This is a genomic window from Paracoccus limosus (assembly GCF_009711185.1).
Taxonomy (GTDB): Bacteria; Pseudomonadota; Alphaproteobacteria; order Rhodobacterales; family Rhodobacteraceae; genus Paracoccus; species Paracoccus limosus.
In genome coordinates this window covers 1-47,586 of record NZ_WMIF01000027.1, presented here as the reverse complement: position 1 = coordinate 47,586, position 47,586 = coordinate 1, and the positions used below count along the sequence as shown (strand labels likewise).

The window sequence follows — 47,586 nt, the reverse complement described above, 5'->3', positions numbered from 1 at the left end:
TCAGCATCCCGTGCTCGGCCTCCGATAATCATCGAAGGCACAATGGACCCAACCCCCGGTCGGTGGGGTCCCTTTTGGACGCCGATCACCCCAGAAGCGGGGTCCTTATTGCAAGCCGTTCAACAGACCGTGCCGCACATCACGCTGAAAAGCATCGCCAACAACCCCGACATCGACACGATCCACAACGAGGACCACCCGAAGGTCGCGGCGGCGCTGGCCGACCTGAACGCCGCGCTGGCAGCCGCCCCGCCGAAGCCGCTCAAGCCCGCGCAGGGCGTGCGCAAGGGCAAGCCGGTGGACTTCGCCAAGGGCGACAGATTGCACGAATGGGAGGTACCCTTCGACTGGCCGGCCGATTGGCCCACGGCCGCCGGCGCCGCTTTTGAGGTCTTCCACGCCGCCCGGCAGGCGATGCAGCGCCGCATGGATCAGTCCATCGCCGATCATGCCGAGCAGGAAACGCTCTACGACAAGCCGCGCAAGGACCCGAACAAGCTGCGCATCTGCGGGCCATTTTCAGTGGAAGCCGTACCGGCGCCGACTGTCCTGTCGCTGGACGAGAGCGTGCCGCCCTCGGCCGCCGACGAGACTGTCGCCCGCTCCGGCGAGACCTCCCGCCAGGCGCTGTGGCGCGACGAACTGCTCAAGACCGGCGTCCGCGGCAAGGGCGGCGCGATGCTCCGCTTCGCCGAGTTCGAGACCTTGCCGGGACTCAAATACATTCATGCCAGCGGATCGCTGGCCGAGACGGGCGAGCGCGTCGTCGTCAGCTTCGGCCCCGAGCACGCGGCGCTGGAGCAGCGGCAGGTGGAGTTGGCGCTGACCGAGACCGAGACGCTGCGCCCGTCGCCCAAATTCATCCTGTTCTGCGCCTTCACCTTCGACCCCGAGGCCGCGAAGGACATCGACGAGGTGAACTGGCCGGGCGTGACGCTGCTGAAGGCGCAGATGAACACCGACCTTCTGACCGAGGATTTGAAGAAGGGCCGCAGTTCCAACCAGTCCTTCTGGCTGATGGGCCAGCCCGATGTGGACCTGCGCAAGCGCAAGGACGGGCTGTGGGAAGTTCAGGTCAACGGCTTCGACTATTTCGATCCGCGCAAGGGCGATCTGGTCTCGGGCGGCACCAAGCAGATCGCCATGTGGTCGCTGGATGTGGATTACGACAACCGCTCGCTGATGCCGCATCAGGTGTTCTTCCCGATGGCGGATGCCAAGGGCGGCTGGAACCGCCTGCGCAAGACCGTGCGGGCAGAGCTGGACGAGGACCTGCTGGAGCAGTTCCACGGCACCGTCTCGCTGCCCTTCGAGGCGGGCGAGAACCGGCGCATCGCGGTCAAGATCGTGGACGACCGCGGAATCGAGTCGCTCAAGATCATGTCGCTGGAGGGATAAGCCCATGTCCCTCATCATCAATTCGCCCTTCGTCTGCCCGGCGCAGCATTGGGTCGAGGCCAAGAGCGGCAAGCTGGAGATCAAGTCTGAGCGGCGGCCGGCAAGCTACGAGGTCTTCGACGCGCGCAACAACACCAAGCGCACCGAGGTGCTGGATCTGGTGAACACGATCCGCACCCGCGTGGATCAGTGGCGCGACGACGGTTGGCCCGGCGTGACCATCGTCACCCGCAAGCTCTTGGAGCACTGGCACGACCGCGAGGCGCGGCAGCATCCGTTCTACTTCTGTCAGCTCGAGGCGATCGAGACGCTGATTTGGTGGGTCGAAGGCGCCGAGGCCTACAAGCAGGGCATCGCGATCCCCGGCGATGGCGGAGTGTGGGAGCGTCTTTGCAACAAGATGGCGACGGGCGCGGGCAAGACCACGGTGATGGCGATGATCATCACCTGGCAGGTGCTGAACGCGCTGACCTATCCGAAGCGGAACAAGGACTTCAGCCGCGCGGTTTTCATCGTGGCGCCCGGCCTGACCGTGAAGGAACGGCTGCAGGTGCTGTTGCCCAGCGAGGGCAGCTACTACGACGAGTTCAACCTTTGCCCGTCCGAGGCCCTGCGCCAGAAGCTGAACCAGGCGGAGGTGCTGATCGAGAACTGGCACACGCTGATGCCGCTGAAGGAAGCGGACCGCTCGGTGGTGAAGAAAGGGCGCGAGTCCGACGAGGCCTTCACGCGGCGCGTGCTGGGCAAGCTGGCGGCGCACAAGGATATCATCGTCATCAACGACGAGGCGCACCACGCCTATCGCAAACCGCCCGAGGTGAAGATCAGCAAGAAGCATGCCGAGGAGCATGGCATCGACCTCGACGAGGCGACGCGCTGGATCGAAGGCCTCGACCGCATCCACAAAACCCGGCGCATCCAGCGCTGCTTCGACCTGTCGGCCACGCCTTTCGCGCCGACTGGCAAGAAGAGCACCGATACGGCGCTGTTCGACTGGATCATCTCGGATTTTGGCCTGAACGACGCGATCGAGGCCGGGCTGGTCAAGACACCGCGCGTCGTTGTCCGCGACGATGCGGTTCCGGATGCCAAGACGTTGCGTTCAAAGCTCTACCACATCTACCGCGACCCGACCGTTTCCGAAGACCTGAACCGCAAGGCCGAAGCGCATGAGGCGCTGCCGAAGCTGGTCCAGGACGCCTATACGCTGCTCGGCGCCGACTGGCGGGAAACCCGGGCGCAATGGCGGGAGGCCGGGCATCATTCCCCGCCGGTCATGCTGACGGTCTGCAACCGCACCGAAACCGCAGCCCGCATCGAGACCTATTTCAACAAGGGCGATGCGCATTGGCCCGAACTGCACGCACTGACACGAACGCTCCGGGTCGATTCCAAGGTGCTGGAGAAGGCTGAGATCGGCGAGACCGCGACATCCGACAAGGATTACGAGGCGCGACTGAAGGCGATCATCGACGCCGCGACCATCCCCGAGACCCGCCGCCAGCAGTTCCGCGCCCTGAAGAAGGAAGAACTGCTGCGCGAGATCGTGGACAATGTCGGGAAGCGGGGAGCGGCCGGACAAGACCTGCAGAACGTCATATCGGTCGCGATGCTGTCTGAGGGATGGGACGCCAAGAACGTCACGCACATCATGGGTCTCCGCGCCTTCACATCCCAGCTGCTCTGCGAACAGGTCGTCGGGCGAGGATTGCGTCGGGTGTCCTACGACACGGACGAGAATGGCCTGTTCCTGCCCGAATACGTCAACGTCTTCGGTGTGCCGCTTTCCATTTCGGAAACAGGCGAAGGCGGGGAAGCTCCGCCGCCTCCGAAGCCGACCACCCAGATCGAAGTCGTGCCCGAGCGGGCCAACCTAGAGCTTCGCTGGCCGAACGTGCTGCGGGTTGAAACGGTCGTGAGACCGCAACTTGCCATGGACTGGGGTAAGGTGACACCGCTCGTGCTCGACCCTGCCAGCACGCCGATCAGCGCGGAACTGGCTCCGGCGCTCGGCGGCGCGACCGACATGGGCAAGGTGACAGCGATTGACCTCGAGAAGCTGCCAGACGGCTTCCGTCTGCAACGTCTTGTTTTTCAGGCAGCACGGAAGGCCTTCGCCGAACTCAGCCACGGTTTTTCGGGTAGCCACGAGTATCTGGCGGCGCAGCTGGTCAGGAGCGTCGAGGCGTTCCTCAACTCCGACCGCCTCGACATCCCGTCGCTGTTCCACTCCGACCCGCTTCGGCGGCGGATTCTGATCGCACTCAACATCGACCTTGTCGTTCAGCATGTGCTGAGCAACGTGACCGAGCAGAACACGGAGCGCCTGACGCCGGTGTTCGACGAGGAAAACCCGATCGGCGCCACCGGCCAGATGCGGACCTGGTACACCACCAAGCCGTGCTTTCCGACCACCAAGTCGCATATCAGCCACCTGGTCGGGGATTCGTCCTGGGAGGGACATGCCGCGAACATCTTCGAGATGCGCGAAGACGTCATCGCCTACGCCAAAAACGATCATCTCGGCTTCCAGATCTACTACATGTGGGCCGGTTCACGGCGCCGGTATGTTCCGGATTTCCTCGTGCGCCTTGCCAGCGGCACCATTCTGGCGCTTGAGATCAAGGGCACCGACAGCCCCCAGAACAAGGCCAAGCGGGACGCGTTGCACGAGTGGGTGAAGGCGGTCAACGCGGCGGGCGGGTTCGGCCATTGGGCATGGGATGTCGCGTTCAAACCCGCGGAAATTCAGGACATTGTCACGAAGCACTCAGCCGTTGTGGAACCCGTTTCATAGTGGGATCCGGCGACCATCCGTCGAAGCCCGACCTGACCGCGAATGGCTATCTCGGCAGTTTGGCTTCCCCGCCGGTGTTGGTCGCAAGGAAGGCCTCATCCAGCTTCGGTTCGTCCCATCGTTCGGCGACGGTCAGCCAACGGTCAAGATGACCGCGAAACTCCTGATCGTCAGCCTTGAGGTGAAAGGTGTAGAGTCGGTCGACGATCTGTCGCATCAGGCTTCGCATCTGGTCGTCGTCGAGATGTGAAGCATCAGGCCATGGAATCTGGCGGCCGTCGGCATCGGTGATGAACACGTCCGAATAGTCACCCGTGTGGCTGACCGGGACGGTCCCGGCGTGCAGTTTCTCGATCCCCGTGTTGCGCACACAGATCATCGCCATCAGTTTCGCCAGCCGGGCGGCGATGCGCTCCTCGTCGACCGGTTTCATCATTCCGACCTCTTTGGATCGTCCGACCGCTCCACGAACAACTCGGCGAGAGCCGACTCCGCTCGGGCCAGTCCGGCTTCGGTCAGGGCCAGCGATTTCGCCTTGCCGATGGGATCGTGGATCAGTCCTTTGGCATGCAGCCGATCGGTGATCGACCAGTCGATCCCTTTCCAGACCCGATTGCCGTCATGCAGCGTCAGGCTGAGGATCGCCAGCGCCGCATCGTCGAGCTTATCGGTGTCGAGCTTCGGTTCCGCCATGTATGGACTCCTTCACCGAAAGGATGCCGTCGTTCCCGAAAATTCTCAATGGCGGTATGGATTTGCGTGGCTGGAGGGGGAAGGAACGGGTTGGACGTCTGTTCCTTTCCCCAAGTGCCACTGACATCGAAGTGTTTAGGTGGAGCAGGAAACTGTCCCTATACTTTCAACTGGTTAGGGGCTCTACACTGAATGGGCGCAGTCGAGAGGTCCGGAGAATATGGGCCCTTAGAGAACGTGTCCGGCTGCTGTGGCGAGGACGCCAGTGCAAAGCCCTTCCGACATAACCCTCGAAAACAACGGAAAAATCCGGCCGCGGCCGGACCGGGAGAACGCTTTCGCGGGGGCGAGTGGCGGAGACGAAGGGATTCGAACCCTCGAGACGGTTCCCCGTCTGCACCCTTAGCAGGGGTGTGCCTTCGACCACTCGGCCACGTCTCCGCCGCCCCGTATATGGGGCAAGCGCAACGGAAACAAGGGGGTGTTTTGCGGCAATTGCGAGCGGTTGCCGGCCGCACGCCAAGGCCATGCCGGAACGGGTGAAAGTGCCGCATGGCCTGCATGCGGCACTTTCGGGCATGGGCTCCGCCACCGGGCGGGCGCCCCGCTCAGGCGTTGCCGTCACCGGCGCGCTTGCGTCCGGTGATCATCGCCCAGGTCAGGTTCTCGCGGTGGCGCAGGCTTTCGACGATCACGCCGCAGACATGGAACCCGACCAGCACCAAGATCAGCGTGGCCAGCGTTTCGTGCAGTTCCTCCATCGCATCCGAGCCGAACCAGGCGTCGGTGGTCTGCAGCCAGCCGGTGATCGTGGTGCCGGCGATCACCAGCAACAGCGCGACGATCATCGCGCCGCCCGCCGGGTTGTGGCCCAGATAGCGCCGCTCCTTGCCGCGCAGCAGCGCGCCCAGATAGGCCAGCACGGCGCGCGGCCCGCGGACGAAATCGCCGAACCGGGCATGGCGCGGGCCGACAAAGCCCCACAGGACGCGCAGCCCGACCAGAACCATGACCGCATAGCCAAGGCGCATATGCAGCCATTTCACCTCATCCGCCGTGATCCAGGCTGCGGCGATCAGCGCAGCCTGAGACCAGTGATACAGGCGGACGAACGGATCCCAGACCTTGACCGGACCCGCCTCCGCCGACGCGTCAGTCATCCGAACCGACCGCCGCGAAGGTCACCGGGTCAAAAAAGATCTCGACCCGCTGGCCCTTGTCGTCCTTGCCATAGACCTCGTAGCAGCCATCCTCGATCTTGACCTTCTTGATCGACCAATTCTTGGCGGAAAGCTCGGCCTTGAGCTCATCGACGGGGCGCCACTTGTCCTTGGGGGCGGTGCAACGCTCGGCGGCGAAGACCGGCAGGGTGGTGGTGGCGATCAGGGCGGCCATCAGTATCGTGCGCAAGGAAACCTCCATTATCTGCAACGCGATGGCTCCCGTGTGGCGCGTGATTCTTACGACCGCCTTACCACTTTACGGCAGATGCAGCGCCGCCTCGAACCCGTCGGCCCGGCCCGGCGCGGGCGAGGTCAGCTCCAGCCGGCCGCCGGCCTGCTGGGTGATCTGCTGGGCGATGTGCAGGCCCAGCCCAAAGCCGCCGCGCCGCCGGCTGGCAAAACGGTCGGCCAGCCGCGCCAGTTCGGCGGGCGGCACCGCAGGCCCGGCATTGCGCACCAGAACGACGCCGGCGGGCGACAGGCTGACATCGACCGGCGTGCCCTCGGGGGCGTGTTGCAGCGCATTGTCCAGAAGATTGCCCAGCACGATGGCCAGCGCATCGGCGTCGATGCGCGAGCTGACCGGGTCTCGCGGCAGGTCCAGCCGCACGCCCGCGCCACCGCCCCGGCTGTCGCGCAGGATATGCGGCAAAAGCGCGCCGACCTCGATCGGGGCCGCGCCCGGACCCAGCCCGGATTGCGCCCGCGCCAGCTGCAACAGCCGCGCCACCAGTCGCGACATCCGTTTCAGCGCCTGTTCGATGGCGGCCAGACGCGCGCCCTGCGCCATCTCGGCCTCGCCCTGCGCGGAGTAGGCGACCTCGCGCTGCATCCGCTGCACCTGCGCCAGCGCCACCGCGACCGGGGTGCGCAGCTCATGCGCGGCATTCGAGGCAAAGGCGCGCTCGCCCTCAAGCGCCTGCGACAGCCGTGCCATGAAACCGTTCAGCGTGGCGATGATCGCCGACAGCTCCGCCGGCCGCGCCGAGGCATCCATCGGCGATAGCGACTGGCTGTCGCGCTGCGCCAGTTCGGCGCGGACCTCGTCCAGCGGCTGCAGGCCCTTGGCGGTGATCCAGCGCACCAGCATATAGCCCAGCGGCAGGATCGCCAGCATCGGGAACAGGAAGGCCATGAAGGTCTCGCGCCATGCCTCGCGCCGCTCGGCCAGCGGATCGGCGAATTGCACGGCAAGGCCCGCGTCGTTGTAATCCGTCATGTAGACCACATGCGTCGCGGTGCGGCCGTAATCCAAGGGCCGGGCGCGGGGCGGAAAGACCTCGGCGGTGGCAAAGGGCGCCATGGCCAGCGCCCCGCCATCGCGATCGACCAGCCGCCAAAGCAGCGTCTCGCCGGGGTCGAATTCTTCGGCCGAATCGGCGACGGCGCCCGGCACCAGCAGACCCGCCCGCCAACCATGGCTGAGGATCGGCAGCAGCGTCTCGGCAGAGACCTTCAGCTGCTGGTCGTAAAGTTCGTCCTGTTCCTGACGCAGCACCATGGCCATGGTCAGCACCGCGACCAGCCACAGCACCCCCAGCCCCAGACTGACCAGCAGCGCAAGGCGCCGGACCAGCGTCGGACGGCCGCCCGCCATCAGGCCGTGCCCATGCGATAGCCGAATCCGCGCACGGTCTCGACCACGCCGCGCCCCAGCTTGGTGCGCAGCCGGCTGACATGGGCCTCGATCGCATTGCTTTCGACCTCGGCATCAAAGGCATAAAGCGCCTCTTCCAGCTGATCGCGGCTGACGGTGACGCCGGGGCGGCGGCTGATGCGTTCGATCACCGCCCATTCCTTGGGGGTCAGATGCACGGGCGCCTGATCCAGCAGCGCCGCCTGCCGCTCGGGCAGCAGCAGCAGCCGGCCAAAGCGGCGCTCGGCCTCGACCCGGCCATCGGCGCGCCGGCGGATCGCGGCGATCCGGGCCAGCATCTCGTCCAGATCATAGGGCTTGACCAGATAATCGTCGGCGCCGGCATCCAGCCCGGCGATCCGCTCAGTGATGCGGTCGCGCGCGGTGCCGATCAGCACCGGCACCCGCACCGCCCGGCGGCGCAGCCCGCGCAGGAATTCGATGCCGTCGCCATCGGGCAGATGCAGGTCCAGCAACATCAGATCGTATTCGACCCCGGCCAGCGCATCCGCCGCCGTCGCCAGATCGCCCGCGACATCGACGGCATGGCCCTGCGCGCGCAGATGCTCGGCCACGGCCGAGGCCAGATCCCGCTCATCCTCGACGATCAGCAACCGCATTCTGGTTCCCCTTCCGCTTCGTCAGCCATCCGTAAGGTCCGCGCGACATACGGCAGAGGTGAGGCTAGCGGAACGGAAGATGCGCGAACAGATCTGGATCATCATCGGCTTTATCGGGCAGTTTTTCTTTACATCGCGCTTTCTGGTGCAATGGATCGCCAGCGAGCGGCAAAAGCGCAGCGTTGTGCCCAATGCGTTCTGGTTTCTCAGCATCGCCGGTGGCGCGACGCTGCTGGCCTATGCGATCTGGCGGCGTGATCCGGTGTTCATCGCCGGACAGGCGCTGGGGCTGGTCGTCTATCTGCGCAACCTGATGCTGATTCGCCAGCGCCCCGAGGTGGCATGATGGCCGGGCTGCAAGGCGCCCTGCCCCGGCAGTCGGCCACACCCGGCAGCAAAAGCTATGGCACCGCGCTGGCGATCCTGTCCTTTCTGGCGGTGGCGCTGATCGGCGTGCTGCTGCGCCCGGCGCTGCCGGTGGACGAGACGCGCTATCTGGCCGTGGCATGGGAGATGCACCAGTCGGGCGACTGGCTGGTGCCGACCAAGAACTTTGCCGCCTATTCCGACAAGCCGCCGCTGCTGTTCTGGACCATCAATCTGGTCTGGAGCCTGACCGGCGTCAGCGGCATCGCCGCACGCATGGTCGGGCCGGGTTTTGCCGCGCTGATGCTGTGGCAGACCGGCCGGCTGGCCCGCGCGCTCTGGCCCGATCAGCCGGGGATCGACACCCGCGCGACGCTGGCGCTGCTGGGGCTGCCGGTCTTTGCGGCCTTGGGCGGGCTGACCATGTTCGACGCCGCGCTCAGCGTGGCGGTGCTGGCGGGGTTGCTGGCGCTGTTGCGCGCCGGCGCGGGTGCGCGGCTGGGGTGGCTCTGCCTTGGGGCGGCCATCGCGCTGGGGGTGCTGGCCAAGGGCCCGGTGGTGCTGCTGCATCTGTTGCCGGCGGCGCTGACGCTGCCGCTGTGGCACCCGTCCCGGCCGAGCTGGCGCCAAGGGTTGCGCATCACCGGGCTGGGCCTGCTGGCCGGGGCGCTGATCCTGATGCTGTGGCTGGTGCCGGCGGCGATCCATGGCGGCGCCGAATACCGCCGCGCCATCCTGTGGACGCAAAGCGCCGGCCGCGTCGCCGAAAGCTTTGCCCATGCCCGACCGTTCTGGTTCTATCTGGCGCTCATGCCGCTGCTGGCCTTTCCCTGGGCCTGGGTGCTGCGGCTGTGGCCGGCGGCCTGGCAGGCCGACTGGCATCAGGGCGGGCTGCGGCTGTGCCTGATCTGGAGCCTTGCGGCGCTGACCGCCTTCAGCCTGATCAGCGGCAAGCAATTGCATTACCTGTTCCCCGAACTGCCGGCGCTGGCGCTGATCGCGGCGCGGCTGGCCGGGCCGGCGCCGGTGTCGCTGCGGCTGGCGGTGTTGCCCTTTGGTCTGGCGGCGCTGGCGATCCTGCTCTTGGGTGCTGGCCTGCTGCCGGCGGGGCCGGCGCTGGCCGACCTGCATCCCAGCTCGACGCTGACGGCGGTGGCGCTGATCCTGCTGGCCGTGATCTGGGCCGCACTGACCGCGCCGGGGCTCGTCGGCGGCGCCATCCTGTCGCTGGGTCTGGTGCTCAGCGCCAATCTGGTCGTCGGCCTGACCGATCTGGGCCGGCGCTATGACACCGCCGCCATCGCCGCCGTGATCGCCCCGCGTCAGGATCGCGGCATCGCCTGGATCGACGGGCGCTATAGTGCCGAGTTCAACTTTGCCGGCCGGCTGACCCGGCCGGTGGACCTGCCTGATCCCGCAGAACTGCCCGCATGGATCGCCGCGCATCCCGGCGGCGTCATCCTGGGGACCAGCACCTCGCCCGGTCCGGGCTGGCGTCCCGCGCTGCACCTGCCCTTCCGCAACAAGATCCACGCGATCTGGCTGGTGCCGGATCACCCCATGCCCGAGGTCAAGCCATGACATCTGACATCTGCGTCATCATTCCCGCCCGCGACGAAGTCGCCGCCCTGCCCGCGCTGGTGGCCGAGATCGGTGCGGCCCTGCATGACCGCCGCTTCGACATTCTGGTGGTGGACGACGGCTCGACCGACGGCACCGCCGAGGTGCTGGCCGCCCTTGCCGCCCGCGATCCGCATCTGGGCTGGCTGCGCAACGATCAGGCACTGGGGCAATCCGCCGCCATCCGTGCCGGCGTCCGCGCCACCCGCGCCCCGATCATCGTCACGCTGGACGGCGACGGCCAGAACCCGCCCGACCAGATCCCCGCCCTGCTGGCCCGGCTTGAGGCCGCCGACGGCGCCCGCGTCGGGCTGGTGCAGGGCCAGCGCTCGCGCCGGCAGGATACCCTGTCGCGCCGGCTCGGCTCGGGCATCGCCAACCGCATCCGCGACGCGCTGCTGCATGACGGCATCCGCGATTCGGGCTGCGGGCTCAAGGCGTTCCGGCGCGAGGCCTATCTGGACCTGCCCTATTTCGACCATATCCACCGCTTCATGCCGGCGATGATGCTGCGCGAGGGCTGGCAGGTGGTGCCGGTCGCCGTCAGCCATCGCGAACGCAAGACCGGGCGTTCGAAATACTCCAACCTTGGCCGGGCGCTGGTCGGCGTGGTCGATCTGCTGGGCGCGGCATGGCTGATCCGGCGCTCGCCGCAGGGGCAGGCGCAGAGCCGCACCGCCCAGACGCTGGCCCCCGAAACCGCCGAGGCCAGCACGCAGGTGGCAAATTGAGCGCGCTGTCGTCTGTGGCCGCACGCCCGGCCAACCAGAAGCGGCGGATCGGCACGCTGCGGCTGTTCTTTGCGCTGGCGCTGGTGCCGGTGATCTTTGGCGTGCCGGCGCTGCAAAACAGCCCCGCCGCCTCGGCGCTGATGCGCAGTCTGGGCAGCCTGTGCATCACCACCGCCGTGCTGGGCCGGTTCTGGGCGATCCTTTACATCGGCGGGCGCAAGAACGCGCAGATCATGCAAGAGGGGCCCTATTCCATCTGCCGCCACCCGCTTTACCTGTTCTCGACCATCGGGGCTGCGGGCTTTGGGCTGCTTCTGGACAGCCTGACGCTGACAGTGGTTTTTGGGCTCGGGGCCTTTGCGATCCTGTCGCTGACCGCCCGCCGCGAAGAGGCCTATCTGCGCGCGACCTTCGGTGCCGCCTATGACGATTATGCCGCACGGGTGCCACGCATCCTGCCCTGGCCGTGGCTGTTTCACGCCGGGCCGGGGGTCGAGCTGAACCTTTACGCGCTGCGCCGCAACCTCGCCGATGCGCTGGTGTTCATCGCGGCCTTTCCCGTCGCCGAAACCATCCGCCTGATGCATCAGGCCGGGCTGGCCACCGGCTTCGGCATCTTCTGAACGCCCCCGATTCTGCCCCCCAACAACGCAACCGGATGGCCGCCTCGCAAGATGCGGCCATCGCGCATTTCGGGCCCGGCTGATGCGCCCCCAAGGTCGCGCGAATGTGAGCCCGCCGCCCCGGTTTCGTAAGCTTGCCGCAAGCTTGGCGCCGTCTTTGGCGGCATAGACAGACAGGCAGGCCATCCATGACAGCGACCCAAGATCCTCTCCGGCCCGCAGGCGGGCGCCATGCGGGGTGAGTTTCTGGACTGGCGCGACGCCGGATGGCAGGGCGCCGCCGCCATGATCGAAGCGCATTTCCGCACCAGCCATGGCGCCGAGATCACCGTCCCCGCCCTGCGGCTGGCGGTGGTGCGCGGTGCCAACGGGCGCATCCTTGGCGCGGCCGGGTTGCGCGATGCCGCGCGCGGCTTTTTCTCGCAGGTCTATCTCGACCGCCCGGTCGAAGAGATGCTGACCCAGCTTTCGGGCAACCCGGTCACAGCGCATGAGGTAATCGAGGTCGTCTCGATGGCCTGCCCCAACCCCGCCGCGACCCTGCGCCTGATCGAGGCGATCACCGCCGAAGGCCGCCGTCAGGGCGCGGGCTGGGGCCTGTTCACCGCGACCGGCCCGCTGATGCGGCTGTTGCGCCGCACCGGCGTGCCGCTGCTGCCGCTGGCGCCGGCCCGGCCCGAGCGGCTGGCCGATGCCGATCGCTGGGGCCGCTATTACCAGACCTCGCCCTGGGTTTGCGCGCTGCAGGACGGCATCGCGCCGCTGCGCTTCCTGCCCCGGCGCCCTGCTCTTCAGACCGGAGTCCATCCCGAATGATCCCCATTTTCGACGCACTCGCCCGCCACGCGCAACAGCGCCCGCAGGCCACCGCCTTTCGCGACGGCACGCGCAGCCTCAGTTGGGCCGAACTGGCCGAAACCGTCGCCCGGACCGCAGGCGGCTTTGCCGCCGGACCGCGCAGCGTCGGCCTGCGCCTTGCCGGGCTGGATTACGTCATCGGCGATTTGGCCGCGACACTGGCCGGTTGCCGGGTCGTGCCGGTGCCGGGCTTTTTCTCGGCCGGGCAGGTCACACATCTGTTGCAGGACGCCGGGGCGGTGACGGTCGACCGGCTGCCCGAGGCCGGCGCGCCGCTGCCTTTGGCCTATGCCGGCGGGGCCGAACGGGTGATCTATACCTCGGGCACCACCGGCCGGCCCAAGGGGGTGGTGCTGGGCGATCGGCAATTGACCGCCTCCAGTCTGGGGCTGGCGCAGGCCATCGGCGCCAATACCGGCGACCGCTACCTGTCGGCGCTGCCGCAGGCGCAACTGCTGGAGCAGATCTGCGGCATCTTCCTGCCCATTCTGGCCGGGGCGGAAACCGTGCTTTGCCCCGAAGGCGTCGAATGCCTGTTCACCGGCGACGGGCGCGGGCTGGCGCGCGCGGCGGCCGAAGCCCGGCCCACCGTCACCGTGCTGGCGCCGCGCCAGCTGACGCTGTGGGTGCAGGCGCTGCGTCAGGGCATCCCCGCGCCCGAAGGGCTGCGCTATGTCGCCGTCGGCGGCGCGCCGGCCGCGCCCGCGCTGATCGCCGAGGCCCGTGCTCTGGGCCTGCCGGTGGCCGAGGGCTACGGCCTGTCCGAGGCCTGCTCGGTCGTCGCCATGACCCCGGCCGATGCCGCCGCAGGTTCGGCCATGATCCCGGTGCCGGGAGTCGAATTGCGCATCGACGCAGGCGAGATCGTCGTCGACGGCCCCACCGTCATGTCGGGCTATCTGCATGGCGCGCGCCAGCAGGGCGGCTGGCGCACCGGCGATCTGGGCCGGATCGAGGACGGCCGGCTGGTCGTCCTTGGCCGGCGCGATGCGATGATCCTGCGCGCCTCGGGCCGCAACATCGCCCCGGAATGGGTCGAGGCGGCGGCGCTGGCCGATCCGGCCATTCCCGCCGCCGCGCTGGTCCTGCTGCCCGGCGACCGGCTGGTGCTGGTGCTGGCCGCGATGGCTGCGCCCGACATGGCCGCGCTGGCCACCCGGCTGGCCGCCCTGCCCGCCTATGCCCGCCCCGAGGCGCTGGTCATCGCCGACCCGCGCCATGCCGGGCTGATCCGTCCCTCGGGGACGGCCGATCGCAACATCGCGCGGGACCTGGCCATGGTGCCGGGCGCGCAAATGCCGCTGCCCGCGGCGGAGGAGGCCGCATGAGCCCGAAAACCGTTCTGATCACCGGCGCCGGTTCCGGCATCGGTCGCGCCCTGGCCATCGAGGCCAACCGGCGCGGCCATCGCCTGATCCTGGTCGGTCGCCGCCCGGCACCACTGGAGGACACCGCCGCCGCCCTGCGCGATGCCCAGATCCTGCCTGCCGATGTCACCACCCCCGCAGGCCGGGCCGCCATCGCCGAAAAAGTAGCCGAAACCGGGCTCGATATCCTGATCAACAATGCCGGCATCGTGCCCTCGGGCGCGCTTGGCACGCTGCAGGACGATCAGATCGCGGCGACGCTGGCGGTGAACGTGGCCGCGCCGCTGGCGCTGACGCGCGACCTTTTGCCGGCGCTGACCGCAAGCCGGGGGCAGGTGGTCAATATGGGGTCGGTATTCGGCGATATCGGCTTTCCCTATTTCGCCGCCTATTCGGCCTCGAAATTCGCGCTGCGCGGGCTTTCGGACGCGCTGCGCCGCGAACTGGCGCCGCGCGGCATCGCGGTGACCTATCTGGCGCCGCGCGGCACCCGCACCGATGCCGCGCATGGCTTCGACAGTCTGGTCGGGCCGATGGCGATGACGCTGGATCATCCCGATGCCGTCGCCGCCCATGCCTGGCGCGCCATCGCCGCGCGCCGGCGCGAACAGCTGCCCGCCACGCGCGAGCGGTTCTTTGTCACCCTGCAACGCCTTCGGCCCGCGATCATCGACCGCGCGCTGATCCGGCTGGCGCGCGATCCGGCGGTCAGTTCCGCCGCCCGCGACAGCCTTTCCTGACGACGAGGACCCCCATGGACTACAATATCCTGCGCCACCGCGACCATCCCGGCGGCCTGCAAGATCCCGCGCTGCGCGACCGCATCCGCGCGGATCTGGACCGCGACGGCTGGACCCTGCTGCGCGGCTTTCAGCCCGAGATGGCGGATTTCGCGGCGCTGGTGCGCAGCCTGTGCCGCCGCGTGACCTTTGACCCGGCGCGCAGCCACACCACCGACACCACGCAGATGGTCGATGCCGGGCTGGGCCCGATCGGCCTGCATATCGAGAACGGCAATACCCCGCGCTGCCCCGATATCGTGACCTTCTTTGCCCAGACGGCGGCCTTCGAGGGCTCGCAGACCACGATCTGCGACGGCCGCGCCGTCTGGGACCGCTTCGACCCCGCCCGCAAGGCACGCTGGTCGCAACCGATGACGGTCGAACGCCTGCTGCCGGAACTGCTATGGAAGCGCTATCTGGCCAATGAACACCCCGCCATCTCGGATCCGGACGAGGTGCGGATGGAACATGTGCTGCAATTCAAGGCCGCCGTGCCGGGGCAGGATTTCCAGCTGCACGAGGATGGCTCGCTGACCTACCGGCTGACGGTCGATCCGGTGCGGGCCTCGGTGCTGGGTGGCGCGGGGCGCGGCTTTGCCAATGCCGTGCTGGGCCCGTCGCACAATTACCAGCCGCCGCGCTATGCGCTGGCCGATGGCTCGGCCGTGACCGCAGACGAGATCGAAGAGATCCGCGCCATCGCCGAAGAGGTCACGCATGAGATCAACTGGCAGGATGGCGACATCGCCGTTCTGGACAACACCCGCGTCATGCATGGCCGCCGCGCCATCGCGGATGCCAACCGCAACCTGTTCATCGGCATGGGCATGATCTGAGATGGAGACCTCAATGACCCGTAAATTCCCGCTTTTCGCAACCGCGGCCGCGCTGGCGCTGGCGGCTGTCGCCCCGGCCATGGCCTCGCCTTCGGCCAGCGTGCCGGCCGGCGGCAAGCTGGCCTTCGACGTGATCCGCAAGGGCAAGGACATCGGCGATTACACCGTCAGCTTCAGCGGCTCGGGCAATGACGTGACCGCCACCATCGCCACCAATATCTCGGTCAAGGTGCCGGTGATCGGCGTCAGCGCCTATCGCTTCAAGCAGGCCAGCACCGAGACATGGCGCGGCGGCAAGCTGGCCGGGCTGACCTCGAAGACCGACGACAACGGCACCGCGCATGACATCACGCTGGGCGCGAGCCCGCTGGTTCCGGCCAGCCTGTGGAATGCCGATATCGTCCATGCCTCGAAGGTGCTCAACACCATCGACGGCAGCACCGATGCGATCAAGGTCAGCAACATGGGTCCGGAAAGCATCGCCACCGGCGCGGGCACGGTCAAGGCCACGCATTACGCGCTGCGCGGCGGGCTGAACCGCGACCTGTGGTATGATGGCGCCAAGCTGGTGCATGTCCGCCTGACTGCCGACGACGGCTCGCAGGTCGATTACGTCCTGAAATGATGTCGGCGGCCCCCGCCGCGCCCCGGATCGGGCGGCGGGGGCGCTATTTCAGCACCTGCGCCGGGACGCCCCCCACCACCGCGCCGGGTGGCACGTCGCGCAGCACCACGGCATTGGCGCCGACCACGGCGCCATCGCCAACCAGCACACCGCCCAGAATGACTGCCCCGGCGCCGATATCGACGCCATTGCCGATCACCGGACGGTCATGCAGTTCATTCATGCGGGCGATGCCCAGCGTGGTGTTCTGCCGGATGATCACATCGTCGCCGATCTGCTGCGCGACAAGGATCATGCCGCCGAAATGCTCCAGCCGCAGGCGGCGGCCGACGCGGACGGTATAGGGCAGATAGATCCTCGTCGTGCGCGAGGCCCAGCGGAACATGATGCGATAGATCAGCGACATCGGCATTCGCAGCGGCTTGGGCAGGCCCATGCGCCAATTGCCGAACCGGTGCCAGAACAGCACCCAGAACCCCTCCGAGAACCAGTCGCCGCCATGCGTGCGGTAATCCTCGGCGATCAGCACGCGCAGGCGGATGCCGCGCGGATTGCCGTTGCTGTCGCCGATGGAGGGGGCAAAGCGCGGACGCGCCTTGGCCTTGGCCGGGTAGCCGGCGCGGCTCATCGCGATGCCCTCAGGGGCAGGCGCGGGCCAAGGGCACGGGCGGGGACCATAGGTCGAAGGCAAGAAGGCGACATGGCAGATCACACTTTGCTGCATCGGCGGCATCGGGACCGGTTTCCCGACCGACCTGCCCGTCGAAGCCCCTGCCCTGCAAGGTCGCTCTGCCGGGCCGACCCGCCCGCGCATGGCGCGCCGGTCGATACCGTGGTTTTTTCTGACCCGCGGCGGCCGCGGGATCCGCCAAGCCCGGCCCGTGACGGCTGCGACCGGCAGATGGCCTGCCCATACAGACAAAACCGGCATGAAACAACAACGGCCGGGCGCGGACCGGCGCGACCTTGCGTCATTGCCCCCGCCCTGCCCAGATGCAAGGCAGGGTAAACGGGCAAAAAGCCGGCAGGTGCATCACAGCACCGCGCGGGCGGGGCTCAGCCCTTGGCCGGCGGCGTCTCGCCGGGCGCGGGCGTCTCGGGTCGATATCACCACCCCTGCCCGCATCGCCCCGGCCGGCAATCGCCGCCTAGCGGAACAGGATGTGCCGCCGCCCCTCGTCGTCGCGATGGAAATGGCAATCGACCTTGAACACGTCCCGCAGCAGATCGGGGGTCAGCACCTCGTCCGGGGTGCCATGGCTGATGATGCGGCCCTGGTCCAGAACCACCAGCCGGTCGCAGAACATCGCCGCGTGGTTGAGATCGTGCAGCGCCACGATGCTGGTCAGCCGCAGGCGCGAGATCAGGCGCAACAGCTCCAGCTGGTGCTGGATGTCCAGATGGTTGGTCGGCTCGTCCAGAAACAGCTCGCGCGGCTCTTGCGCAAGGGCGCGGGCGATCTGCACGCGCTGACGCTCGCCCCCCGACAGGCTTTGCCAGCCCTGCCGGCGGAAACCGGACATGCCGACCTGCGCCAGTGCGGTCTCGACGGCGGCGGCATCGGCGGCGGTCCAGCCGGCCAGCGGCGCGCGATGCGGGGTGCGGCCCAGCGTCACCACCTCTTCGACGGTCACGTTCAGTTCGGTCGCGGCATGCTGATGCACCAGCGCCACCCGCCGCGCCAGATCGCGCCGCCGGATGCGGGCGATGTCGGTGCCGTCCAGTGTGACCCGCCCGGCATGGGGCCGGCGCAGCCCGGCCAAAAGCCGCAACAGCGACGACTTGCCCGAACCGTTCGGCCCCAAAAGCCCCAGCACGCTGCCCGGCTCGACGGCCAGCGACACGTCGTCAAGGATGGTCTTGCGCCCCACGCGCCAGATCAGGTTCTCGGCGCGGATGCTCATTCCGGCCTCCGCGCGCGATAGAGGATCAACGAAAAACAGGGCACGCCCACCAGCGCGGTGACGATGCCGATGGGCAGGGTCTGCTGGGCGATCAGGCTGCGCGACACGATATCGGCCAGCACCATGAAGATGGCGCCGATGACCGCGCAGGCCGGCAACAGCCGCAGATGCCCCGGCCCGATCAGGAAACGCACGGCATGCGGCACCACCAGCCCGACGAAGCCGATCGAGCCGACCATGCTGACGATCGTCGCCGTGACCAGCGCCGTGGTGGCGAAAAGCACGATCCGCACCCGCCCGACCGCAATGCCCATCGAGGCCGCCGCGTCATCGCCAAAGGTAAAGGCGTCCAGCGCCCGTGCGTGCCAGATGCAGACGGCCAGACCGACCACCATCACTCCGGCGAGCAACTGGAACTCGGGCCAGCGCACGCCGCCGAAACTGCCCAGCAGCCAGAACATCACATCGCGCGCCTGCTGGGCATTGCCGGCGGTGGTGACGATATAGGCGGTCAGCGCGTTGAACAGCTGCGCCGCCGCCACCCCGGCCAGAATGGTGCGATCCGCCCCGCCGCGCCCGCCGTTCGATAGCAGCGCCACAAAGCCAAAGGCGGCCAGCGCCCCCAGAAAGGCCCCGGCCGACAGCGACACCGCCCCTGCCCCGATCCCAAGGATGATCACCGACACCGCCCCGGTCGAGGCCCCGGCCGAGACGCCCAGCACATAGGGCTCGGCCAGCGTGTTGCGCAGCAGCGATTGCAGGATGGCGCCGCAGATGGCCAGCCCCGCCCCGCACATAGCCGCCACCAGCGCCCGGCTCAGCCGCAGATCCCAGACCACGCTGTCCTGAATGCGGCTGATCTGGGCCGAACTCAGGCCCAGATGGTTGCCCACCGACAGCGCCACGGTGCCCAGCGGCACGCGCAGCTCGCCCAGACTGACGGCCAGTGCCACGACCAGCACCAGCCCGGCCAGCCCCGCCACCAGCAGGGCCACGAAGCCCCCCGAGCCGCGCAATTGCGCGGTGCTCATTGCGCGGGCCGCTGCGCGTCCAGCTGGTCCGCCAGCTCTTCGGCACCATAGATCGTGCGGATGGTCGGGTTCATGGCGGCGCCGTTCATGGTCAGGATATGGCCCTCGCGCACGGCTTTCATCTGGCTGACCGAAGGATCGGACTTGAGGAATTCGATCTTGGTTTCGGCGCGGTCCAGATCCCAGCGGTTACGGTCCAGCGCGGCGGCGACGATATAGGTCGGATCGGCGGCGATGATGCCCTCCCAGCCGACGGTGGGCCATTCCGCCTCGGTGGTGATGGCGTTGTGGCCGCCCAGCAGGTTGGCGATAAAGCCCGAGGCGCCGTTCTTGCCGCCCAGATAGGCGTCATCGGCCGTCGAGGGGCTGGAGAACCAGAACAGGAAGGTGCGCTCCGGGTCGGGCTGGAAGCGCGCGCGCAGCGCCGCCTCGCGCTGGCGGAAACGCTCGATCAGCGCCTGCCCGCGGTCAGCCACGTCGAAGATGCGCGAAAGCTCGTCGATTTCCTGATACAGCAGGTCCATGTTCCACAGCTCGGCGCGGCTGCCATAGATGTCGCCGGAATCCTTGCGCGTGTTGCAGACGCCGGGCGACAGATAGCTGGGGATGCCCAGATCGGCAAAATCCTGACGCTTGGCGACCTTGCTGTCATCGCCCAGAAGCAGCGGCAGCTGGGCCGCGACGAAATCGGGCTCCTTGGCCAGAATGCCTTCCAGCGTGGGCTGTTCGACGGTCAGCACCTCGACCTTGGCATTGGCCTGCTCCAGTTCCGGCAGCACCTTGGTCGGCCAGAAGGCGGTCGCCGCCAGCCGGTCCTGCAGACCCAGCATCAGCAGGATCTCGGCGCTGTTCTGGCCCAGCGCGACGGCATGCTGCGGCGCCTTCTCGATGGTGATCTCGGTGCCGCAATTCATCAGCTTCAGCGGGTATTGCGTCGGCGCGGCATGCAGCGGTGCGGCGACGGACAGCACCGCCATCGCGGTGAGAATGGCTTGAGAAACGCGAAACATCGGATGCGGCCCGGTCCTTGTGCAAGATTTGGGCGCGCTCTAGCACCGGCGCGGTTTATTGGCAATAAATTTGGTCAAGTATTGCGGCGCGGCGCCCTGTCGCGGCGGGGCGGCCCCCGTCCCGCCCCTGCCGGGGCACGATCCGGTCCTGGCGGCGAACGCCATCCCTTGCCCGCCGGCCCGGCCCGAGTCACATTCTTTGGCGATCGCGGGTTGACCGCCTGTCCGGTGGACTGGTTTGCTGCTACCGACCCGCTGCAAAGCTGAAGAAAGACCACGAGCATGAGCACCGCACCATTGACCTTTGCCGTCCACCGCAATGCCAATCCCATGCCCGAGGCCGAGCGGGTCGAGGCCTTCCGCAATCTGGGCTTCGGCACGCTGTTCTCGGACCACATGGCGATCATCGACTGGCATGCGGATCGCGGCTGGCATTCGCCGCGCATCACGGCGCGCGCGCCCTTCCAGATCGACCCCGCCGGCAGCGTGCTGCATTACGCGCAGGAAATCTTTGAGGGCATGAAGGCCTATCGCGACGTCAACGGCCGCATCGTGCTGTTCCGCCCCGACGAGAACGCCAAGCGCTTCAACGCCTCGGCCCGGCGCATGGCGATGCCGGAACTGCCCGAAGCCGATTTCCTTGCCGCGATCGAACAGCTTCTGGCCGTCGATGCGGCATGGATCCCCGAGGCCGAGGGCGCGAGCCTGTATCTGCGCCCCTTCATGTTCGCCTCCGAGGCATTTCTGGGCGTGCGCCCGTCGCGGGAATACATCTTTTCGGTCATCGCCTCGCCGGTCGGACCCTATTTCAAGGGCGGCGCCAAGCCGATCTCGATCTGGGTGTCGCAGAACTACACCCGCGCCGCGCAGGGCGGCACGGGGGCGGCGAAATGCGGCGGCAACTATGCCGGCAGCCTTGCCGCGCAGGCCGAGGCCAGCGCCAATGGCTGTGATCAGGTGGTGTTTCTGGACGCGGCCGAGCGGAACTGGGTCGAAGAGCTGGGCGGCATGAACATCTTCTTCGTCATGGCGGATGGCAGCATCGTCACCCCACCCCTCGGCACGATCCTGCCCGGCATCACCCGCAAATCGGTGATCACGCTGGCGCAGGACGCCGGCATCGCCATCGAGGAGCGGCCCTATTCCTTTGCCGAATGGCAGGCCGACGCCCAGTCGGGCCGGCTGACCGAGGTGTTCGTCTGCGGCACCGCCGCCGTCATGGCCTCGGTCGGCACGGTCAAATCGGCCGAGGGCAGCTTCCAGATCGGCAACGGCACCGGCGGTCCGGTCACCGACCGGCTGCGCAACACGCTGATCGGCATCCAGCGCGGCGCGATCCCCGATCCGCATGGCTGGGTGCGCGTGATCGGCTGAACGCCGGTCCCGGACATGTCCCTGTCGCATCTGCGGCAGGGATCAGGCACCGCCGGAAAGGGGGAGGTTCCGGCGGCAGATCGCAACCCAGCGCAGGCCCCGGCCATGGGGCAGAAGGGTGTCCATGCGCCTTCCCCGTCTCGGCCAATCCCGGATTCTGGACGATATTCAGGGTATCTTCATCGGCCTGACCAGTGCGGCGCTGTCGCTGGTCATTCTCAACAGCGCCGGGCTGATCACCGGTCAGGCCGCCGGCATCGCCCGCATCATCGCGCATTTCAGCGGGCTGTCCTTTGGCAGCGCGTTCTTTCTGGCCAACCTGCCCTTCTATGCCTTTGGCGCCCGCGCGCTTGGCCCCGGCTTTGCGCTGCGCAGCTTTGCCTGCGTTACCGCCCTGTCGCTGCTGGTCTCCTATCTGCCGGGGCTGATGCATTTCGACCGCCTGCAACCGGGCATCGCCGCCGTCGCCTTTGGTGTGCTTTGCGGGCTGGGCCTTCTGGCAGTGGTGCGCCACGGCGCCTCGCTGGGCGGCATCAGCATGATGGCGGTCGCGATCCAGTCACGCTGGCCGCATCTGCGCGCGGGTTATGTGCAGCTGGCCTGCGATCTGGTGATCTTTGCCTGCGCCAGCCTGATCATGGAGCGGCGGGCGTGGCTGTGGTCGTTGCTGGGGGCGGTGATCCTGAATCTGGTGCTGGCATGGAACCATGTGCCGGGGCGCTACAACGGCTTTGTCGGCAAGGCCCGGCCCCTTGGCAGGCCCGCCGCGGGCGGCGACAATCGCGCCAACGCGCAGGGCACCGATGCCGGCCCGCGCCACGGACCAAAGGATACAACACCATGACCACGCTTTACATCGACGCCGACGCCTGCCCGGTCAAATCCGAGGCCGAGCGCGTCGCCACCCGTCTGCGCCTGCCGATGGTTCTGGTCTGCAATGGCGGGCTGCGGCCCTCACCCAACCCCTTCGTCAGCCTGCAGATCGTGCCCGACGGCCCGGACGAGGCCGACAAATGGATCGCCGCCGCCTGCGGGCCGGGCGATGTGGTAGTGACCTCCGACATTCCGCTGGCGGACCGCTGCCTGAAGGCCGGGGCGCAGGTGATCCAGCCCGATGGCGAGGTGCTGACCCCGGCCAATATCGGCGGCCGGCTGGCCACGCGCGACCTGATGCAAGACCTGCGCGCGGCCGATCCGTTCCTGCAGGGCAAGGGCGGCGGTTTCGGCAAGGCCGAACGCACGCGTTTTCTGCAGGCGCTGGACCGGGCGATGACCGCCGCCCTGCGGATCGGCGGGACGGGGCGGGTCTGAGGGGCGGTCGCAAGGGCGCGACGGGCGACAGGTCCTCGCTCTGCTTCAGGCTGCGAAACAGGTGGCCGATGCGGGAATTCACGATGCGCCACAGCACCAGATAGACCAGCACCATCAGCACCATCGCGACGAAGTAGAACGCCTGACGCGGATTTTGCAGGCGGGCGAAATCGGGGACAGGGTCAGGCCAAACAGCGACACCCCGCCCGGCATCGGGACCGAGGTGATGCCCTTGGCGCCGCCGGTGATCGGCATTGGCGGCTAGCGCGCCGTGGAATGGATCATGGATCGACTCCAGCCGGTCGACTGGAAAAATCGGCATGGGCGCAAAGCTGATCCGCGATCTCCAGATCGGCACAGGCTTAGAAAGAACGCTTTGCAAGTCCAAGCTGATCTCATAGGATCAAGCCATGTGATACGTTTCAGGTGTTAATTCTTGGCGGCAGTCCCCGCGTGGACCATGCTGCCTGATCTGGATGAAGCATATCATATGATGATCAGATCCCAATCATCCGACCCGATCGCCATCGGCACACTTTTCTCGGAGACCGGCGGCACGGCGCGTGTCGAAAGCAGTCTGAAGCGAGCGGCAATCCTTGCGGTCGAGCAGATCAATGCAGAGGGCGGCCTGCTGGGGCGCGACCTCCAGATCCTCGGCTGCGATCCGCAATCGGTGCCGCGGCTTTACAAGCTGGGCGCGGCAGAAATGCTCGCAGAACAGGGCGTTCGCTATATCTTTGGCTGCTATACCTCGGCCTGCCGCAAGGCTGTGCTGCCCGAGGTCGAGCGTCATGGCGGCCTGCTGTTCTTTCCGACCTTTTACGAAGGCTTCGAGTTCTCGCAGAACTGCATCTATTCCGGTTGCGCGCCCAATCAGAACATCACGCTGATGCTGCAACACATGCTGAAAAGCCATGGCCGGCGCTTCTATCTGGTGGGCTCGAACTATGTCTTTCCCTATGAAACCAACCGCATCGTGCGCGACTATGTCTCGATGAACGGTGGCGCGGTGGTCGAGGAACGCTACGTGCCAATGGCCCCGGCCAACGAGCAGATCGAGCGGATCCTGGACGAAATCGCCGCCCATCCCGATGTGCTGGTGATCTCGACATTGGTGGGTGACAACATCCTGCCCTTTTATCGCGGTTACCGTCGGCGCGGCATTGATCCCTGGCAGCGCCCCATCGCCAGCCCCGTCACCAGCGAGGCCGAGATTGCGGGCATGGACCTGCTGGACGCCGCCGGACATATTTCATCCGCGCCTTATTTCCAAAGCATCGCCAGCCCCCAGAACCGCGCCTTTCTGGCGGCCTATGCGCAGCGGTTCGGATCGTCGCTTGACGTCTGTTCGACGACCGAGGCCGTCTATCTGCAGATGCATCTGTTCGCGGCGGCGGTCAGGCGCTGCGGCTCGCTGGAACCAGAGGCTGTGCGGCGCGCCTTGCCCGATCAGCCCTTTCTTGCGCCGCAGGGGCTGGTCGGGATTGACCGCGCGACGCAGCATACACGGCTTTGGCCCCGGATCGGTCGCGTCACCCCAGAGGGGCAATTCCGCATTCTGGCGGCAGCCCCCGCCGCAGTGGCGCCTGATCCCTATATGATCACACCCGAGGACGAGATGCGCAGCCTTTCGGTCGCTCAGGGCGGGATTGCGATGCCATGACGGCGCCCGCGTTGCGCAATCTTAGCCGCATGAACGTGCTTGTGCTGCATGCACCGGATGCCGATGGCGAACTGCTGGTGCAGCATCTTAGCCGCATGGGTTGCAGGGTGCAGACCATATGGCCAGCGTCCGAGGCTTTGCTGGCGCCCTGCGATGTCGCCATCGTTGCCGTCGACCGCGACCATCACCGGACCATCTTGCCGGTGGTAAAGGGGTTGCAGTCCGACGGCACCGCCGTCATCGCCGTCGTAGACTACGAAAACCCGGCCACGCTGCAACTGGTCCTGGAGCTTGGCGCATCGGCGGTAATCGCCAAACCGATCCGCCTGTTCGGAATGCTGACGACGCTGCTGCTCAGCAGCGCGGTCCGTGACCGGGACATGGCGCTGCGCAAACGCATTGCGAAACTGGAAAACCGAATCGCCACGAAGCGGAAAGTGGCGTCGGCCATCAATATCCTGATCGAACTGCGCCAAGTAACTGAGCATGAAGCATATCATCTGCTGAGAGAGCAGGCAATGTCCCAGCGGATTTCGATGGATCAGGTGGCCGCTTCAATCCTGCAGGCCCATCAGGTCTTGAAGACGAAATCTTCGCATATGTAGGGTCATAGTCAGACCGCATCAATGACGCTGCAGTCTGAGGGACGGGCCGGAACAATGTTTCTGCCCCTCGATCCGCCGAACCGAGGTCGTTTCGGCAATCAACCGATCATGATGTCTTGACCGTTGCCCGGCCATCTTTGCGCCGGCTGACCGTTCCAGCGCCATGTTCGGCCGCGCGTATCACATCACAAGCCTTTCGCATTGTCTCACCGCTCGCGGCGCCATGTCCCGCGACTGCCCGGAGTGTCATCATGTCTGTCTCTCGTCGCAATCTGCTGAAATCGACCGTTGGTCTTGCGCTTTTGGCCGGTCCCGCCGCCTTGCCGTTCCGCGCCATGGCGGCGGGCAAGATCGATGTCGGCGTGCTGTTTTCCAATACCGGCGGCCTGTCGATCGTCGAAAAATCGCTGGCCGCTGCCACGCTGATGGCGATCGAGGAAATCAACGCCAAGGGCGGCGTTCTGGGCCAGACCATCAACCCCATCGTCGAAGACGGCGCCTCGGACCCAAAGACCTATAACGAGAAGGCCTCGAAACTGGTCATTCAGGACCGGGTGGTGTCGGTATTCGGATGCTACACCTCGGCCAGTCGCAAGGCGGTGCTGCCGGTCTTTGAACGCCGCAAGGGGCTGCTGTTCTATCCGACCTTCTATGAAGGGTCGGAATGCTCGAAGAACGTGGTCTATACCGGCGCCGCCCCGAACCAGCAGTTGTCGAATTTCATCCCCTGGATCGTCAAGACGCTGGGCAAGAAGAAATTCTTCATCGTCGGATCGAACTATGTCTATCCGCGCGAAATGGCCAAGATCTCGAAAATGCTGATCGAGGCGCAGGGCGCGGAATGGGTTGCGGATGAATATCTTGAGCTGGGCCATTCCGAATGGGGCGCCATGGTCGGCAAGATCAAGAACAGCGGCGCGGATGTGGTCCTGTCGAACGTTGTGGGCGACTCGCTGATCGCATTCTATCGCGAGTTCCGAAATCAGGGCCTGAAGCAGGAAACCCTGCCGATCTGCGCCACCGTCACCTCGGAAATCGAGATCGCCGCCATGGGGGCCGAATATGCGGCGGGCAGCTATACCTCATTCCCCTATTTCCAGGCCATCGAATCCGAGGCGAACAAGAGCTTCGTCGAACGCTACCGCGCCTATGTCAACGACCCCAAGGCCGTCACCCACCACGCCATGGAAAGCGCCTATTTTCAGGTCTATCTGTGGAAGCAGGCGGTCGAGGCGGCGGGTGAAACCGGCGTCGATGCGATCCGCACCGCCGTCGCCGGGCAAAGCTTTGACGCGCCCAATGGCAAGGTCACGATCGATCCCGACAACCTGCATTGCTATCTGACCCCGCGCATCGCGCAATGGCAGGCCGATGGTCAGGGCAAGATCGTCGATGCCTTCCCCGAACCCGTGCGCCCGTTGCCTTACGTGGCCTATGGCGAGACGGCCGAGAACCTCATCTGCACCGCCAAGGGCGTGGACAGCGCCAAGCTGTGATGCGGCCTGTCACCTTCCATCCAAGGAGATCCGCCTGTGGCTGACATCCTGTTCATCGGCCTGTCGCTTGGCTCCATCCTGCTGCTGATCGCGCTGGGGCTCAGCATCATCTATGGCACGATGGGGGTCATCAACATGGCCCATGGCGAGCTTGCAATGATCGGCGCCTATACGGCGGTTCTGGCCGGCAAATATCTGGGCATCGGTCTGATCGGCTCGATCCCGCTGGGCTTTCTGGTCGCGGCGGTGTTGGGTCTGGTGATCGAGCGGCTGGTGATCCGCAGGCTTTATCGGCGGATCATGGACACGCTGCTGGCCACGTGGGGCATCGCCATCCTGCTGCAACAGGCGATCCGGCTGCAATTCGGGCTCAGCTTCTTCGGCATCAATATCGACGGTCTGGGGCCGGGTCTGCAAAGCGTCTCGGTTCCGGCCTTCCTGCGCGATCCGGTGCGCCTGGGCGATTTCGTGCTGCAACCCTATCGCAGCTTCATCATCGTGATGACGCTGATCCTGACGGGGGTGACGTGGTTGCTGCTGTATCGCAGTGCCTGGGGCATCCAGATCCGCGCCATCATGCGCAACCCGGAAATGGCGGCGGCCTGCGGCATCGATGTCCGCCGCGTCGGCGCCCTGATCTTTGCCTTTGGCTCGGGTCTGGCCGGGGTGGCGGGGGTGCTGCTGGCGGGGCTGAAGACGGTGTCGCCCGATATGGGCGCATCTCTGGTCGTCGACGGCTTTCTGGTCGTGGTCGTGGGCGGCGTGGGCAGTCTTGTCGGCACCCTCATATCTGCGGGCCTTCTGGGGCAGATCAGCGGCATTTTCGCCTCGGTCTTCAATGACATTGCCGCCCGCGCGGTCGTGCTTGCGGTGGTGATCGCCGTCATCATGTGGCGCCCCAGCGGGCTTTTCAACTTCAAGGGAAGATAAGCCATGATGCGTTCCAACGACCGCAGGCTGGAAATTCTGGCCTATGGGTCCTTCATCATCGCTGTGCTGGTCATCCCGCTTCTGGCCGATGTGTTCTGGCTGAACCGGATCGCGAAATATCTGGTCTTTGGCATGCTGGGCGTGGCCGTGGCGCTGTCCTGGGGCTATGCGGGTGTGCTGAATCTGGGCCAGGGCCTGTTCTTTGGCATGGGCGCCTACATGATGGCCATGTCGCTGAAGCTGCAAAGCCCGGCATCGGTGCAGCCCGATGGCGCGCTGCTGCCCGATTTCATGGTCTGGAATGCCGCGCCGGGCGCATCGCAGCATCTGTGCTGCATCAGCCCGGGATCCTGGCTGTGGATCCCGTTCCAGTCGCAGGGCTTCGGCATTGCCATGGCCCTGATGCTGCCGATGCTGTGCTCGTTCCTGCTGGGCAGCTCGATCTTCCGGCTGCGCATCTCGGGGGTGTTCGTTTCCATCATCACGCTGGCGCTGGTGCTTCTGGCGCGGCTTCTGCTGATCGACGCGCAACCTCTGACCAACGGTTTCAACGGCTTGACCGATCTGGGCTGGCTGACCATCGGCGGGTATGAATTCGATCCCTATGCGGTTGCGACCTATTATCTTGTCGCGGTCGCGGTGATCGTGGTGTTGCTGGCCACCCGCTTTCTGGTGGCCACGCGCGCCGGGCTGATCTTGCAAGCCACCCGCGACGATGCCAACCGTGCCCGCTATCTGGGCTTCAACGTCGCGGCCTATCAGGTGTTCTTCTTCAGCGTCTCGGGGCTGATCGCGGGCATGGCGGGGATGCTTTACGTCATCGCCTCGGAATTCGCCTCGCCCACCTTTCTGGACCTGTCCTTTTCGATCTCGATGGTGATCTGGGCGGCGGTCGGCGGGCGCAATTCGCTGCTGGGGGCCTGTATCGGCGCCATCCTGATCAATGTGATCGAGGCGACGGCCAGCGAAAGCCCCATGCTGTCCGAGGCATGGAAGGCGATCATCGGCCTGATCTTCATTCTGGTCGTACTCTATCTGCCGCGCGGCCTGACCGGGCTTGCGCGCGACATCGCCGCACGTCTGGGCGAAAGACCAGCCACCTCACCCAAGGAGCAGACGCAATGACAGAGGCGGCTTTGACGATTGACGGTCTGGGCGTCAGCTTTGCAGGCTTCAAGGCGGTCGATACGTTCTCGATGGTGGTGCCGCAGGGCGATGTCCGCGTGCTTCTGGGCGCCAATGGTGCGGGCAAGACGACGCTGATGGACCTGATCTGCGGCAAGACCCGCGCCAGCGAAGGCAAGGTCTTTCTGTTCGATCAGGACATCACCAACCTGCAGGAATATCGCATTGCCCGCGCCGGGCTTGCGCGCAAGTTCCAGATCCCTTCGGTGTTCCGCGAACTGACGGTGCGGGAAAACCTGACCATCGCTTGCACTGCCATGCATGGCGTCATGGGAAATATGCGCCTGACCTCGACGGCGCAGGAACAGGATCGCTTTGATCAGGTCGTGGAAACGGTGGGCGTTGGTGCATCGCTCGACCGCATCGCGGGCGCATTGTCGCATGGGGAAACGCAATGGCTGGAACTGGGCCTGCTGATGGGTCAGGGCGCGCGCGTCATCCTGCTGGATGAACCCACAGCCGGCATGACCCATGCCGAGACGATGAAGACCGCCGCCCTGATCCGGCGCATGCAGGGCACGCATACGCTTTTGGTGGTCGAACATGACATGGCCTTCGTGCGCGAGATCGCCACCCGCATCACCGTCATGCATCTGGGCCGGTTTCTGGCCGAAGGCACCGTCGCCCAGATCGAACAAAATCAGCAGGTGCGCGACGCCTATCTTGGCAATGGAGGGATCCGGTGATGCTGGCCCTGGACGATCTCGACAGTTTTTATGGTCGCAGCCAGATCCTGCACGGGGTCGGATTGCATGTCGCGCAGGGGCAATTGCACGCGATTGTCGGACGCAACGGCGCGGGAAAAAGCACGCTTCTGCGCAGCATCATGAAGCTGACCGACCGCGTGACAGGCGGCCAGCTACTGGAAGGGCGCAGCCTTGGCGCGGACAGCTACCTGCGCGCCCGCGCCGGGCTGGGCTATGTGCCGCAGGGACGCCAGATCTTTCCCGATTTCACCATCCGCGAGAATATTCTGGTCGGCGGCTTTGCCGCGCGCAGCGGCAAGCGGCGCATCCCCGATATCGTGGCCGAGCTGTTTCCCTATCTGATCCAGAACCTCGACCGGCTGGGCGGCGTGCTGTCGGGCGGGCAACAACAACAACTGGCCATCGCCCGCGCGCTGGCGATGGAGCCGGATGTCTTGCTGCTGGACGAGCCGACCGAGGGCATCCAGCCCAATATCGTCGAGCAGATCGAGGGTGCCATCACCCGCCTGAACCGCGAGCTGGGCCTGACCGTCGTTCTGGTCGAACAGAATATCCGCTTTGTCCGCGCCGCGGCCGATCACTTTACCATGCTGGAAAATGGCCGCTCGGTCGCCTCGGGACCGATTGGCGGGCTGACCGACGATCTGATCACCAAACACATGACGGTATGAGATGACGATGATCCTTGAACATATCCTGGGTGCGGTCACCGATCCCTGGATCGCCGCCCCGCTGCATCGGCTGGAACATCAGGACGCGGTCGAGACCGTCACCCTGAGCCGGGAGGACATGTCGCGCAAGCGTCTGCGCGCGTGCACCGACAAGGGCACCGAGGTCGCAATTGCGCTGGATCGCGCCAGCGCCCTTTTCGACGGCGCGGTGCTGCTGCTTGACGATCGCGCGGCCATCGTCCTGCGCATGGAGCCCGAAGAATGGCTGTGCCTGCGCCCGCGTGATCTGACCGAGGCGATCAGCGTCGGGTTCTTTGCCGGCAACCTGCATTGGCGCGTGCGCTTTGGCGACGGCCAGTTGCAGGTGGCACTTGAACGCGAACGCGCGGTGTATCTGGAACGTCTGGCCGACAGGCTGGCCGATGGCCGCATCACGCTGATCGACGGGGATCAGCCATGACCGACATCCGCGCCCTGCTGACCATGCTGCAAATGTCGGACAGTGCCTTCCCGTCCGGCGCTTTCGCCTTTTCCGCAGGTCTGGAAACACTTGCGGGCGAAGGTCGCATCTGCGGCGCCGAGGATCTGCACGACTATCTGCGCGACGAGATCCTGCCCCGCTGGTGCAGCTTTGACCGCTGGTTTCTGGTGCAGGCACATGGCGCGGGGCTGACGGACAGCGCGGCGCTGGACCGCGACTGCGACTGCCAGACCACGATTTCCGGGCTGGCGCTTGCCTCGCGGCGGGTCGGACGGGCGCTTTTGTCGACCCATGCCCGCATCGGCACGCCGGGCGCCAGCGCCTATCTGGCGCAGGTGCTTCAGGATGATGTGCCGGGTCACGGTGCAGTCATCCAGGGCGCGCTGGCGCGGGCGATGGCGCTGCCGCTGGTGCTGGCACAGGCGGGCGCGCTGCATGGCACGATTTCGGCTGCGCTTTCCGCCTCGGTCCGGCTGGGGGCCGTGGGCGCACTGGCCGCGCAGCGGATCTATGCGGAACTGCAAGCCGAAATGGCCACCGCACTGGCCGAGCCGGTTCCAGAATTTGCCCACAGCTTCAGCCCTTTGGCCGATATCGCGGCGATGCGGCACCGCCAGAACCCCACCCGGCTATTCGCCGCATGACGAGGATCCCATGCTTCTGACCCCGACCGAGCTGGAACGCCTGACCATCTTTACCGCCGCCGAGCTGGCGCGCCGCCGCCGCGCCCGTGGCCTTGCGCTGAACTATCCCGAGGCGGCAGCGCTGATCTGCGACGAAATCATGGAGGGCGCACGCGACGGGCGCAGCGTGGCCGATCTGATCTCGTTTGGATCGACCATCCTTGACAGCGACGACGTGATGCCCGGCGTGGCCGAGATCATGCCGATCCTGCAGGTCGAGGCGATGTTTCCCGACGGCACCAAGCTGGTGACCGTGCATGACCCGATCAGACCGGGCGCATCGGCCCCGCCCGACGCGCTGCGGCCCGGCGAAATCATCACCGATGCGGGCGAGATCGAATTGAATTGCGGGCGCGACAAGCTGAGCCTTGTGGTGATGAACACCGGCGACCGGCCTGTGCAAATCGGCAGCCATTACCATTTCTTCGAAACCAACCCGGCGCTGGATTTCGACCGCGCCGCGGCCTTTGGCAAACGTCTGGACATCCCGGCTGGCACCGCCGTCCGCTTTGAGCCGGGCCAGAGCAAAGAGGTTGAGCTGGTTGCCTTTGGCGGCCGTGGCGAAATCGGCGGGCTGAACAATCTGACCAATGGCGACAGCCGCGATCCCGCATTGCGCGAGCTGGCCGTCGAACGCGCCCGGGCGGGCGGCTTCAAGGGGGCGTGAGGGATCATGGCAAAAATGACGCGGGCGGCCTATGCCGCGATGTATGGCCCGACCACGGGCGACAGGGTGCGGCTGGGCGACACCTCCCTGCTGGCCGAGATCGAACATGATTACGCCGTGCCCGGCGATGAATGCCTGCATGGCGGCGGCAAGACGCTGCGCGACGGCATGGGTCTGGCACCGGGTCTGACCAGCCGCGATGGCGTTCTGGACATGCTGATCTGCAATGTCGTGGTGATCGATGCGGTGCTGGGCATCGTCAAAGGTGATCTTGGCATCAAGGACGGGCGCATCGCGGGCTTTGGCAAGGCGGGAAACCCCGCGATCATGGATGGCGTCCATCCCGACCTGATCGTGGGCGCGGCAACAACCGTGCGTGACGCCGAGGGCATGATCGCCACCGCCGGCGCCATCGACGTGCATGTGCATTTCGACAGCGCCCAGCTGGTGAACCACGCGCTGGCCAGCGGCATCACCACCATGCTGGGCGGCTCACTGGGGCCGATCACCGTGGGCATCGACAGCGGCGGCCCCTTCAACACCGGCAAGATGCTGCAGGCCTCTGAGGCATGGCCGATGAATTTCGGCTTTCTGGGGCGCGGCAATGCCCACAAGCCCCAGGCCATGGTCGAACAGATGCGCACCGGCTGCATGGGGCTGAAGATTCACGAGGACTGGGGGGCGATGCCCGCCGCCATCGACTGCTGCCTGTCGGTGGCCGATGAGCTGGATTTTCAGGTGCAGTTGCACACCGACACGCTGAACGAATCCGGGTTTGTCGAACATACGCTGGCGGCCATCGCGGGTCGCGTCATCCACATGTATCACACCGAAGGCGCAGGCGGGGGTCATGCCCCGGACATCATCAGGGTGGCCGGGCTTTCGAACTGCCTGCCGTCCTCGACCAATCCGACCAATCCCTACACCGTCAACACGTTCGAGGAACATCTCGACATGACGATGGTGTGCCATCACCTGAACCCCGCCATCCCCGAGGACGTGGCCTTTGCCGAAAGCCGCATCCGCGCCCAGACCATCGCCGCCGAGGATATTCTGCACGATCTGGGCGCTATCTCGATGCTGGGTTCGGACAGTCAGGGCATGGGTCGCATCGGCGAGGTGATCTGCCGGACATGGCAGCTGGCCTCGAAGATGAAGGATCAGCGCGGAAGGCTGGACAGCGAAACCGTGCGCCATGGCGATAACGAACGCATCAAGCGCTACATCGCCAAATACACCATCAACGCCGCGCGCTGTTTCGGCATCGAAGAGCATGTCGGCAGCCTTGAGACCGGCAAGATCGCCGATGTCGTGCTGTGGCGCCCGGCTTTGTTCGGGATCAAGCCCGAACTGGTCGTCAAGGGCGGCTTCATCGCCTGGGGCGCCATGGGCGACAGTGCCGCCAGCCTGATGACCTGCGAGCCGCTGATCCAGCGTCCGCAATGGGGTGCCTTTGGCCGTGCGGCCCCGGCGCTGGGGGTGAATTTCGTCCACCCCCTGGCGATCGAGGCCGATCTGGGCGCGGCGCTGGATATCCGCAAGCGCCTGTTGCCGGTCCGGGGCACGCGCAAACTGTCCAAGGCCGACATGTTGCTGAATGATGCCTGCCCCGACATTCGCGTAGATCCCGCAACATTCGATGTCTATGTCGATGGCCGCATCGCGACCTGCGCGCCCTCGGAAGAACTTCCCTTGGCACAAAGGTATATGCTGCGATGAACGTCCATCTTCCATCCGCGCCGAAAGGCCCGGCCCGCATCGGCATCGGCGGCCCCGTCGGCTCCGGCAAGACCGCGCTGATCGAACGTCTGCTGCCCGCCTTGGCGCGTCGCGGGATCGAGGTTGCGGTCATCACCAATGATCTGGTGACCCGCGAGGATGCCGAGCGCGTGCGCCGCAGCGGGCTGATCGATCCGGGCCGCGTCCGCGCGGTCGAGGCAGGCGCCTGCCCCCATACCGTCATCCGCGAAGACCCCACGCTGAACATCGCCGCCGCCGAAGATCTTGAGGCGCGCTATCCCGGGCTGGATCTGATCCTGCTGGAAAGCGGCGGCGACAATCTTGCCTCGACCTTCTCGCTGGATCTGGTCGATTGGTGGATGTTCGTGATCGACGTGGGTCAGGGCGACGACATCCCGCGCAAGCGCGGCCCCGGCATCGTGCAATCCGACCTGCTGGTGATCAACAAGCTGGATCTCGCGCCCTATGTGCATGTGAATGCCGATCAGGTCCTGACCGAGGCGGCGGGGGTGCGCAAGGGGCGCGCGCTTCTGGGCTGCGCCTGCCGGCCGCATGGCCGAGCGGCCTCGGACCAAGCAGACGGGATCGAGGCGATCATAGATCTGATCGTGCGCGATGTCCTGTTCACCGACATCCCCGCCGAGGTGCAGGGTGAAGCCTGATCGGGTGGCGACCAGCCGCCCGGTCCGCGCCGAACTGCAATTCGGCACGGTGCATGGCCGCACCTATCTGGGCCGGCAACGCACCCCGCATCCCTTTCACATCACCCGCCCCTTTCATCTGCCCGGCGATCCTGCAGGGCTGGCGACGCTCTATCTGCAATCGTCCAGCGGCGGGCTTTATGGCGATGACGACCTGTCGCTGTCGGTGCGGCTGGACGCGCAGGCATATCTGCATCTGACCACACAGGCCGCCACCGTCGTGCATGACGCCAAGGGCGGTCTGACCCAGCAGGCCGTGCGGCTGGAGGTCGGGCCGGGCGGGTTTCTGGAATACCTGCCCGATCCGCTGATCCTGTTCCCGGGCGCGAATTGCCACACGCTGGTGCAGCTGAAGCTGCATGAGGGCGCGAAGGCGGTGATCTTTGACAGCTTCGTGGCCCATGATCCAATGGCCTTGGGCCGCAGCTTTGAACGCCTCAGCAATTGTGTCAGTATCGGCGGTGCGTCGGGACCGCAGCTTGTTGACCGGATGCAGGCGAGCGGGTCTCTGTGGCAGCGCAAGGGGCTGGGCTGCATCGCCACCGTCTGGCTGGCCGGATGTTCTGATGCGGATCAGATCGCCGAGGCGCTTGCGCCGGTCATCGCCAGCGCCGGGACCGATATCTATCTGGGCATCGATACCCTGCCGGATCGCGGTCTGGTCGGCCTGCGGCTGATGGCGCCACATGGCCATCAGATGAGCCACATATTGCAGCGGATTGCCGTCGCCGCCCGTCTTGCCCTGACCGGCTGGCACAGTGCCGCCCGGTCGAAATGAACCCCCGCCATTGGCACAGGAAAGGATCCTTGCATGCATATCTTTCGGATCGCGGCGCCTGCCGCAATCGGCGCCCTGATCGCCTCTCCGGCGCTGGCCCATGTCGGGCAGCATCAGGGCTGGGGTTTTTCATCGGGCTTCCTGCACCCGCTGATGGGCGGCGATCACCTGCTTGCCATGCTGGCGCTGGGGCTTTGGGCGGGGATCGGCCACGCGGCTCTGGCGCGCGGGCTGCTGATGGCCTTTCCAGTGGGGATGGTTCTGGGCGCGATGCTGGCGCTGGCTGGGATGGCGCTGCCGGGGGTGGAATGGGGGATCGGCCTTTCCGGGTTGGTGCTGGGCGTGCTGGTCTGGCGGGAATGGTCGCTGCCAGAGGGCCTGTCAGTCCTGATCGCCGCAGGTTTTGGCATCTGTCACGGCTATGCGCATGGCGCCGAAATCCCGCAGGCAATTTCGGTCATTCCTTACACCCTCGGCTTTCTGGGCAGCACGCTGTTGCTGCATCTGACAGGGTTTGCCCTAGCCCGGCTGGGCCTGACCCAAGGCACACCCAAGGCGCTGCTACGCCTGAGCGGCATGGCTGTGTCATTCATCTCGGCAGGCTTACTGGTTGCGGGGTGAGACGAAGGCTTCCCACCGCCTGCTGTCCCAATCCGGGCTGTGCAAGAAGACCTGCTCTTGAGAGGGATGATCGATCGGTAGTTGCAGCTTCAAATTGACGGCGCCGTGCAGCAGGACGAGGCGCATGATCCTGCCAAGGGCTTCCGGCTCTATCTGCAGCAGCGCGAGGCCGGATGGATGCCGCAGGACGGTGAGCATATCAATGTCAGCGTGACCGACCTGCTTTACGGCAGCGGCGCCGGTGCGGTCGACACCCGGGGTCTTGGCGCGGGCCTGGCCTGCTACACCCCCGAGGCACCGGACCGCTGCGCGGTGCTGATCTTTGAACCCAAGGACGGCACCCATGTTCTGACCGGAACTTACGGCGTCATCGAGCAGCCCCTCGCCGCCAGCGCCGACGCGGCCTTCAAAGCCTTCCTCGGCGATGCCGCCGGCGCTTTCGACGGCCTCACCACCATCGCCGACTACGACCGCGAGGACATGCGCCAGGCCCGCAAAGCCCCGGTCACCGGCGGCCGCGGCGTCCCGACCTATGCCGCCGGCGCAGGCCGGCCCCTGACCGCCAACCCGCCCTATGATCCCCTGACGAACACCACCGGCATCGAGCCCATCCGCCGGGAAATCGCGCTCTATGCCGTCGAAGGCGCAGAGGGCAGGACGCCGGACCGTCACCCCACCGGATCTGCTTGGCAGGCTGCCCGAGACGGTCGCCGCACTCATTCAGGATGCGCTGCCAGACCTGCGGGAATGCCGTGGCATTGCGGGTCGGCTGAATGTCGAGCAGATCAGGCAGCTGGGCATCAAGACGCCGGCGGTGCTGGTCAGCCGCCTGCGCGCGCGCCAGGACAAGACCTATGCCGGCCCGCATCACACCTTCCGCCTCCAGATGGCGGCATTCATCCTGTGCAAGGACGAACTCGGCCTGCCGCGTGATCTGGCGGCGGCAAACATCTCGCAGGTGCTGCTGGGTCTGATCCCGGACCAGCAATGGGGCCTCATCGACGATGCCATGCCTGCCGAGGCCGTGGCCGAGGAGTCGCTGGTGTCGATCGAGGCAAACAAGCAGGGACCGGCGCTGACCGCAATCACCTGGGATCAGGTGTTGGCGGTGGCGCCTTTCCCTGCCATTCGCCACCTTCGCGATGCTGAACGCGCATCGCGCCGATCTGGACCTGCCGCAAATCCCGGTCCTGACCGGGGCGCATGGCATCGGCGGCATCCCGCTGGATCAGATGGACGATGACCCGGCGACCGGCGACGCCACCTCGACCACCGTTTGGACGTCGTTTGCATTTTGGCACGCACAGGCCAAGGCCCGCGCCGAGGCAGCCGGCCGCGAGATCGTCCCAGGCTGGCACGTTTTCAACCACGGTGGTGCGGGCAAATACATGCTGCGCGGCGCTTACCGCGCGCAATGGCTCGACCTGCAAAAGGACTGCCAGGCCTATTGGAGCGGCCTCGGTCTCTGGGGCCGATCCGTTGCCGCTGCCGGCACCGCTGCCTGCAAGAGGACCGGCAATGACAAAAGGGGGCGTAAAGGAGGCGTTTAACCCACCGTTCAAAGGGGGCTAAAACAGGGTCAGTGAAAAAACGTCGTGCTGCAAATTTGCGTGTCAAACTCTGAAAAAATGCCTATCACGCTACACCTGCTGCCGGAGATCCGCTGCCGATGCCGATAAGACCCGCAAGGCGCGCGATCACTGCGGCAAGACGTTCAGGGGCTATGGCCGGTTCTGCACCCATACCTGTTACGGTGCGCACAAGCGGAAACGGCACCCCAAGACCTGCCCGGTCTGTCAGAAAACCTTCCTGCCGCATCGGGTTGAACAGGTCTGTTGCAGCCGGGCTTGCGCTTTGCCTGGCAAGCGGCGTCTGCCGGATATTTCCTGCGGTCATTGCGGCCAGGCGTTTCGTCCGAAGCGGGCCGAAACCCGCTTCTGCTGCCGATCCTGCGCGATGCGCGCTCGCAATGGCGGGCAAACATGACTGACAGCATGTTCGCGACACCGGACCGGATCGAGATCGTCGGCGCGACGGATCGCGGCCTGCGCGCGCGGCAGAACCAACTTGCGGTGCTTGGGGTGCCGATGATCTGCCCGGCGCGGTTCCTTGTGCTGCTGATCGAGGATGACGGCGGACAGGCAGTGCTATGGGACGGCGCGAGTTATGCGCAGGCCATCATCGAGGCGGAGCGCTGCGCCGCCGATTGGTCGGTGCCGGTGCTGGATCGGGTAGTATAGGACGCGTTCCCCAGGTGTTCCCCGGAAAAGAAGAAGGGCCTAACCATTTTGGCTAAGCCCTTGTTTTTATGGCTCCGGCGGTAGGGATCGAACCTACGACCAATTGATTAACAGGCACCGCCAGATGCCCCTTGGCTCAAGTGGTTAGTGCGGGGCGCGCGAAGGCTTTGACCGCCAATTGACCGCGCTTGCTTTGGTGCATTCTGCGTGCCAAACTCAACCCATGAGCGAAAACGACACCAATCGCGGACGCGACCTGCCCAAAGGGCCTGACCATCTTCCGATGCCTGATCAGGATACGCCGGACAGCATCGAGTACTGCATCATCCTCGCACGTCGAAAGGCGATGAAGACCCTAGAGCCGTATATTCGCGACCTGCCGGAAAACAAGCTGTTCCCGACCGCCTCTGTCGGCACCGCAAAGACCGAGGCGAAGCATCGGAAGACAATCGCGAAGGCCCTGACCGATGCGATGAAGGCGGGCGTCCCGCCGTCCGATTTCCCCGATGCGTTGTTTAAACGCGCAGGCATCCGGGTGTAGACCCGCGTCTGTCGTCGTGCTCGTTGTCGTCGCCTGGGTCGATGCATCATCAGCAATGCGCGAGACGCGGCAGAGCGCGTCAGCCAGTGGGGGAGCATGGTGTTGCCCCTATGGCGGTAGGGCGAGGATAATTCACAACCTATCCCCCGCCCATGTGAACGCGATGATGGGCGCTCCATAAATTGTGATGCATCTGAGGATACGTCACCTGAGTAATAGTTTGACGCCAGAGGATGTTCTCTGTATGTTTCACCCAGGGAGAAATCAATCAGAAGTAGAAACGCCATGATTGTGCGGCACACCGTAGAGCAGCCTAAGTGCCGTTACTGCGGGTCGCCATGGTCACCTGCCGAAGGGCAAGTTGCGAGCAACTGTTACTGTGCGCGTTGTTCTGCTGACAGGCGAAACATAGCCATTCATGCATTCGACCTCGGCCCGGTCGGACCAGCGGACTTCGTCGATGGATATCTTCTGCCTCGGCACAGACGACAGAGCCGCATTGCATCTTAAACGGCGAAGAACGCCTCTAACTGCTTCACGGCTTCACCACTGCCGATAACTCCGTTTGAGCCTGCTACAGTTCGCTTGATCCCCGCGCCGAGCGGTTCGGTCCATGCAGACCACTCATGCTTTCGCGGCGAGTGGCGCTGCCACCGGACAAGGTGGCGCCGCCCCTTGGCCTCGCGGGTCCATGCCACTTCCGCTGCCGTCACGGTGCACGACCAAGCGGGATCAATCGGAAGGCGGGAAAAGGCTTTTTGTGCCTCGCCAACGGTTCCAAGCCGACGACTCGGGTCATCTGCCATCATTGCCCTAAGGACGCGTCGCCATTGCTTTGGTATGTGCGGAAGCCACTTGAGAGAGTCCGCGAAGCCTCCGCTGGAAATCGTAAACCTGGGCGCAGGGCTTTCCTCATACCACTGCTTACCGTGCAGAAGCCGGTAGAGCGTCATGCCGAATGCCCACATATCTGTCTTGGTACTTGTCGGCTGGTGATGCCACACCTCGTAAGCCAGGTGATCACTATAGCCCGCAGCGGACCCATACCCCAAGAGCAACCTATCCGTCACAAGGCCAAAATCGGCGATTTTGGCCCGTCCGGTTCCATCCAATAAGATGTTTCCCGGTTTCAAATCTCGATGCAGCATGCCGCGAGCATGCAAGCAGTCCAGACCAAGAAGAACGCCATTTCCCACGTCCCTGACAGACTTCACGGTCATCGGACCGGCCTCGAACTTGGATTGCAGTGAACCGCCGGAACAATACTCCATACAGATGTGCAGCGCATCGCCGGTGTCATTCTCGACTAGATGGTGAACTTGCACGATGTTCCGGTGTGTAGCCTTTGCAAGATTCTGGGCTTCTTTCAGAAAGTCTGCCTTTTCCAAATCCCAGTCCGCCTGCGAGGTTCCTCCTTGTGCAATAATCTTTACAGCAACCTGTCCATGAACCTGGTCGGTAGCAAGGTGGACATCACCAAAGTGGCCATTTCCGATTTTTGCGCCAATAACTAGACCTGACCGCAATTACTACTTCCCTCTAGCCGCAATAAGTAAGATTGCCGCTTCTCGGCTACCTGCTCTCAAATCTTTTCCATCAACGTTGTCTTTCCAGAACTGAGCATCATCGAGATACTCGTCAACCTTGCGCTTCCCAAAGCCTTTGCTGATTGCGGCTTTGGCCAACGGTTGCGCGTCACAGACGGATGCTGCCGCCGCCATAACTACGCCCCGAACCTCAGCGCTTGAAAGGTGTGCGAGAGACACTGAGCCTTTCGATACGGCGCTTGCCTTTACAAAGACCTTGGCGATCTTCTGCTCCCGGAAATAGTTGGTTAGGCTATTGTAGAGTGTGTCATAGGCCGATGGGCGATCACCCGCTTGGAGCTTAAGCGTCTGGTCCATTTGAACGACCAGCGGCCCCGTGGCTGGGACCTCTGCATCAACCATAGTGACCTTGTCGCCGGATGCGACAATACCTACCCAACGATCTGCCATAAGTCCTCCGCAAACGCAACGAAGGCGAATGTAAAGGCAAATTTCAACCGTGGGAAGTGTGTGAGGCTATTCGGAGCGTCGAGTGTGGCTTTTTAGGGAGCAGGCATGCCGCATTCAAACCATTGCCTCGCCCCCGCAGCGCGGCCCCTGGCCAGATGCCCATTCGTCGAGTATGCTGGCTGTCTCGCCGTCAAGTTCGACCTGGGCTGCAAGATCGAACAAGCGGTAGGTTTCTTCGGGCGTCAGCAGAACAGTCAACTCGATCAGGTTCGAGCCATCGAGTTGCGCAATGTAGCGCGAGGGCGCGTTGATGAACACAGGCAGAAGGCTTCTCATGCGACAGCTCCCACGATGCGCAGGGGGGCGACTTCAAACCAGCGAACGGAACGGCCATCGGCCACCGCGCGGCCAACTTGGAAGGCGGGCGTCACGTCACGGCCAAAGACGTCTGTCGCAAGCCGTCCGAACCGATAAACGCGGCACTCAACCATTTGGCCAAGGTCGCGTGCAAGTGTGGCCGCTTCCTGCATCGCGAGGGCCTGCGCCTCCTGTGCCGTCTCGCGTGTGTCGAATATGGCCGGGGTGATCAATATGCGGAACATGGGGAACCTCTGTTGTTGGAATCAGAAGGGCCGCCCAGCGGCGGCCCCTTCGGTCTGAAAAGTTGCTGGCCCGCGTCAGGTCAGCAGGAGGGCGAGGGCGATCCCAAGCCAGCCGAACCCCTCGACAAGGCCGCGCAGGATGCGCACGCAGCGCCAAAACATGTGCCAGGCTCGCGACGGCAAGGGCGGCGGCGTGCCTTCCGTCGCCTCGGCGGCTTCACCACTCGGGAAGGCGTGGACGGTCATTTGCAGGCCGCGACCAGCGCATCGGCGCGCGAGATCGTCGCCTCGCGCACAGGCAGGCGCTTGAGGCCTTCTGGCATGATCAGGAAGTATTTGTCGCCCTTGCGCTCGACACCGAGTCCCACCTGGCCCATGTCCCAACGCAGGGCCGACGTGACGGTCGAACGGCTCCACCCCGTCACTTCGACCAGGTGTTCCAAGGTCGCGCCGCGCTGCATGGCTTGGGCGAGCAGGTGACGCTTCGAGCCGTCGGTCATCGGGCGCACCTTCGCGAGGTCCGTCGCGGGTTTCTGGATCACACGATCCTCAAGCACGCGGGCCTTGCGGGCGGGCTTGGGCATGTCAACACCGCCAGCGGCGCGCGCGTCTTGCCGCGCGTCAGCAAGCACCATTACGGCCTTGCGGGCAGCAGCGATTGCCGCCGTCTTCGACTTCGCGCCCGTGATGGCGTTCGCAATGTCCTCGTCCGTCCAGCACTCAACGAGGAAGTCGAAGCCGTCCTTGTCATAGTTCGCGACTGCGTACTCGCGGACGGCGGTGATGAGGTCTGCTTTCGAGATGGTCATGGTCGTGTCTCCGTTCATGGGTGGAGGCCCTGCCATGCTGGCAGGGCCGTGCTGTTCCGGGTTCAGTCGTTCGGGAGGTTCGCGTCTGCGCGAAGGGCGCGCGCCTTCGCATCGAACTGGCGGTAATCGTCGCGCAGGATGTCGAAGACGCCGTGCGGCTTGACGAGCATCGCCGCAACAACCCCCTTGCCGTTGTGGACGTAGAAGCGTTCGCCAAGGTTCGCCTTGTGGAAGCAAAGCCCTCCTGCGCGTGCTTTGAGGTCGCTGGGGTTGGCGGTCGCGACGATGGAGTGGTCATATGCGCGATGGATCGAGTAGGTCGTGAGCATGATCGTGTCTCCGTTGCTGGGGCACACAGCGCGCCCGGTGACACGTTCATAAGTTCCATCTTTGTTCTCGCTCAACCGGGGTTCGCGGGGCAAAGATGTTGTTTGTTTGAGACACCTTGGCAGGTTGACTTGCGATGCAAGCGATAGGAGAACGGGGCAGTCGCATTTCCGAGGGGCATCATGACGAAGTATCTGGCAACCATCGAAAACCCGAACTCGATCATCACCCCCATTCTGTCTGCTATTCGATTTCCAGAAGTCTTGGCCGATTGCCACGCGAAGTATGCGGACGATATTGCCCTGTTTCAGAAACTGATTGCGGGTTCAGAAAGCAGCGCCCATTTGCTTGATCAGATCAGGTCCAGCACCATTCCAGGGCCGACCCGCATGTCGTTGTTGAAGATGTTCCGGCGCTGCGTTTCGCCCGTCCTCGACACGGAGATGACCAAGAAGATCAGCAAGGTTTCGACGGCCGATCTCGTCAGCGCATACGGGGCGACCTTCAAACCTATCGAAAAGCTGCAAGAGCAGTTCGCGCATCTGCCCCCGGAACACCTTGCGACGCTGGCCGCCCTGATCGGTGAGTATGACACGCGCGGGCAGTCAGGTTACGAACTGACGGAGTTGTTCTTCGACTGGTTCGACGAGGCATTCAAAGGCGTGCTGACCATCGAAGGGCCGCGCCGGGCGGGGCGTGATGTTGAGTTGAGCACGGTCTTCACCGACTTTGTTGGCAACTACCCCTGCGACTTCGTCATTCGGACAGTCGAGGCAAAGCCTGTTGTCTTGGCCGTTGGGTTTGCCCGCTACGATGCAACGCGTGGCGGTGCACAGTCGGACGACCGGACGGGCGGCAACCTCTACAAGGTTGCGAAGGCCACCGAATACTCGGCCAAGTCGGGCAACACCTTCCGCGTCGTCTTCCTGGCCGATGGTCCGGGACTCGTTCACAAGGACACCTGGGAAGAGGCTTGTGCAATCGACGGTGAATGGGATGGGGCTGTGCGGGTGACGACACTCAAGCTGGCACCTGAGCGCGTCACCCTCGATTGGCTCACCGGCGTTAGAGGCGCTGCCCCGTCAGCCGTTGGCGATGCCTTGAGCCTCGAACAGTCCTTCCTCGGACAACTCGGCATCCGCGAATAGCGAGAACGTGCCACGCTCCCGCACTTTCTGGCGCGGTGCCGATTCTTCCGCGAACAATGACGCCTGCGGGGTGTCCTGCTTGCGGATGACGTAGTCACCCATCCGTTCCGAGCCGTGGCGCAGGCGCTTCGTCGCAGCGGCTAGCGCCACGAAGGATTCGTCCATGCCAAGCCAGCGACGGCCAAGTTGATCGGCTGCATCCAATGTCGTGCCTGATCCGCAAAAAGGATCAACGACGAGATCGCCGGGATTGCTGCTCGCGCCGACGATCATCTTGAGCATGTCGAGATTCTTCTCTGTCGGGTAGCCCGTAACTTCAATGCTCTGGTGATGCGCGTCCCGGAAGCCATCCCAGTTGTCAGTGTAGGGAATGGATTTGTCGTCGGTGAAGTAAACCTTGCGGCGCGGGTTGCCCGTCTTTGACCAATGAATGAAGCCGTCCTTGTCCAACTGTTCGAGTTTCGACGGCGCATACTGCCAATGCTTTCCGGGAGGCGGATTCATGTCGCGCCAAGGCTGGCCTGTTTCGCCGTTCCGCGTGCCGGGGGCATGAACGGGAACCAGCTTATACCGCCCGCGCGCGTCGAACTTCGGATACTCCTTGTCTATCCATTCGCCGCTCGGCTTTTGCCCAGGTTGATTCCAGACATAGGCGGGCGACTTCGTGTAAAACAGGAGATAGTCGTGCAAATTGGCATATTGGTTGGTCGTGAAATTCTTTGAACTGCACTTGCGGCGGGAAATGATGTTTCGGAAGTTTCGTTCGCCGAATATCTCGTCCATCACGACTTTCAGATGAGCAAGCATCTGGTGGCCGATATGGACGTAAATCGACCCGTCTTCGGTCAGGCATTCGCGCGCAAGGATCAGACGCCGACGCATGAACTCGACATAGGTCGCAGTCGTTCGGTCGTCCTTATAGGCGTGCTGCAAGCCGCGCGACTGAAAGTCGAGGCCTGTGTTGTAGGGAGGGTCCAAGTAGATCAGCCGTGCCCTGTGCGATGATGCAGCAAGGGCGGCCAGACCACCGAGGTTGTCGCAGAGAGCGATCCCGTTCGGTTCGATCTGCGCGGCCTGCCATGCGTCGTTGTGCCAGCGAACAAGCGGCGCGGGTTGCAGGGCCAGAACTTGGTCGATGCTTGCGCGGCCTTCGTAGGCGAAGTTGATCGTCGCAGAAACAGGAGGCATCGGGAGTCCGCTGCGATGAGGCACCGCCGCCGTCTGCGCCTCTGGGCTGAGCCGTTCGCTTGCGTTGATCCCCGTTGCCATCGAGATTCTCCATTTTTTTGGTAACCAGATTCAACATGTAGCGTTGTGCGTTGCCGTCGTAAACAAGCTATTCGCGGGCAGCGTCGGCCAAGTGCAAGTGCGCGGCACCTCAGAAAGCCGACCTCCACCTTCGTTTGCCCGCTGCGACACCCTTCCTCACCATGTAACGTCATGTCATGATGCAACCCCAAGGAGATAAGCATGGCAGTGCAGTCGCGCGTGTTACCTGAATGGCCGGAGTGGATGAGCGAGGAAACCGCGGCCCGTTACATGGACACGTCCCAGAACACCCTCAACTACTGGCGCGCACACGGGAAAGGCCCTGCGTTTAAACGCGTAGGGCAGCGCATGGTGCGGTATCAGAAAGCTGACCTCGACGCCTTCATGGAGGCGCAGGTATGACCACGTTCCGCGAAAGACAGGATGAGACCGACTTCTTCTGGGAGCAGGACGAATTGCTTCGGACCTATCGCGGGGTCGTAAAGAAGATCGTGCCTCGCGCGCAGCACATGGCGCGCAAGCATCCGCGCCTCCAGAAGGAAATCTCGGAATCGACACTGCGCAAAGCGATAAGCGGCGAGCACGTCTGGGAACCTATCGCGCAGCTTCTGGCTGAATTGCGGCGCGAAGTCGCGCGTGATCCGCGCCCGGCTTGCGAACCGCCAGAGATCCCGGAAACCATCGACGCGTTCCGCAAAGTCGCGCTCGAGTATGCGCCGAACACTTGGTGGTATCGTGCCCTTGCCCTGGACGACATCTGCAAGCCGAGTTCGTTCCAGACCTGGATGTCTCGCGGTGAGCCGAAAGAATGGCCTGCGGTCAGGGAGCGTGCCGTTGCTTGGCGTTCGCGCGTCATGTCGGCACTCGAACGCTGGGAACGCTGCGCGCGGGAGCAGTTTGACCGTTTCGAGATGCTCGATACCTGGGTGAAGGACGTTCTCGACACGAGGGGCGAAGTTGCGGCCTTACATGAGTTCAAGCGCCTGCGGGATTATGAGTCGATCTCGTATCACATGTGCTTCGATCCGGCTGAACCTGCACGGCCTCAGTTCGAGTTTCGCCACCGCAAGGACGAGAGCGAGGACGCGGCGGCGCTCAAGAAGCTGGTCGATGCAGGTTTTCCGCGCTACCGCGCTGACGACCCGAAACCGGAAACCTGCGAAGTCGTCACGACATTCCAGAACTTTGTCTCGGACGATTTCCGTTGGGAATGGTCCTCGCAGGTGATCGTCGAACGGACCTTGCGCTGGGACGCCTGGACGCGGGGCATGGAGCGCACAGACAAGCTGCTTCGCGTTCGCGTCAAAGTGCCGTCGTCCTTGGCTGTCGAAGGCGAGACCGTCGAACAGGATCGCCGCCGCGTGTGGATCGAACGGAAAGCGGAATGGTACTACGAGTTCACGCCCTACGTCTGGCGCTGGCGGACGGTGGATGAGCACGACATTCCGGGCGGGGCCGAAGCACGAGACGAGGCCATGAGGCGGGCAGGACTTGACGCGGAGGGGCGGGAACCTGTCATGGACGGCTACCTTCTGGACTGCATTCCGCCTATCGAGAAGATCGAACCAGGGCGGGTTTATTCCGTAGAATGAAAGAAGGCCGGCAAATCGCCGGCCTTTTTCGTTTCATGAGATCAGGCGATCACGCGAAGGAGGTGCTCGCAGCGGTGCCCTGCGCAAGGCGGGCGTTGTAGCGCAGCACGGCAAGGGTGCCCATCGCGGCGCGGCGGAAGGACCAGCGGATCAGTTCGCGGGCGTTCTGCGGGTCACGTTCGCGCGCCATCACGTCGTCAATCACTTCGTCGATCTGGTTGAGGTCGTGGGCAAGTCCGGGGTTCATGGTCGGGTCTCCGTTGTGATGATGTTTCGGGCAATGAGGGCAAGCAGGAGGCTCTTGGTTCCGTCCGAGATCGCAGGGCAGGAGGCAATCAGCGCTTGGGCAGATTCGCGTGACGCGAAAGCGCCATCTTGGATCAGGCGATCCGCTACTTTCTCGCCGTAGGTCCTGGGCATAGGTCACTCCATCGGGTTGATGCTTTGCATCATATCGCCCAGGGGCGGGACGGTTCGACCACGCAGGAAGGTGAGTCCTAGAATAACTCGGTTATGCCCAAGGGCGCAGGAGCAGTAACTGGCTAATCCAGTGCTATGTCTGCTGCGCTCTATAGCGCGCGCGTGTGTATGCGAAAAAAAATGATGATGATTGCGGCGAAACTCATCATCATCATTTTTTTGTTCATACATGTGCGCGCGCGTTATGGTGCAGCATTCTGGTTCCGACGCCTCGGGATCATCATCATTTTTTCATGCATACACATGCGAGCGTGCAGATAGCCGTCAATCCTGGGCATAAACGCCCACGGAGTTCAGGATCGGCACTTTTGGGAAGCGTTCCTGCCGACGTTGAAAGGCGATGAACGTCACCTGCGCGAGATCATCCTTGCTGATGCGCGCATGGCCAGCTTCTGCAAGTGCCGTGCAGACATGGAAGTAGAAGGCGATCATGCCCATGTCTTCTGTCACCTCGTTGCCAATCTGTTCGGCCAGCTTCCGCAGCGGCAGGCCGATTGTTAGTTCCTCGTCCATTGCATCCTCCATCGTCGAACCGACGATACAGGGCAGCGCGGTCTGCCGCGACCGATCCTTCAGGAGAGGGCGCAACCACCCGAAACGTCAGCATTGGTGACATATCTCGCAAGTCGGTATGTCAGCCTTGGTGACGTATTCTGCACCCCATCGACGAAAACCGCGCTCAGCGCGTCAGCGAAGGCGGTTTTGCGCCTCTGCCCTACATCGACTGTCAATCGGCATCCAAACGGCCCCCCCGATCGGCGCCCAAAAGTGACCCCTTTGGCGCGCGGTTGAGCAGGCCCGTGGCGGCGTAGCTTTCCAGCTGGCGCAGCCGACGCGGGCCTGCGTTT

58 protein-coding genes and 1 tRNA gene are annotated in these 47,586 nt (G+C 64.8%); 36 read left to right on the top strand and 23 right to left on the bottom strand.

Features of this window, described 5'->3' with window-relative positions; all coding sequences use genetic code 11:
* Positions 1-108 precede the first annotated feature (108 nt).
* Together GL279_RS15800 and GL279_RS15795 are read left to right on the top strand one after the other, a co-directional pair.
* Positions 109-1,398 (top strand): hypothetical protein, encoded by a 1,290-nt coding sequence (locus tag GL279_RS15800; RefSeq protein WP_211371336.1) that lies wholly within the window; start codon positions 109-111, stop codon positions 1,396-1,398.
* Positions 1,399-1,402: 4 nt separating this feature from the next.
* Complete coding sequence (locus GL279_RS15795; protein ID WP_155065578.1) at positions 1,403-4,195, top strand: BPTD_3080 family restriction endonuclease; 2,793 nt, start codon at positions 1,403-1,405, stop codon at positions 4,193-4,195.
* A gap of 46 nt (positions 4,196-4,241) precedes the next feature.
* Here the strand turns inward: GL279_RS15795 and GL279_RS15790 are convergent, their stop codons facing one another.
* The 7 genes from GL279_RS15790 to GL279_RS15760 all read right to left on the bottom strand — a co-directional run bounded on the left by GL279_RS15790 (position 4,242) and on the right by GL279_RS15760 (position 8,367).
* Positions 4,242-4,631: a hypothetical protein gene (locus GL279_RS15790; protein WP_246175348.1), complete on the bottom strand. Its 390-nt coding sequence runs from the start codon at positions 4,629-4,631 to the stop codon at positions 4,242-4,244.
* A complete protein-coding gene (locus GL279_RS15785; RefSeq protein ID WP_155065577.1) occupies positions 4,628-4,888 on the bottom strand; it encodes a DUF6429 family protein in 261 nt (86 codons plus the stop codon). The genes GL279_RS15790 and GL279_RS15785 overlap by 4 nt, the downstream gene beginning before the upstream one ends.
* Positions 4,889-5,239: 351 nt before the next feature.
* A tRNA-Ser gene (locus GL279_RS15780) sits at positions 5,240-5,329 on the bottom strand.
* A 167-nt stretch (positions 5,330-5,496) separates the two neighbouring features.
* On the bottom strand, positions 5,497-6,048 hold the full coding sequence (locus GL279_RS15775) for a cytochrome b/b6 domain-containing protein (protein ID WP_155065576.1): 552 nt from the start codon (positions 6,046-6,048) through the stop codon (positions 5,497-5,499).
* Complete coding sequence (locus tag GL279_RS15770) at positions 6,041-6,298, bottom strand: PepSY domain-containing protein (RefSeq protein WP_170294004.1); 258 nt, start codon at positions 6,296-6,298, stop codon at positions 6,041-6,043. The genes GL279_RS15775 and GL279_RS15770 overlap by 8 nt, the downstream gene beginning before the upstream one ends.
* Positions 6,299-6,367: 69 nt before the next feature.
* Entirely contained in the window at positions 6,368-7,708 is a 1,341-nt protein-coding gene (locus tag GL279_RS15765; RefSeq protein WP_155065574.1) for an ATP-binding protein, read from the bottom strand.
* Positions 7,708-8,367, bottom strand: coding sequence for a response regulator (locus GL279_RS15760; RefSeq protein ID WP_155065573.1), 660 nt, complete (start codon positions 8,365-8,367; stop codon positions 7,708-7,710). Before GL279_RS15760 ends, GL279_RS15765 begins: the two co-directional genes overlap by 1 nt.
* A gap of 79 nt (positions 8,368-8,446) precedes the next feature.
* Between GL279_RS15760 and GL279_RS15755 the strand changes: the two genes are divergently transcribed.
* The 9 genes from GL279_RS15755 (at position 8,447) to GL279_RS15715 (ending at position 16,175) form a co-directional block, all read left to right on the top strand.
* On the top strand, positions 8,447-8,713 hold the full coding sequence (locus tag GL279_RS15755) for a lipid-A-disaccharide synthase N-terminal domain-containing protein (protein ID WP_155065572.1): 267 nt from the start codon (positions 8,447-8,449) through the stop codon (positions 8,711-8,713).
* A complete protein-coding gene (locus GL279_RS15750; RefSeq protein WP_170294003.1) occupies positions 8,713-10,314 on the top strand; it encodes an ArnT family glycosyltransferase in 1,602 nt (533 codons plus the stop codon). Before GL279_RS15755 ends, GL279_RS15750 begins: the two co-directional genes overlap by 1 nt.
* On the top strand, positions 10,311-11,084 hold the full coding sequence (locus GL279_RS15745) for a glycosyltransferase family 2 protein (RefSeq protein WP_155065570.1): 774 nt from the start codon (positions 10,311-10,313) through the stop codon (positions 11,082-11,084). The genes GL279_RS15750 and GL279_RS15745 overlap by 4 nt, the downstream gene beginning before the upstream one ends.
* Positions 11,081-11,707: a methyltransferase family protein gene (locus tag GL279_RS15740; RefSeq protein WP_246175347.1), complete on the top strand. Its 627-nt coding sequence runs from the start codon at positions 11,081-11,083 to the stop codon at positions 11,705-11,707. The genes GL279_RS15745 and GL279_RS15740 overlap by 4 nt, the downstream gene beginning before the upstream one ends.
* Positions 11,708-11,938: 231 nt before the next feature.
* The gene (locus GL279_RS15735; RefSeq protein ID WP_155065569.1) at positions 11,939-12,523 is read left to right on the top strand and encodes a thermostable hemolysin; all 585 of its coding nucleotides are present in this window, start codon (positions 11,939-11,941) and stop codon (positions 12,521-12,523) included.
* Positions 12,520-13,893: a class I adenylate-forming enzyme family protein gene (locus tag GL279_RS15730; protein WP_155065568.1), complete on the top strand. Its 1,374-nt coding sequence runs from the start codon at positions 12,520-12,522 to the stop codon at positions 13,891-13,893. The genes GL279_RS15735 and GL279_RS15730 overlap by 4 nt, the downstream gene beginning before the upstream one ends.
* The gene (locus tag GL279_RS15725; RefSeq protein WP_155065567.1) at positions 13,890-14,672 is read left to right on the top strand and encodes an SDR family NAD(P)-dependent oxidoreductase; all 783 of its coding nucleotides are present in this window, start codon (positions 13,890-13,892) and stop codon (positions 14,670-14,672) included. The genes GL279_RS15730 and GL279_RS15725 overlap by 4 nt, the downstream gene beginning before the upstream one ends.
* 14 nt (positions 14,673-14,686) lie before the next feature.
* Positions 14,687-15,550 carry a TauD/TfdA family dioxygenase gene (locus GL279_RS15720; protein WP_155065566.1) on the top strand — a complete coding sequence of 288 codons (864 nt, stop codon included), beginning with the start codon at positions 14,687-14,689 and terminating at the stop codon, positions 15,548-15,550.
* Between the two features lie 13 nt (positions 15,551-15,563).
* A complete protein-coding gene (locus GL279_RS15715) occupies positions 15,564-16,175 on the top strand; it encodes a DUF6134 family protein (RefSeq protein WP_155065565.1) in 612 nt (203 codons plus the stop codon).
* Between the two features lie 43 nt (positions 16,176-16,218).
* Here the strand turns inward: GL279_RS15715 and GL279_RS19615 are convergent, their stop codons facing one another.
* From GL279_RS19615 to GL279_RS15695, 4 genes are all read right to left on the bottom strand, one after another.
* Entirely contained in the window at positions 16,219-16,803 is a 585-nt protein-coding gene (locus GL279_RS19615) for a serine O-acetyltransferase (protein WP_155065564.1), read from the bottom strand.
* 520 nt (positions 16,804-17,323) lie between these two features.
* On the bottom strand, positions 17,324-18,079 hold the full coding sequence (locus GL279_RS15705) for an ABC transporter ATP-binding protein (protein ID WP_155065563.1): 756 nt from the start codon (positions 18,077-18,079) through the stop codon (positions 17,324-17,326).
* The gene (locus tag GL279_RS15700) at positions 18,076-19,110 is read right to left on the bottom strand and encodes a FecCD family ABC transporter permease (RefSeq protein WP_155065562.1); all 1,035 of its coding nucleotides are present in this window, start codon (positions 19,108-19,110) and stop codon (positions 18,076-18,078) included. Before GL279_RS15700 ends, GL279_RS15705 begins: the two co-directional genes overlap by 4 nt.
* Entirely contained in the window at positions 19,107-20,120 is a 1,014-nt protein-coding gene (locus GL279_RS15695) for an ABC transporter substrate-binding protein (RefSeq protein ID WP_155065561.1), read from the bottom strand. Before GL279_RS15695 ends, GL279_RS15700 begins: the two co-directional genes overlap by 4 nt.
* A 282-nt stretch (positions 20,121-20,402) precedes the next feature.
* Between GL279_RS15695 and GL279_RS15690 the strand changes: the two genes are divergently transcribed.
* The 18 genes from GL279_RS15690 (at position 20,403) to GL279_RS15605 (ending at position 35,733) form a co-directional block, all read left to right on the top strand.
* A complete protein-coding gene (locus GL279_RS15690) occupies positions 20,403-21,494 on the top strand; it encodes a branched-chain amino acid aminotransferase (RefSeq protein ID WP_155065560.1) in 1,092 nt (363 codons plus the stop codon).
* Positions 21,495-21,618: 124 nt separating this feature from the next.
* On the top strand, positions 21,619-22,338 hold the full coding sequence (locus GL279_RS15685) for a YitT family protein (RefSeq protein WP_155065559.1): 720 nt from the start codon (positions 21,619-21,621) through the stop codon (positions 22,336-22,338).
* Positions 22,335-22,805, top strand: coding sequence for a YaiI/YqxD family protein (locus GL279_RS15680; protein WP_155065558.1), 471 nt, complete (start codon positions 22,335-22,337; stop codon positions 22,803-22,805). The genes GL279_RS15685 and GL279_RS15680 overlap by 4 nt, the downstream gene beginning before the upstream one ends.
* A gap of 61 nt (positions 22,806-22,866) precedes the next feature.
* The gene (locus GL279_RS15675) at positions 22,867-23,070 is read left to right on the top strand and encodes a hypothetical protein (protein WP_155065557.1); all 204 of its coding nucleotides are present in this window, start codon (positions 22,867-22,869) and stop codon (positions 23,068-23,070) included.
* A 225-nt stretch (positions 23,071-23,295) separates the two neighbouring features.
* On the top strand, positions 23,296-24,468 hold the full coding sequence (locus tag GL279_RS15670) for a transporter substrate-binding domain-containing protein (protein ID WP_170294002.1): 1,173 nt from the start codon (positions 23,296-23,298) through the stop codon (positions 24,466-24,468).
* Entirely contained in the window at positions 24,465-25,073 is a 609-nt protein-coding gene (locus GL279_RS15665) for an ANTAR domain-containing response regulator (RefSeq protein WP_155065555.1), read from the top strand. Before GL279_RS15670 ends, GL279_RS15665 begins: the two co-directional genes overlap by 4 nt.
* Before the next feature lie 251 nt (positions 25,074-25,324).
* Entirely contained in the window at positions 25,325-26,569 is a 1,245-nt protein-coding gene (locus GL279_RS15660) for a transporter substrate-binding domain-containing protein (protein WP_155065554.1), read from the top strand.
* A gap of 36 nt (positions 26,570-26,605) precedes the next feature.
* A complete protein-coding gene (urtB, locus tag GL279_RS15655; RefSeq protein ID WP_343039829.1) occupies positions 26,606-27,499 on the top strand; it encodes an urea ABC transporter permease subunit UrtB in 894 nt (297 codons plus the stop codon).
* A gap of 3 nt (positions 27,500-27,502) precedes the next feature.
* Positions 27,503-28,624 (top strand): urea ABC transporter permease subunit UrtC, encoded by a 1,122-nt coding sequence (urtC, locus tag GL279_RS15650; RefSeq protein ID WP_155065552.1) that lies wholly within the window; start codon positions 27,503-27,505, stop codon positions 28,622-28,624.
* Entirely contained in the window at positions 28,621-29,370 is a 750-nt protein-coding gene (urtD, locus tag GL279_RS15645) for an urea ABC transporter ATP-binding protein UrtD (RefSeq protein ID WP_155065551.1), read from the top strand. Before urtC ends, urtD begins: the two co-directional genes overlap by 4 nt.
* Complete coding sequence (locus tag GL279_RS15640) at positions 29,370-30,062, top strand: ATP-binding cassette domain-containing protein (protein WP_155065550.1); 693 nt, start codon at positions 29,370-29,372, stop codon at positions 30,060-30,062. Before urtD ends, GL279_RS15640 begins: the two co-directional genes overlap by 1 nt.
* A gap of 1 nt (position 30,063) precedes the next feature.
* A complete protein-coding gene (gene ureE / locus GL279_RS15635; RefSeq protein WP_246175346.1) occupies positions 30,064-30,522 on the top strand; it encodes an urease accessory protein UreE in 459 nt (152 codons plus the stop codon).
* A complete protein-coding gene (locus tag GL279_RS15630; protein ID WP_155065549.1) occupies positions 30,519-31,187 on the top strand; it encodes an urease accessory protein UreF in 669 nt (222 codons plus the stop codon). Before ureE ends, GL279_RS15630 begins: the two co-directional genes overlap by 4 nt.
* 10 nt (positions 31,188-31,197) lie before the next feature.
* The gene (locus GL279_RS15625; RefSeq protein WP_155065548.1) at positions 31,198-31,893 is read left to right on the top strand and encodes an urease subunit beta; all 696 of its coding nucleotides are present in this window, start codon (positions 31,198-31,200) and stop codon (positions 31,891-31,893) included.
* 6 nt (positions 31,894-31,899) lie between these two features.
* On the top strand, positions 31,900-33,612 hold the full coding sequence (gene ureC, locus GL279_RS15620) for an urease subunit alpha (protein WP_155065547.1): 1,713 nt from the start codon (positions 31,900-31,902) through the stop codon (positions 33,610-33,612).
* Positions 33,609-34,295, top strand: a complete 687-nt coding sequence (gene ureG / locus GL279_RS15615) for an urease accessory protein UreG (RefSeq protein WP_155065546.1) — start codon at positions 33,609-33,611, stop codon at positions 34,293-34,295. The genes ureC and ureG overlap by 4 nt, the downstream gene beginning before the upstream one ends.
* On the top strand, positions 34,285-35,112 hold the full coding sequence (locus GL279_RS15610; RefSeq protein WP_170294001.1) for an urease accessory protein UreD: 828 nt from the start codon (positions 34,285-34,287) through the stop codon (positions 35,110-35,112). Before ureG ends, GL279_RS15610 begins: the two co-directional genes overlap by 11 nt.
* Before the next feature lie 33 nt (positions 35,113-35,145).
* A complete protein-coding gene (locus GL279_RS15605) occupies positions 35,146-35,733 on the top strand; it encodes a HupE/UreJ family protein (protein WP_155065544.1) in 588 nt (195 codons plus the stop codon).
* Here the strand turns inward: GL279_RS15605 and GL279_RS15600 are convergent.
* Positions 35,716-36,405: a hypothetical protein gene (locus GL279_RS15600; protein WP_155065543.1), complete on the bottom strand. Its 690-nt coding sequence runs from the start codon at positions 36,403-36,405 to the stop codon at positions 35,716-35,718. The two genes, GL279_RS15605 and GL279_RS15600, sit on opposite strands and share 18 nt — an antisense overlap.
* Here GL279_RS15600 and GL279_RS15595 point away from each other — a divergent pair.
* Positions 36,365-36,976 carry a hypothetical protein gene (locus GL279_RS15595; protein ID WP_155065542.1) on the top strand — a complete coding sequence of 204 codons (612 nt, stop codon included), beginning with the start codon at positions 36,365-36,367 and terminating at the stop codon, positions 36,974-36,976. The genes GL279_RS15600 and GL279_RS15595 overlap by 41 nt on opposite strands.
* Positions 36,966-37,283, top strand: a complete 318-nt coding sequence (locus GL279_RS15590; protein ID WP_155065541.1) for a hypothetical protein — start codon at positions 36,966-36,968, stop codon at positions 37,281-37,283. Before GL279_RS15595 ends, GL279_RS15590 begins: the two co-directional genes overlap by 11 nt.
* 85 nt (positions 37,284-37,368) lie before the next feature.
* On the opposite strand, the gene GL279_RS15585 is transcribed toward GL279_RS15590, so the two are convergent.
* Positions 37,369-37,629 (bottom strand): hypothetical protein, encoded by a 261-nt coding sequence (locus tag GL279_RS15585; protein ID WP_155065540.1) that lies wholly within the window; start codon positions 37,627-37,629, stop codon positions 37,369-37,371.
* Between the two features lie 86 nt (positions 37,630-37,715).
* On the opposite strand from GL279_RS15585, the gene GL279_RS15580 reads away from it, so the two are divergent.
* A complete protein-coding gene (locus tag GL279_RS15580; protein WP_155065539.1) occupies positions 37,716-37,973 on the top strand; it encodes a hypothetical protein in 258 nt (85 codons plus the stop codon).
* Positions 37,974-38,196: 223 nt separating this feature from the next.
* Positions 38,197-38,514, top strand: a complete 318-nt coding sequence (locus GL279_RS15575; protein ID WP_155065538.1) for a hypothetical protein — start codon at positions 38,197-38,199, stop codon at positions 38,512-38,514.
* Positions 38,515-39,020: 506 nt separating this feature from the next.
* On the opposite strand, the gene GL279_RS15570 is transcribed toward GL279_RS15575, so the two are convergent.
* The 7 genes from GL279_RS15570 to GL279_RS15540 all read right to left on the bottom strand — a co-directional run bounded on the left by GL279_RS15570 (position 39,021) and on the right by GL279_RS15540 (position 42,251).
* Positions 39,021-40,040 carry a serine/threonine-protein kinase gene (locus GL279_RS15570; protein WP_155065537.1) on the bottom strand — a complete coding sequence of 340 codons (1,020 nt, stop codon included), beginning with the start codon at positions 40,038-40,040 and terminating at the stop codon, positions 39,021-39,023.
* A 3-nt stretch (positions 40,041-40,043) separates the two neighbouring features.
* A complete protein-coding gene (locus tag GL279_RS15565; RefSeq protein WP_155065536.1) occupies positions 40,044-40,511 on the bottom strand; it encodes a hypothetical protein in 468 nt (155 codons plus the stop codon).
* Positions 40,512-40,625: 114 nt separating this feature from the next.
* A complete protein-coding gene (locus GL279_RS15560; protein WP_155065535.1) occupies positions 40,626-40,847 on the bottom strand; it encodes a hypothetical protein in 222 nt (73 codons plus the stop codon).
* Entirely contained in the window at positions 40,844-41,113 is a 270-nt protein-coding gene (locus tag GL279_RS15555; RefSeq protein ID WP_155065534.1) for a hypothetical protein, read from the bottom strand. The genes GL279_RS15560 and GL279_RS15555 overlap by 4 nt, the downstream gene beginning before the upstream one ends.
* Positions 41,114-41,188: 75 nt before the next feature.
* A complete protein-coding gene (locus GL279_RS15550; protein ID WP_155065533.1) occupies positions 41,189-41,359 on the bottom strand; it encodes a hypothetical protein in 171 nt (56 codons plus the stop codon).
* A complete protein-coding gene (locus GL279_RS15545) occupies positions 41,356-41,922 on the bottom strand; it encodes a hypothetical protein (RefSeq protein WP_155065532.1) in 567 nt (188 codons plus the stop codon). The genes GL279_RS15550 and GL279_RS15545 overlap by 4 nt, the downstream gene beginning before the upstream one ends.
* Positions 41,923-41,984: 62 nt before the next feature.
* The gene (locus GL279_RS15540) at positions 41,985-42,251 is read right to left on the bottom strand and encodes a hypothetical protein (protein WP_155065531.1); all 267 of its coding nucleotides are present in this window, start codon (positions 42,249-42,251) and stop codon (positions 41,985-41,987) included.
* A 180-nt stretch (positions 42,252-42,431) separates the two neighbouring features.
* Between GL279_RS15540 and GL279_RS15535 the strand changes: the two genes are divergently transcribed.
* A complete protein-coding gene (locus GL279_RS15535) occupies positions 42,432-43,397 on the top strand; it encodes a hypothetical protein (RefSeq protein WP_211371335.1) in 966 nt (321 codons plus the stop codon).
* On the opposite strand, the gene GL279_RS15530 is transcribed toward GL279_RS15535, so the two are convergent.
* The gene (locus tag GL279_RS15530) at positions 43,332-44,666 is read right to left on the bottom strand and encodes a site-specific DNA-methyltransferase (protein WP_155065530.1); all 1,335 of its coding nucleotides are present in this window, start codon (positions 44,664-44,666) and stop codon (positions 43,332-43,334) included. The two genes, GL279_RS15535 and GL279_RS15530, sit on opposite strands and share 66 nt — an antisense overlap.
* A gap of 201 nt (positions 44,667-44,867) precedes the next feature.
* Between GL279_RS15530 and GL279_RS15525 the strand changes: the two genes are divergently transcribed.
* Positions 44,868-45,068 carry a helix-turn-helix domain-containing protein gene (locus tag GL279_RS15525; protein ID WP_211371334.1) on the top strand — a complete coding sequence of 67 codons (201 nt, stop codon included), beginning with the start codon at positions 44,868-44,870 and terminating at the stop codon, positions 45,066-45,068.
* Entirely contained in the window at positions 45,065-46,258 is a 1,194-nt protein-coding gene (locus GL279_RS15520) for a hypothetical protein (RefSeq protein WP_155065529.1), read from the top strand. The genes GL279_RS15525 and GL279_RS15520 overlap by 4 nt, the downstream gene beginning before the upstream one ends.
* 49 nt (positions 46,259-46,307) lie before the next feature.
* Here GL279_RS15520 and GL279_RS15515 read toward each other — a convergent pair whose 3' ends face one another.
* On the bottom strand, positions 46,308-46,505 hold the full coding sequence (locus GL279_RS15515; protein ID WP_155065528.1) for a hypothetical protein: 198 nt from the start codon (positions 46,503-46,505) through the stop codon (positions 46,308-46,310).
* 497 nt (positions 46,506-47,002) lie between these two features.
* On the bottom strand, positions 47,003-47,251 hold the full coding sequence (locus tag GL279_RS15510; RefSeq protein ID WP_155065527.1) for a hypothetical protein: 249 nt from the start codon (positions 47,249-47,251) through the stop codon (positions 47,003-47,005).
* Positions 47,252-47,586 lie beyond the last annotated feature (335 nt).

Excerpts from the sequence above, each read along its gene's own strand:
- GL279_RS15585 (WP_155065540.1), bottom strand. The coding sequence starts at position 37,629 with ATGACCGCAGGAAATATCCGGCAGACGCCGCTTGCCAGGCAAAGCGCA.
- GL279_RS15510 (WP_155065527.1), bottom strand. The coding sequence starts at position 47,251 with ATGGACGAGGAACTAACAATCGGCCTGCCGCTGCGGAAGCTGGCCGAA.
- GL279_RS15690 (WP_155065560.1), top strand. The coding sequence starts at position 20,403 with ATGAGCACCGCACCATTGACCTTTGCCGTCCACCGCAATGCCAATCCC.
- GL279_RS15580 (WP_155065539.1), top strand. The coding sequence starts at position 37,716 with ATGACTGACAGCATGTTCGCGACACCGGACCGGATCGAGATCGTCGGC.
- GL279_RS15775 (WP_155065576.1), bottom strand. The coding sequence starts at position 6,048 with ATGACTGACGCGTCGGCGGAGGCGGGTCCGGTCAAGGTCTGGGATCCG.
- GL279_RS15750 (WP_170294003.1), top strand. The coding sequence starts at position 8,713 with ATGGCCGGGCTGCAAGGCGCCCTGCCCCGGCAGTCGGCCACACCCGGC.
- GL279_RS15515 (WP_155065528.1), bottom strand. The coding sequence starts at position 46,505 with ATGAACCCCGGACTTGCCCACGACCTCAACCAGATCGACGAAGTGATT.
- ureG (WP_155065546.1), top strand. The coding sequence starts at position 33,609 with ATGAACGTCCATCTTCCATCCGCGCCGAAAGGCCCGGCCCGCATCGGC.
- GL279_RS15760 (WP_155065573.1), bottom strand. The coding sequence starts at position 8,367 with ATGCGGTTGCTGATCGTCGAGGATGAGCGGGATCTGGCCTCGGCCGTG.
- GL279_RS15630 (WP_155065549.1), top strand. The coding sequence starts at position 30,519 with ATGACCGACATCCGCGCCCTGCTGACCATGCTGCAAATGTCGGACAGT.
- GL279_RS15715 (WP_155065565.1), top strand. The coding sequence starts at position 15,564 with ATGACCCGTAAATTCCCGCTTTTCGCAACCGCGGCCGCGCTGGCGCTG.
- GL279_RS15680 (WP_155065558.1), top strand. The coding sequence starts at position 22,335 with ATGACCACGCTTTACATCGACGCCGACGCCTGCCCGGTCAAATCCGAG.
- GL279_RS15720 (WP_155065566.1), top strand. The coding sequence starts at position 14,687 with ATGGACTACAATATCCTGCGCCACCGCGACCATCCCGGCGGCCTGCAA.
- GL279_RS15590 (WP_155065541.1), top strand. The coding sequence starts at position 36,966 with ATGGACGATGACCCGGCGACCGGCGACGCCACCTCGACCACCGTTTGG.
- GL279_RS15520 (WP_155065529.1), top strand. The coding sequence starts at position 45,065 with ATGACCACGTTCCGCGAAAGACAGGATGAGACCGACTTCTTCTGGGAG.
- GL279_RS15595 (WP_155065542.1), top strand. The coding sequence starts at position 36,365 with ATGCCGTCGAAGGCGCAGAGGGCAGGACGCCGGACCGTCACCCCACCG.
- GL279_RS15660 (WP_155065554.1), top strand. The coding sequence starts at position 25,325 with ATGTCTGTCTCTCGTCGCAATCTGCTGAAATCGACCGTTGGTCTTGCG.
- GL279_RS15530 (WP_155065530.1), bottom strand. The coding sequence starts at position 44,666 with ATGGCAACGGGGATCAACGCAAGCGAACGGCTCAGCCCAGAGGCGCAG.
- ureE (WP_246175346.1), top strand. The coding sequence starts at position 30,064 with ATGACGATGATCCTTGAACATATCCTGGGTGCGGTCACCGATCCCTGG.
- GL279_RS15735 (WP_155065569.1), top strand. The coding sequence starts at position 11,939 with ATGCGGGGTGAGTTTCTGGACTGGCGCGACGCCGGATGGCAGGGCGCC.
- GL279_RS15640 (WP_155065550.1), top strand. The coding sequence starts at position 29,370 with ATGCTGGCCCTGGACGATCTCGACAGTTTTTATGGTCGCAGCCAGATC.
- GL279_RS15790 (WP_246175348.1), bottom strand. The coding sequence starts at position 4,631 with ATGATGAAACCGGTCGACGAGGAGCGCATCGCCGCCCGGCTGGCGAAA.
- GL279_RS15785 (WP_155065577.1), bottom strand. The coding sequence starts at position 4,888 with ATGGCGGAACCGAAGCTCGACACCGATAAGCTCGACGATGCGGCGCTG.
- urtD (WP_155065551.1), top strand. The coding sequence starts at position 28,621 with ATGACAGAGGCGGCTTTGACGATTGACGGTCTGGGCGTCAGCTTTGCA.
- GL279_RS15730 (WP_155065568.1), top strand. The coding sequence starts at position 12,520 with ATGATCCCCATTTTCGACGCACTCGCCCGCCACGCGCAACAGCGCCCG.
- GL279_RS15705 (WP_155065563.1), bottom strand. The coding sequence starts at position 18,079 with ATGAGCATCCGCGCCGAGAACCTGATCTGGCGCGTGGGGCGCAAGACC.
- GL279_RS15725 (WP_155065567.1), top strand. The coding sequence starts at position 13,890 with ATGAGCCCGAAAACCGTTCTGATCACCGGCGCCGGTTCCGGCATCGGT.
- GL279_RS15525 (WP_211371334.1), top strand. The coding sequence starts at position 44,868 with ATGGCAGTGCAGTCGCGCGTGTTACCTGAATGGCCGGAGTGGATGAGC.
- GL279_RS15565 (WP_155065536.1), bottom strand. The coding sequence starts at position 40,511 with ATGGCAGATCGTTGGGTAGGTATTGTCGCATCCGGCGACAAGGTCACT.
- GL279_RS15695 (WP_155065561.1), bottom strand. The coding sequence starts at position 20,120 with ATGTTTCGCGTTTCTCAAGCCATTCTCACCGCGATGGCGGTGCTGTCC.
- GL279_RS15535 (WP_211371335.1), top strand. The coding sequence starts at position 42,432 with ATGACGAAGTATCTGGCAACCATCGAAAACCCGAACTCGATCATCACC.
- GL279_RS15755 (WP_155065572.1), top strand. The coding sequence starts at position 8,447 with ATGCGCGAACAGATCTGGATCATCATCGGCTTTATCGGGCAGTTTTTC.
- GL279_RS19615 (WP_155065564.1), bottom strand. The coding sequence starts at position 16,803 with ATGAGCCGCGCCGGCTACCCGGCCAAGGCCAAGGCGCGTCCGCGCTTT.
- GL279_RS15745 (WP_155065570.1), top strand. The coding sequence starts at position 10,311 with ATGACATCTGACATCTGCGTCATCATTCCCGCCCGCGACGAAGTCGCC.
- GL279_RS15550 (WP_155065533.1), bottom strand. The coding sequence starts at position 41,359 with ATGACCGTCCACGCCTTCCCGAGTGGTGAAGCCGCCGAGGCGACGGAA.
- GL279_RS15665 (WP_155065555.1), top strand. The coding sequence starts at position 24,465 with ATGACGGCGCCCGCGTTGCGCAATCTTAGCCGCATGAACGTGCTTGTG.
- GL279_RS15540 (WP_155065531.1), bottom strand. The coding sequence starts at position 42,251 with ATGCTCACGACCTACTCGATCCATCGCGCATATGACCACTCCATCGTC.
- GL279_RS15555 (WP_155065534.1), bottom strand. The coding sequence starts at position 41,113 with ATGTTCCGCATATTGATCACCCCGGCCATATTCGACACACGCGAGACG.
- GL279_RS15625 (WP_155065548.1), top strand. The coding sequence starts at position 31,198 with ATGCTTCTGACCCCGACCGAGCTGGAACGCCTGACCATCTTTACCGCC.
- ureC (WP_155065547.1), top strand. The coding sequence starts at position 31,900 with ATGGCAAAAATGACGCGGGCGGCCTATGCCGCGATGTATGGCCCGACC.
- GL279_RS15685 (WP_155065559.1), top strand. The coding sequence starts at position 21,619 with ATGCGCCTTCCCCGTCTCGGCCAATCCCGGATTCTGGACGATATTCAG.
- GL279_RS15670 (WP_170294002.1), top strand. The coding sequence starts at position 23,296 with ATGATGATCAGATCCCAATCATCCGACCCGATCGCCATCGGCACACTT.
- GL279_RS15605 (WP_155065544.1), top strand. The coding sequence starts at position 35,146 with ATGCATATCTTTCGGATCGCGGCGCCTGCCGCAATCGGCGCCCTGATC.
- GL279_RS15700 (WP_155065562.1), bottom strand. The coding sequence starts at position 19,110 with ATGAGCACCGCGCAATTGCGCGGCTCGGGGGGCTTCGTGGCCCTGCTG.
- GL279_RS15545 (WP_155065532.1), bottom strand. The coding sequence starts at position 41,922 with ATGACCATCTCGAAAGCAGACCTCATCACCGCCGTCCGCGAGTACGCA.
- urtC (WP_155065552.1), top strand. The coding sequence starts at position 27,503 with ATGATGCGTTCCAACGACCGCAGGCTGGAAATTCTGGCCTATGGGTCC.
- GL279_RS15560 (WP_155065535.1), bottom strand. The coding sequence starts at position 40,847 with ATGAGAAGCCTTCTGCCTGTGTTCATCAACGCGCCCTCGCGCTACATT.
- GL279_RS15795 (WP_155065578.1), top strand. The coding sequence starts at position 1,403 with ATGTCCCTCATCATCAATTCGCCCTTCGTCTGCCCGGCGCAGCATTGG.
- GL279_RS15765 (WP_155065574.1), bottom strand. The coding sequence starts at position 7,708 with ATGGCGGGCGGCCGTCCGACGCTGGTCCGGCGCCTTGCGCTGCTGGTC.
- GL279_RS15575 (WP_155065538.1), top strand. The coding sequence starts at position 38,197 with ATGAGCGAAAACGACACCAATCGCGGACGCGACCTGCCCAAAGGGCCT.